At 58.2% G+C, this 57,671-nt stretch carries 48 protein-coding genes and 3 pseudogenes (2 of these 51 running past the window's edge); 26 read left to right on the top strand and 25 right to left on the bottom strand.

Annotated elements, in window-relative coordinates; translation table 11 throughout:
- Both ACXHXG_RS15550 and ACXHXG_RS15545 read right to left on the bottom strand, forming a co-directional pair.
- A protein-coding gene (locus ACXHXG_RS15550) for an electron transfer flavoprotein subunit alpha/FixB family protein (protein WP_457899860.1) crosses the window boundary here: on the bottom strand, positions 1 to 685 show its 5' portion. 257 nt of this gene lie to the left of the window's left edge; 685 of the gene's 942 nt are visible here — the first part of the coding sequence; its start codon is at positions 683 to 685; its stop codon lies beyond the left edge, outside the window.
- Between the two features lie 27 nt (positions 686 to 712).
- Positions 713 to 1,462 (bottom strand): electron transfer flavoprotein subunit beta/FixA family protein, encoded by a 750-nt coding sequence (locus ACXHXG_RS15545; protein WP_457899859.1) that lies wholly within the window; start codon positions 1,460 to 1,462, stop codon positions 713 to 715.
- Between the two features lie 256 nt (positions 1,463 to 1,718).
- Here ACXHXG_RS15545 and ACXHXG_RS15540 point away from each other — a divergent pair, with 256 nt between their 5' ends.
- The 3 genes from ACXHXG_RS15540 (at position 1,719) to ACXHXG_RS15530 (ending at position 4,613) form a co-directional block, all read left to right on the top strand.
- A complete protein-coding gene (locus ACXHXG_RS15540; RefSeq protein WP_457899858.1) occupies positions 1,719 to 2,324 on the top strand; it encodes a helix-turn-helix domain-containing protein in 606 nt (201 codons plus the stop codon).
- 244 nt (positions 2,325 to 2,568) lie between these two features.
- On the top strand, positions 2,569 to 3,450 hold the full coding sequence (purU, locus tag ACXHXG_RS15535; protein WP_457900018.1) for a formyltetrahydrofolate deformylase: 882 nt from the start codon (positions 2,569 to 2,571) through the stop codon (positions 3,448 to 3,450).
- 170 nt (positions 3,451 to 3,620) lie between these two features.
- Positions 3,621 to 4,613, top strand: a complete 993-nt coding sequence (locus tag ACXHXG_RS15530) for a GlxA family transcriptional regulator (protein ID WP_457899857.1) — start codon at positions 3,621 to 3,623, stop codon at positions 4,611 to 4,613.
- A gap of 276 nt (positions 4,614 to 4,889) precedes the next feature.
- On the opposite strand, the gene dsdA is transcribed toward ACXHXG_RS15530, so the two are convergent.
- From dsdA to ACXHXG_RS15480, 10 genes are all read right to left on the bottom strand, one after another.
- A complete protein-coding gene (dsdA, locus tag ACXHXG_RS15525; RefSeq protein WP_457899856.1) occupies positions 4,890 to 6,167 on the bottom strand; it encodes a D-serine ammonia-lyase in 1,278 nt (425 codons plus the stop codon).
- Positions 6,168 to 6,197: 30 nt separating this feature from the next.
- Positions 6,198 to 7,427, bottom strand: coding sequence for a metal-dependent hydrolase family protein (locus ACXHXG_RS15520; protein ID WP_457899855.1), 1,230 nt, complete (start codon positions 7,425 to 7,427; stop codon positions 6,198 to 6,200).
- A 35-nt stretch (positions 7,428 to 7,462) separates the two neighbouring features.
- Complete coding sequence (locus ACXHXG_RS15515) at positions 7,463 to 8,212, bottom strand: SDR family NAD(P)-dependent oxidoreductase (RefSeq protein WP_457899854.1); 750 nt, start codon at positions 8,210 to 8,212, stop codon at positions 7,463 to 7,465.
- Entirely contained in the window at positions 8,209 to 9,351 is a 1,143-nt protein-coding gene (locus ACXHXG_RS15510) for a M24 family metallopeptidase (protein WP_457899853.1), read from the bottom strand. Before ACXHXG_RS15510 ends, ACXHXG_RS15515 begins: the two co-directional genes overlap by 4 nt.
- On the bottom strand, positions 9,348 to 10,610 hold the full coding sequence (locus ACXHXG_RS15505; protein WP_457899852.1) for an acyl-CoA dehydrogenase family protein: 1,263 nt from the start codon (positions 10,608 to 10,610) through the stop codon (positions 9,348 to 9,350). The genes ACXHXG_RS15510 and ACXHXG_RS15505 overlap by 4 nt, the downstream gene beginning before the upstream one ends.
- Positions 10,611 to 10,669: 59 nt before the next feature.
- On the bottom strand, positions 10,670 to 11,146 hold the full coding sequence (locus tag ACXHXG_RS15500) for a heme-binding protein (RefSeq protein ID WP_457899851.1): 477 nt from the start codon (positions 11,144 to 11,146) through the stop codon (positions 10,670 to 10,672).
- 163 nt (positions 11,147 to 11,309) lie between these two features.
- The gene (locus ACXHXG_RS15495; protein WP_457899850.1) at positions 11,310 to 12,908 is read right to left on the bottom strand and encodes a GMC family oxidoreductase; all 1,599 of its coding nucleotides are present in this window, start codon (positions 12,906 to 12,908) and stop codon (positions 11,310 to 11,312) included.
- A 63-nt stretch (positions 12,909 to 12,971) separates the two neighbouring features.
- Positions 12,972 to 13,856 (bottom strand): carbohydrate ABC transporter permease, encoded by an 885-nt coding sequence (locus ACXHXG_RS15490; RefSeq protein WP_457899849.1) that lies wholly within the window; start codon positions 13,854 to 13,856, stop codon positions 12,972 to 12,974.
- A complete protein-coding gene (locus ACXHXG_RS15485) occupies positions 13,849 to 14,781 on the bottom strand; it encodes a carbohydrate ABC transporter permease (protein ID WP_457900017.1) in 933 nt (310 codons plus the stop codon). The genes ACXHXG_RS15490 and ACXHXG_RS15485 overlap by 8 nt, the downstream gene beginning before the upstream one ends.
- A 108-nt stretch (positions 14,782 to 14,889) precedes the next feature.
- Positions 14,890 to 16,155 carry an ABC transporter substrate-binding protein gene (locus ACXHXG_RS15480; RefSeq protein WP_457899848.1) on the bottom strand — a complete coding sequence of 422 codons (1,266 nt, stop codon included), beginning with the start codon at positions 16,153 to 16,155 and terminating at the stop codon, positions 14,890 to 14,892.
- Positions 16,156 to 16,396: 241 nt separating this feature from the next.
- On the opposite strand from ACXHXG_RS15480, the gene ACXHXG_RS15475 reads away from it, so the two are divergent.
- From ACXHXG_RS15475 to ACXHXG_RS15445, 7 genes are all read left to right on the top strand, one after another.
- Positions 16,397 to 16,999 (top strand): flavin reductase family protein, encoded by a 603-nt coding sequence (locus tag ACXHXG_RS15475; RefSeq protein WP_457899847.1) that lies wholly within the window; start codon positions 16,397 to 16,399, stop codon positions 16,997 to 16,999.
- Positions 16,996 to 18,480, top strand: coding sequence for a M81 family metallopeptidase (locus tag ACXHXG_RS15470; RefSeq protein WP_457899846.1), 1,485 nt, complete (start codon positions 16,996 to 16,998; stop codon positions 18,478 to 18,480). Before ACXHXG_RS15475 ends, ACXHXG_RS15470 begins: the two co-directional genes overlap by 4 nt.
- The gene (locus ACXHXG_RS15465; protein ID WP_457899845.1) at positions 18,477 to 19,631 is read left to right on the top strand and encodes a M24 family metallopeptidase; all 1,155 of its coding nucleotides are present in this window, start codon (positions 18,477 to 18,479) and stop codon (positions 19,629 to 19,631) included. Before ACXHXG_RS15470 ends, ACXHXG_RS15465 begins: the two co-directional genes overlap by 4 nt.
- Before the next feature lie 9 nt (positions 19,632 to 19,640).
- A complete protein-coding gene (locus ACXHXG_RS15460) occupies positions 19,641 to 20,555 on the top strand; it encodes a zinc-binding dehydrogenase (RefSeq protein ID WP_457899844.1) in 915 nt (304 codons plus the stop codon).
- A 58-nt stretch (positions 20,556 to 20,613) separates the two neighbouring features.
- Positions 20,614 to 21,519, top strand: a complete 906-nt coding sequence (gene kdgD, locus ACXHXG_RS15455) for a 5-dehydro-4-deoxyglucarate dehydratase (RefSeq protein ID WP_457899843.1) — start codon at positions 20,614 to 20,616, stop codon at positions 21,517 to 21,519.
- Between the two features lie 156 nt (positions 21,520 to 21,675).
- Positions 21,676 to 22,776 carry an ABC transporter ATP-binding protein gene (locus ACXHXG_RS15450; RefSeq protein ID WP_457900016.1) on the top strand — a complete coding sequence of 367 codons (1,101 nt, stop codon included), beginning with the start codon at positions 21,676 to 21,678 and terminating at the stop codon, positions 22,774 to 22,776.
- A 49-nt stretch (positions 22,777 to 22,825) separates the two neighbouring features.
- Positions 22,826 to 23,854: a pyridoxal-phosphate dependent enzyme gene (locus tag ACXHXG_RS15445; RefSeq protein WP_457899842.1), complete on the top strand. Its 1,029-nt coding sequence runs from the start codon at positions 22,826 to 22,828 to the stop codon at positions 23,852 to 23,854.
- Positions 23,855 to 23,936: 82 nt separating this feature from the next.
- On the opposite strand, the gene ACXHXG_RS15440 is transcribed toward ACXHXG_RS15445, so the two are convergent.
- Complete coding sequence (locus tag ACXHXG_RS15440) at positions 23,937 to 24,821, bottom strand: sugar phosphate isomerase/epimerase family protein (RefSeq protein ID WP_457899841.1); 885 nt, start codon at positions 24,819 to 24,821, stop codon at positions 23,937 to 23,939.
- A gap of 399 nt (positions 24,822 to 25,220) precedes the next feature.
- Here ACXHXG_RS15440 and ACXHXG_RS15435 point away from each other — a divergent pair, with 399 nt between their 5' ends.
- The 3 genes from ACXHXG_RS15435 to ACXHXG_RS15425 all read left to right on the top strand — a co-directional run bounded on the left by ACXHXG_RS15435 (position 25,221) and on the right by ACXHXG_RS15425 (position 28,824).
- A complete protein-coding gene (locus tag ACXHXG_RS15435) occupies positions 25,221 to 26,357 on the top strand; it encodes a Gfo/Idh/MocA family protein (protein WP_457899840.1) in 1,137 nt (378 codons plus the stop codon).
- 184 nt (positions 26,358 to 26,541) lie between these two features.
- Positions 26,542 to 27,513, top strand: a complete 972-nt coding sequence (locus tag ACXHXG_RS15430; protein ID WP_457899839.1) for an aldo/keto reductase — start codon at positions 26,542 to 26,544, stop codon at positions 27,511 to 27,513.
- Between the two features lie 90 nt (positions 27,514 to 27,603).
- Positions 27,604 to 28,824: an MFS transporter gene (locus ACXHXG_RS15425; protein WP_457899838.1), complete on the top strand. Its 1,221-nt coding sequence runs from the start codon at positions 27,604 to 27,606 to the stop codon at positions 28,822 to 28,824.
- A gap of 50 nt (positions 28,825 to 28,874) precedes the next feature.
- On the opposite strand, the gene ACXHXG_RS15420 is transcribed toward ACXHXG_RS15425, so the two are convergent.
- Complete coding sequence (locus ACXHXG_RS15420; RefSeq protein WP_457899837.1) at positions 28,875 to 29,534, bottom strand: GntR family transcriptional regulator; 660 nt, start codon at positions 29,532 to 29,534, stop codon at positions 28,875 to 28,877.
- A 533-nt stretch (positions 29,535 to 30,067) separates the two neighbouring features.
- Between ACXHXG_RS15420 and ACXHXG_RS15415 the strand changes: the two genes are divergently transcribed.
- The 12 genes and pseudogenes from ACXHXG_RS15415 to ACXHXG_RS15360 all read left to right on the top strand — a co-directional run bounded on the left by ACXHXG_RS15415 (position 30,068) and on the right by ACXHXG_RS15360 (position 42,433).
- Complete coding sequence (locus tag ACXHXG_RS15415; protein ID WP_457899836.1) at positions 30,068 to 30,526, top strand: RidA family protein; 459 nt, start codon at positions 30,068 to 30,070, stop codon at positions 30,524 to 30,526.
- 73 nt (positions 30,527 to 30,599) lie between these two features.
- Positions 30,600 to 31,325: a ribonuclease activity regulator RraA gene (locus tag ACXHXG_RS15410; RefSeq protein ID WP_457899835.1), complete on the top strand. Its 726-nt coding sequence runs from the start codon at positions 30,600 to 30,602 to the stop codon at positions 31,323 to 31,325.
- Between the two features lie 89 nt (positions 31,326 to 31,414).
- A complete protein-coding gene (locus ACXHXG_RS15405; protein ID WP_457899834.1) occupies positions 31,415 to 32,932 on the top strand; it encodes an aldehyde dehydrogenase (NADP(+)) in 1,518 nt (505 codons plus the stop codon).
- 529 nt (positions 32,933 to 33,461) lie between these two features.
- The gene (locus ACXHXG_RS15400; protein ID WP_457899833.1) at positions 33,462 to 34,283 is read left to right on the top strand and encodes a Cof-type HAD-IIB family hydrolase; all 822 of its coding nucleotides are present in this window, start codon (positions 33,462 to 33,464) and stop codon (positions 34,281 to 34,283) included.
- An 84-nt stretch (positions 34,284 to 34,367) separates the two neighbouring features.
- Positions 34,368 to 34,674, top strand: a pseudogene (locus ACXHXG_RS15395) (hypothetical protein); the annotation flags it as partial.
- 333 nt (positions 34,675 to 35,007) lie between these two features.
- Positions 35,008 to 35,460 (top strand): annotated as a pseudogene (locus tag ACXHXG_RS15390) (electron transfer flavoprotein subunit alpha/FixB family protein); the annotation flags it as partial.
- 361 nt (positions 35,461 to 35,821) lie between these two features.
- Entirely contained in the window at positions 35,822 to 36,703 is an 882-nt protein-coding gene (locus tag ACXHXG_RS15385) for an ABC transporter permease (protein ID WP_457899832.1), read from the top strand.
- 1 nt (position 36,704) lies between these two features.
- On the top strand, positions 36,705 to 37,493 hold the full coding sequence (locus ACXHXG_RS15380; RefSeq protein ID WP_457899831.1) for an ABC transporter permease: 789 nt from the start codon (positions 36,705 to 36,707) through the stop codon (positions 37,491 to 37,493).
- Positions 37,494 to 37,502: 9 nt separating this feature from the next.
- On the top strand, positions 37,503 to 38,591 hold the full coding sequence (locus tag ACXHXG_RS15375) for an ABC transporter ATP-binding protein (protein ID WP_457899830.1): 1,089 nt from the start codon (positions 37,503 to 37,505) through the stop codon (positions 38,589 to 38,591).
- An 80-nt stretch (positions 38,592 to 38,671) separates the two neighbouring features.
- Positions 38,672 to 39,814: an ABC transporter substrate-binding protein gene (locus ACXHXG_RS15370; RefSeq protein ID WP_457899829.1), complete on the top strand. Its 1,143-nt coding sequence runs from the start codon at positions 38,672 to 38,674 to the stop codon at positions 39,812 to 39,814.
- A 147-nt stretch (positions 39,815 to 39,961) separates the two neighbouring features.
- Positions 39,962 to 40,051, top strand: a pseudogene (locus ACXHXG_RS15365) (IS6 family transposase); the annotation flags it as partial.
- A gap of 411 nt (positions 40,052 to 40,462) precedes the next feature.
- Complete coding sequence (locus tag ACXHXG_RS15360) at positions 40,463 to 42,433, top strand: HAMP domain-containing methyl-accepting chemotaxis protein (RefSeq protein ID WP_457899828.1); 1,971 nt, start codon at positions 40,463 to 40,465, stop codon at positions 42,431 to 42,433.
- Positions 42,434 to 43,195: 762 nt separating this feature from the next.
- Here the strand turns inward: ACXHXG_RS15360 and ACXHXG_RS15355 are convergent.
- Complete coding sequence (locus ACXHXG_RS15355; RefSeq protein ID WP_457899827.1) at positions 43,196 to 44,077, bottom strand: sugar phosphate isomerase/epimerase family protein; 882 nt, start codon at positions 44,075 to 44,077, stop codon at positions 43,196 to 43,198.
- Between the two features lie 30 nt (positions 44,078 to 44,107).
- The gene (locus tag ACXHXG_RS15350) at positions 44,108 to 45,097 is read right to left on the bottom strand and encodes a Gfo/Idh/MocA family protein (RefSeq protein WP_457899826.1); all 990 of its coding nucleotides are present in this window, start codon (positions 45,095 to 45,097) and stop codon (positions 44,108 to 44,110) included.
- 130 nt (positions 45,098 to 45,227) lie between these two features.
- Here ACXHXG_RS15350 and ACXHXG_RS15345 point away from each other — a divergent pair, with 130 nt between their 5' ends.
- On the top strand, positions 45,228 to 46,052 hold the full coding sequence (locus ACXHXG_RS15345; protein ID WP_457899825.1) for a helix-turn-helix domain-containing protein: 825 nt from the start codon (positions 45,228 to 45,230) through the stop codon (positions 46,050 to 46,052).
- Between the two features lie 15 nt (positions 46,053 to 46,067).
- Here the strand turns inward: ACXHXG_RS15345 and ACXHXG_RS15340 are convergent, their stop codons facing one another.
- From ACXHXG_RS15340 to benC, 9 genes are all read right to left on the bottom strand, one after another.
- The gene (locus ACXHXG_RS15340) at positions 46,068 to 46,757 is read right to left on the bottom strand and encodes a hypothetical protein (protein WP_457899824.1); all 690 of its coding nucleotides are present in this window, start codon (positions 46,755 to 46,757) and stop codon (positions 46,068 to 46,070) included.
- 281 nt (positions 46,758 to 47,038) lie between these two features.
- On the bottom strand, positions 47,039 to 48,214 hold the full coding sequence (locus ACXHXG_RS15335) for an MFS transporter (RefSeq protein ID WP_457899823.1): 1,176 nt from the start codon (positions 48,212 to 48,214) through the stop codon (positions 47,039 to 47,041).
- Positions 48,215 to 48,548: 334 nt separating this feature from the next.
- A complete protein-coding gene (locus tag ACXHXG_RS15330) occupies positions 48,549 to 50,186 on the bottom strand; it encodes a GMC family oxidoreductase (protein WP_457900015.1) in 1,638 nt (545 codons plus the stop codon).
- Between the two features lie 133 nt (positions 50,187 to 50,319).
- Positions 50,320 to 51,639 (bottom strand): histidinol dehydrogenase, encoded by a 1,320-nt coding sequence (gene hisD, locus ACXHXG_RS15325; RefSeq protein WP_457899822.1) that lies wholly within the window; start codon positions 51,637 to 51,639, stop codon positions 50,320 to 50,322.
- 91 nt (positions 51,640 to 51,730) lie between these two features.
- The gene (locus tag ACXHXG_RS15320; RefSeq protein WP_457899821.1) at positions 51,731 to 53,533 is read right to left on the bottom strand and encodes a thiamine pyrophosphate-binding protein; all 1,803 of its coding nucleotides are present in this window, start codon (positions 53,531 to 53,533) and stop codon (positions 51,731 to 51,733) included.
- Between the two features lie 777 nt (positions 53,534 to 54,310).
- Positions 54,311 to 55,123, bottom strand: coding sequence for a 3-oxoadipate enol-lactonase (pcaD, locus tag ACXHXG_RS15315; RefSeq protein ID WP_457899820.1), 813 nt, complete (start codon positions 55,121 to 55,123; stop codon positions 54,311 to 54,313).
- Between the two features lie 196 nt (positions 55,124 to 55,319).
- The gene (locus ACXHXG_RS15310; protein WP_457899819.1) at positions 55,320 to 56,654 is read right to left on the bottom strand and encodes an MFS transporter; all 1,335 of its coding nucleotides are present in this window, start codon (positions 56,652 to 56,654) and stop codon (positions 55,320 to 55,322) included.
- Positions 56,655 to 56,690: 36 nt separating this feature from the next.
- Entirely contained in the window at positions 56,691 to 57,479 is a 789-nt protein-coding gene (gene benD / locus ACXHXG_RS15305; RefSeq protein WP_457899818.1) for a benzoate diol dehydrogenase BenD, read from the bottom strand.
- Positions 57,476 to 57,671 carry the end of a benzoate 1,2-dioxygenase electron transfer component BenC gene (gene benC, locus ACXHXG_RS15300; protein WP_457899817.1) on the bottom strand. Its footprint extends 827 nt past the window's final position, so the window shows 196 of its 1,023 coding nt (coding positions 828-1,023); its start codon lies beyond the right edge, outside the window — the gene reads right to left on this strand; its stop codon occupies positions 57,476 to 57,478. Before benC ends, benD begins: the two co-directional genes overlap by 4 nt.

Genomic DNA, 57,671 nt, shown 5'->3' with positions numbered 1-57,671 from the left:
CGACGGCCGCCCCGAGCTTGTCGGCAATGGGAAGAATGACTTCCTTGAACTTTTCCGCCGAACCGAGGGCGCGGCCACCGGAGATGATGATCTTCGCCGAGGTCAGTTCCGGACGATCCGAGGTTGACAGCGCATCGGCGACGAAGCTGGACAGGCCGGGATTGGCGACCGCCGGGATTGCTTCGATGCTGGCCGAACCACCGTCTGCGGCAGAGGCGAAGGAAGCGGTGCGCACGGTGATCACGCGTCTGGCATCGGTCGACTGCACCGTCTGAATGGCGTTGCCGGCATAGATCGGTCGCTTGAAGGTGTCGGCGGAGACGACTTCGATGATCTCCGAGACCTGAGCGACATCGAGCAAAGCGGCGACACGCGGCATGACATTCTTGCCGACCGAGGTGGCCGCCGTCAGGATGGTGTCATAGGAAGCGGCGAGCGCCACGATGAGATCGGCAAGCGGTTCTGCGAGATTGTTGGCAAGCGCGTCACTTTCGGCCAGCAGCACCTTGGAGACGCCGGAGAGTTTCGCTGCCTGCTCGGCAGCCGGTCTAGCGTCCTTACCGGCGACGAGGATGTGCACGTCGCTTCCCGTTCCCTGGGCAATCTGGGTCGCCGCCGTCAGCGCCTTGGCGGTCTGGTCGGAAAGGTGGTTGCTGTCATGATCAGCCAGAAGAAGAATGGCCATGGTGTCTAACTCCTCGTTCGGACTGGATTACAGCACGCCGGCTTCGGTCTTGAGTTTTTCGACCAGCTCGGCCACCGACTTGACCTTGACGCCCGCCTTGCGGCCCGACGGTTCCTCGGTCTTCAGCACCTTCAGACGCGGCTCGGTGGAGACGCCGAAGTCGGCAGGTGCCTTCTTGTCGAGCGGCTTCTTCTTCGCCTTCATGATGTTCGGCAGCGAGGCATAACGCGGCTCGTTGAGGCGCAGGTCCGTCGTGACCACCGCCGGCAGCTTGACCTCGATCGTCTGCAGGCCGCCATCCACCTCGCGGGTGACCTTGGCGCTTCCCTCACCGATCTCGATCTTCGAGGCAAACGTCGCCTGCGCCGAGCCCAGCAAGGCCGCCAGCATCTGGCCGGTCTGATTGCTGTCATCATCGATCGCCTGCTTGCCGACGATGATCAGCCCCGGCTGTTCGGCATCGGCCACGCCTTTCAGGATCTTCGCCACTGCCAGCGGCTCGACTTGATCGTCGGTCTCAACCAGGATGGCGCGATCCGCCCCCATGGCCAGCGCCGTCCTCAGCGTCTCCTCGGCCTTGGCCGGACCGATCGACACCACCACCACCTCTTCGGCCTTGCCGGCTTCCTTCAGCCGCAGCGCTTCCTCGACCGAGATCTCGTCGAACGGGTTCATCGACATCTTCACATTCGCAAGCTCGACACCCGTGCCATCCGCCTTCACACGGATCTTCACGTTGTAATCAACCACCCGCTTCACCGGGACGAGAATCTTCATGGCTGCGTTCCCTTCGTTTGTTTTTCTCGAATTTTGTTTTTCTCGAATTGACGCCTGCCCTGCAGTGGCGTCGTGAACGTTCTTCTACGTCCAAAAAACAAATTATTCAAGCATGAAAAAATTGAATTGATTTTTCACCAATACAACACTAATCATCCTTGCGTAGCGTCAATGAAAAGAATCCGATGGAGTTTTGGTTGTCTGTGGATGTCGAGGTGGATAACGATATGACATCACGGAAAAGGAACTGGGCACCATGCCACCGCGCAACATGCAGAAGGTCGACAAACTAGCCAATCAGGAACATGAGCAAGACGACGCGATCGGCGAGCAGATCCGCGAGCTCCGGAAGGTCAAAGGGCTTACTCTGCAGGAGGTAGCACAGGCCGCAGGCATCTCCGTCGGATACCTGAGTCAGCTCGAAAGAAACCAGTCGAAGCTGCCAATCGGGGTTCTGAAGAAGATCAGCACGGCATTGGGTGTCCAGATCAATTGGTTCTTCCATGCGAGCGATGCGCCGGCGGATGAAAAGGACATCGTCGTGCGTGCGAACAACAGGCGGAAGCTGACGTTCACGCAGCTCGGAATCCAGGAGGAGCTCCTGTCCCCGAACTTGAGCGGGCCTCTGGAAATGCTGATGAGCACTATCGAGGTCGGGGCCGATAGCGGAGACTACAGCCACGACGGCGTCGAAGCTGGATTGGTTATAAGCGGAACGCTGGACCTCTGGGTGGCAGACCAGTTCTTCAAGCTCAACGCAGGAGACAGCTTCTCCTTCAAGAGCACGGATGTCCACCGTTGCGCAAACAGCGGTGACGAGCCGACCAAAGTGGTCTGGATCATAACGCCGCCCCAGTACTGAGCCGCTCCGGAGGGAAGGATTTCAGTTTGAACAGCCCGCCACCGTCCAGGTGGCGTGCGACAACCTGCTGTGTCCATGCTGGAGGAGGATGAGCGCCGTCCCCGGCGTGAAAGCTGGAAGCGCGGGGTGTCCTGTGCATCGGGCGTCGACGGCGACGCTGCGCTTCCCTGGAGAAATGGGCCTTCAGACATTGAAACACACGATTTGCTGACACGCGAACCAAATGGAGTGCACTTTGACTGCAATCAAACATGTCCTCACCGTCTCGTGCCCATCGACGCGAGGGATCGTCGCGGCGATTTCGGGCTTCCTTGCGGACAAAGGGTGCAACATCGTCGACAGCTCGCAGTTCGAAGATGTCGAGACAGGGAAGTTCTTCATGCGGGTCGGCTTTCAATCGGAGGACGGGCTGTCCGGCAGTCAGATCAGCAAGAACTTTGCGGAGATTGCAAAGCGCTTTTCGATGACCGCCGAGTTCCATCGGAGTGACGAACGCACCAAAGTTCTTCTGATGGTCTCGAGGTTCGGGCATTGCCTCAATGACCTTCTCTATCGGTGGCGAATCGGCGCCCTGCCGATCGATATCGTCGGCGTGGTCTCGAACCACTTCGACTACCAGAAGGTGGTCGTCAACCACGACATCCCCTTCCACCACATCAAGGTGACCAAGGAGAACAAGCCCGAAGCCGAAGCCAAGATGATGTGGATCGTGGAGCAGACAGGCGCCGAACTCGTCGTTCTTGCCCGGTACATGCAGGTCTTGTCCGATCAGCTATGCGCGAAGATGTCGGGCCGCATCATCAATATCCACCATTCGTTTCTTCCCAGCTTCAAGGGCGCAAATCCTTACAAACAGGCCTACGAGCGCGGCGTGAAGCTCATAGGTGCGACGGCGCACTATGTGACAGCGGATCTCGACGAGGGGCCGATCATCGAACAGGACACTGTCCGGATCACGCATGCCCAATCGGCTGAAGACTATGTGTCTCTGGGACGCGACGTCGAGAGCCAGGTGCTGGCCCGTGCGATCCACGCTCACATCCACCACCGAACATTCATCAACGGGAACCGGACTGTCGTCTTTCCGGCAAGTCCGAGAAGCTACGCGTCAGAACGAATGGGCTGAACGACCCCGTTGGCGGCGACCGCATAGAGCCGCGCAACAAGGATTCGGCGAGGATTGCAAGATGGAATCCTCGCCTCGACAATAACGCCGGTTCGAAAGCGTCATAGTGCAGGATGCTCATTGAACTCGGATGATGCAGCGCAGGGTCTTCAGCGAAAGGTCAGATAGAAATGCTACACGAATCTTCGAAACCGCTCCGTATCGGGTTCATACTTGCTCGTTCCTTCGCACTTTCGCCTTTCGCTCTCTTCATCGACACGTTGCGACTTGCAAGCGGTGGGCCAGAGGCGACTGTGCACGCCTCCGCGGGCTGGGATGTAATTGGAGGCACCAGGCATCTTATTTCTTCGAGTTGCGGCGTCCAGGTGGCGCCAACCTGCGATTTCGTCGATCCATCCCGGTTTGACTACATTGTTGCTATCGGCGGTGTTCCCGACCCAGATGAGGAACTGCGGAACGACGTGAAGCAGTACCTGCGCAGAGCCTCGGCCCTGGGTATCCCATTGATCGGCCTCTGCACCGGATCCTTCATGCTTGCCGAAGCAGGCCTGATGGAGGACCATGAAACGTGTGTCAGTTGGCTTCACGCAAACGAGTTCCGCGACAGGTTTCCGGGTCTTCCCGTCCGCTCGGATCGCCTGTTCAATTTCGATGCGCAGCGCGGATCGTGCGCCGGAGGAAGCAGCGCCGCCGACATGGCCGCATCGATTGTTCGGCGCCATCTCGGACGTGAGGCGGAGCGCAAGGCGCTCGAAGTGTTGCAAATCGAACGAGCCCGGTCGGCGAACGACGTTCAGCCTCGTCGCCCCTTGTATTCGGATTTTGACGATGACCGTATCAAGGCGGCGATCATAGCGATGGAGCAGCACCTCGAATTCGGGATCTCGATACCCAAGCTCGCCGCGAAGATCGGACTGTCGCGGCGGCAGCTCGAACGGCTGTTCGCAACCAAGACCGGAATGTCACCTGCACAGGCCTTCATGCGCGTACGTTTAGAACGCGCAAAAGACTCGCTTTTGAGATCGAAGCGACCGATATTTGAGATCGCGCTCGACGTTGGCTTTGGGTCATCTTCACAGTTCGCCAAGACCTTCCGTCGCGTGTACGGCCTATCGCCGTCGGAGATACGAAGCTCGTCGCCAAGTCGTTCCTACGCTGCCTGAAAGGTGGAGTCGGCGGATCCTAGTTCCGTGTGTCCGTGGTCGGAAGCCAGCCTGTGGTGATGCCCTTGATCGGAAACGCCGAACCATCCCGCACAGCGGCGCGACGAGCAGCAACGTGACGGCATCGATCGATCTTATGACATGCCCGGCCAAGGCCGCGAACACCACTTCGACGAACTGGGTCAAGATCCGTTCGATCGGTCACGACCGCCTTGACCCGGCGTCAAAAAGCAACAGCAACACGTTTGTGCAGTCTGTCGCTCGTGTCCGCTCTGCTCACGCCAGTTCGTCCTCCAGTCCGAAAGAGAGGTAGGCTTCAAATTCAGGAAGAGGTACTAACGATCCGCCGGTCGTCCAGCTGATGTGGGTTGCAGTGCCAAGATCAAACGGCAAGTTTGAGCCGGCCGCAGTAAGCCTGACGGGTCCGGCGAATGCCGTTGCCGCTGAGGGCTCGACGTCGATGCCGCAGGCAGCATGCGCCTTGCGCAGAAGGTCATGAGCTTCTCTATCACCAACGGTATAGATACCCGATAGACGCTCCTGCATCAGCGGCGCGACAAACATCGAGGCAGCGCCCACTGCGAGGCCATCCAACTCCGTCTTATTGGTCAGCCCGATATCGTACACCGAAACAGGATTTTCGGCGCCGCTCAACATCTGCACCAGCATGCACGGAGAATCGGTCGGCTCGGCAAAGAAGCAATGGACATTCGGACCGAAGAGGAGTTTGAGGCCATATGCAATGCCGCCCGGAGCGCCGCCGACGCCGCACGGGAGATAGACGACCAACGGGTGCTCTGCATCGACAGCAATCCCTGCATGTGTAAGCTGATCCTGGAGCTCCCAAGCAGCGCAGGCATAACCGGTGAAGAGGTCGGCGGACTTCTCGTCATCGACGAAATGCGCGCGGGGGTCACGGGCGGCAATCTCCCTGCCCCGCGCAACGGCCTCGCCATAGTCCCCCGAATGCTCCACCACCTCGGCACCTCGATCGCGCAAGCGCTGTTTCTTCCAGGCTTTTGCGTCTGTTGACATATGCACGACCGCCTTGAAACCCAATGCCGCGCCGCAAAGCCCGATGCTCAATCCGAGATTGCCGGTGCTACCGACGACGACGGAGTATTGCGAAAACAGTGCCCGTGCGTCCGCAGACGCGAGCGGAAGGAGATCCTGCCCCGGCGTTATCAGTCCGTTTTCGAGCGCAAGTCTTTCGGCATAGGCGATCACCTCGTGGAAGCCGCCTCGCGCCTTGATTGAGCCGGCGATTGGGAGCGCGTGATCCGCCTTGGCGAACCATGGCCCGTCTGGCGCCGGCTCAAATCCGCTCATGCTTAGCAGCGGTGAGTAGATGGGTGAGCGTCCGGTGTCGGGAAGATCGAACAGCTTGCGCATCAGACCTTCGGCGCGAAGCAGCCGATCATGCGCCTTGGCAACTTTGGCAGTGACCTCCGATACGTCCGCGGGGTTGGCGGCAACGGCGGGATTGAGCCAAAGCCAGGGAGTGCGGCTTCGAAGGCGGCTCAACACATCCTCAGAAATATTTATATCCACCATCATACGTCCTTTCGCGGCAAGGCAGGTTGGTCAGATGTCCCGCTTGTGAACGTAGCCGTCCTTGATGGTGACACGGATGCCGCTGCCGTCCTCCTGGAAGACGTCGATTGACTCAAGCGGATTGCCATCGACGATCAGGAGGTCTGCAAAGGCGCCGGGGACCAGCTCGCCGAGTTTGCCTTCGTGCCGGACGATTTCCGCGTTGACGATCGTGGCCGAGTGCAGGGTCTGGGCGGGTGTCTCGACTTCCGAGCGGATCTTGAACTCGTGAAGCTGATAGTGGTGCATAACGCCCTCAAGATCGGTGCCGAAGCCAAGCTTCACACCGGCGTCGCGGCAGATTTTCACCGCTTCCACGCCTCGGCGCACCATCATCTTCACCTGCTCGACGATGTGCGGCGGGGTACCGAGCTGATCGGCATAGAAGATGCTGGCGACGAACGTGGAGAGCGTCGGCACGACAAATGCGCCCTTCTCTGCTGCAAGCTTTGCAGTTTCTACGTCGATCAGATTGCCGTGCTCGATCGTGCGGACGCCTGCCTCAAGCGACCTACGGATGACATCAACGCCGTAGCAATGGGCCATAACATAGGTGCCGAAATCCGCCGCCTCCTGGACTGCAACACGCTGTTCTTCAAGCGAAAAATGTGGCGAATAGATCGATGACTTGCCGGAGTTTCCGCCGCCGGCCATCAGCTTGATTTGATGAGCCCCGCCAGCGATCTCCTCCCGCACTGCGCGGCGCACCGCGTCTACGCCATCGACCACGCGGGCTATGTTGCGTGTGCCACGGCAATGGGGACACCCTTGTTCATGTTCGGTGCGGACCCGAAAATCCCCGAGACCACCGGTCACAGCGAGCGCCAGGCCCGGAACGAACAGACGCGGGCCGGGAAACAGGTTGAGGCGTGTCGCCTCGGCGAGCGCGGCGTCAGCGCCACCGGAATCGCGTACGGTGGTAAAGCCACGACGCAAATAATCGGCGAGGATCTTCGATGCGTGCGCTGCAACCAGATAGGGTGACGTATTCGCCAGTTGCACCTGGTTATTGACATAGGCCATGGCGTGGACGTGCGCATCGATGAGCCCTGGCATCACTACGCGGCCGCCGGCATCGATCTTGATGGCGCCGTCCGGCACCCCGACTGAGCCGGCGATCTCGACGATCTTCTGGCCCTCGATGCGGATCTGCTGTCCCGCACGCAGCTTGCCCTCGCGCGGATCGAGAAGATTGGCGTTGGTGATGACGATATTGCTCATAACTGTACCTGTAATTTCTGTTTAATTGTTCAGACTTAGCGCGTGGGCCCCTTGATCAGCGACTCGCCGCCGTCGACGACGACCGCCTGTCCGGTCATGAAGCGTGCATCCGGAGAAAGGAGAAACCTCACGATGGCGCCGAATTCCTCGACGGTGCCCATCCGGTGCAGCGGCACCAGCTCCGGAACCTTTTGCAGGAACGACTCGTAGCCGCCGAACATCTCCCAGGAAGGAGCATTGAACGGCGTGTCGACCCATCCCGGGCACAGCGCGTTCACGCGAATACCATCAGCGGCATATTCAAGAGCCAACTGCCGGGTCATCGTCAGCAAGGCGGACTTTGACATCTGATAGGGCAAGGAGCCCTTGGCGACCATGATCGAGGCGGCCGATGCCGTGAAGAGAAGGCTGCCACCTCCTGCCTTCCGCAGCAGCGGAAGCGCTGCGCGGGCCAGGATTGCATTTGCCCGGACGTTCAGCGCATAGCTCTTGTCCAAGGCTTCGAGGTCCATGGTCTCAACCGTTCCGACGTAGCAGACGCCGGCATTGTTCCACACGGCATCGAGACCGCCGAGGATGTTGGCAGCCTCGCTGACAACCGAACCGATCTCAGCGTCCTTGCCGATGTCGATCTTCAGAACACGCTTGGCTCCGAGATCCTCGGGCGCCGGCTTGACATCGGCCATGACCACGCGGGCTCCAGCTGCCACAAGCGTGCGGACACCCGCCTCACCCATGCCACTGGAGCCGCCGATAACCAGAATGCGTTGGTTTTCATAGCTCATCGGATGGCGATCTCCCTTGGCGTTTGGGTCAAGCGAACCGGACCATTTTTAGTGACCAGAACCGTCTCACTGAACGGCATGCCTTCAGAATAGTGGATGACATGGAACACCATATTCGGTTCTATCGCCCAGGTTTCGTTGGGCATGAAAATCCGAGTATGGTCGGAAGTGCGCGGCACCGCATGGTAGCCGAGCGTATAGGCGGAAACCTGAGGATAGGTCTTCTTCAGCCCCTCGCGCAGCATGGTTTCCCGCGCCTTGCGATCGATTTCGCCGGAAATCGCGCCAGGCACCATGGCGGCAATGAACTCGTCCTGAATTTCAACGACGCGCTCGGCGATCCTGCGATGACGTTCAGACAGATGCCCGACCGCCATCGGCCGTGCGATGCGGCCGGAGTAACCATAGACCTGCGGGACCGCCTCGATGAAGTAGAGTTCGCCTGCTTCCATGGTCCGCTCACCGAGCCGGCCATGCATGTTGGCGACCGTGCTGCCGTAGCCGAAGACCGCGACACGGCCATTATCCGCGCCCATGTTGATGGCGGCGCGATAAGCGGCCACAGCCGGCTCACGCTCCGAACGACCGACCGCAATCGCGTCGGTGCCGGCCTGCACGGTCGCATCAGCGATTGCGCAAGCCCGCCGCAGAGCCTCGATCTCGGCGGATGATTTGATCAGCCGATGTTCCCATATGACTTTGCCAAAATCGACGAACGTCACTTCCGGCAATGCAGCTTGTAGGCGTTCGAAGCGCTGGATCGTCAGAAAATGGCTGTCCGTTTCAATGGCCAGCCCTTTCGCCCCGCTATCGCCGATCAGGCGGATCAGCAGCGCGATCTCGTCCTCATGGTCGTGGAAGGTCTCAAAACCATCTGCGGTCGCCTGACGTCGCGCGCATGGCAAATCGGACGAGCGGATTAGCAGCGTGACCTCGCCAGAAGGCGAGATCAGCGCCGCCTGATAACGCGCTGCCGAATGCGCATAGCCGGTCAGGTAGGCCAGGCTGTCGATCTGGTCGACGAGCAGCAGATCGGCGCCCCGATCCGCCACATCTTTCAGAATCCTTTCGACTCGCGCCTTATACTCGGCGCGATCGAATGGCAGCGTGGCCCTCGGAGCGTCTACGTTGCTTGTCATGCCGCGTCCCGCTCGAAATGGAAGCCGAGATCCGCCCAGGTCTTCCGCTCGCTTTGCGGAATGCGACGACCATACTTGGCCTTCGGGAAATAATCACGGCTCAGTTCCGTCTTGGCGACGGTCTTCATGATCATGCTCTCGCGTGTGTGCAGGGTTGCGACGCGTGCGTCGCGCATCAGGCGAGAGATCGGATTCCACCGGAACACGCCGCGGGTACCGACGATATCGAACGCCTTGTGCGAAACCATCGCAACTGTCGTCTTTGCCATGTGCAGACCCAGAAGTACGGCATGAGAAGCTTCACCGTACTTCTTTTGATCTTGAAGGAACTGTGCATACCAGAGCTGCGAACGGGTGGCTGCTATCGCTGAGGCCATTTCACCGAGCGTGTAGAGGTTTGTATCGTCGTCCTGCAGGAAGGCTCGTTCTGATAAAGTTTGGCGGACTTCATCGTAAATGCCTTGCGCCGAACCGAGCGAGTGAGACGCGTAAGCCAGCTCGAACGTGTATGGATGTACCTGGTTGAAATCGCCAGGTTCGCCAAGGACGTTCTTCCACGGGATGAAGACGTCTGTGAATTTTGCGCCGCCAGACAGCGAGGCCCGAATCCCTGTGGATTCCTCCCAGCCTTTAACGAATTCGACGCCGGCGTTGGGCAGCTCGATCACGAAAACGCTCGCTCCCACATCCGGGTCGCTCGTTCCAGGCGCGAGCGCCCAAAACAACAAATATTTGGAAGCGCCCCCGCCACTCGTGAATCCTTTGAAGCCATTCGCGATGAAGCCACCCTCGGTTGGCGTCAAATCCGAAGCGAATGAAATTTTCCCTTCGTTGGCATGGGCTGACGTTTGGGTCCGCCCTGGCTGAACTTCGCTGCCGACAGAGGCAACACCGGCACCATTTTCCGCCACGTCGGTCAGAATGCGGCGCTTCTGTTCCTCATTACCGAGTGCGGCAACGAGACCAAAGCAATGATACTGATTTTGGATAATCCAACCGGTGCTACCGCAGGCCGAAGCAAAGATTTCGACGACGGCATGACATACGTTGCTGAAGCCGGCATCCTCGTCAGCATAGCCGCCGTACTCCTTCGGCACCCCGAGCTTCAAGAAGCCGCCCTCGATGATGTCCTTCCAGTTCTCGTGGGGCCAACCGCCCTCATCGTCGACCTGGCGAGCGCGCTTGGCAAAGACCTCCTTGAGGGCCTTCGCCTTTTCAATCCACTCGGCATCCTGAGCGCTTTGTTTAAATGGGTACATTTCGCATCCTTCCTGAAGCAGCCTTGACCTTAAGTGTATGCAGTATGCACTTTGATTGCTTAGACGTCAATCCGATTCTGATACTTCTTAAGCGCTCGAACCACGAGGCGGTGATCGTCGCTGGAGGCTAAGCCCGCGCAGCCAATGCAGCCCACCATTGTTTTGCCGATGAGGATTGGGACAGCACCCCCGACAAGCGCATAGTGAGCTGGATCGAGCGCGCGCTCGTTCGCAAAGCCGGGCTCCGCACGGGACCGAAGCTCAAGCTCAAGCGATGATCGGCCGAAGCGTCTTACCGCTTTGAATTTTCGGTCTATCCAAGTCTGGTAATCGGCATTTGTGCCCGGTAGCGCTGCCCTGAATATGATCTGTTCGCCGAGATCAATGCCGATAGCCACGCGCAGGTCGTCGGCCTCGGCAAGTGACAAAAGCGTCTTTGCGAGTACCAGCGCATCCTCCTGACCGAAGCCTACAAATGCAAGCGAGTCGACCTCCTGCTGTAAGCTGGCGATCTGATCTTCAACCGATTGAGACATGACGTCCTCCTTTCCTAAAGTGCATGCAAGACAAACAGCGCAAAGCAAGGACGTTCAGTCCCCAGGGTCCGTCCAAGGCGCATACAAATCTTATATTCACGCGCAAATATAACGCGACCGCCTTGGTGCCATAGGCAGGCCCGGCGTTGGACGCAGTATGCGTTCAGGCCTCTCCGAGAACCAACGATGATGCCCTTTCGCCGATCATCATCGCCGGGGCATTGGTGTTGCCCGAGGTAAGCACGGGCATGACCGAGACGTCAGCAACCCGAAGACCATCGATGCCACGGACCCTTAATTGGGGATCGACAACGGCCAGATCATCGACGCCCATTTTGCAGGTTCCGGCTGGGTGGAGTTCGCTTGCCATAATGCGCCGATTATAGGCCTGGATGTCTTGATCAGACTGGACATTGAGACCTGGATCCATTTCGGCACCACTGAAGTCTTTGAACGCAGCTTGTGCATTGATCTCACGCACTAGTCTCAACGCGTCGGTCATGGCCTGGATGTCGTCAGGGTGCGTTAGAAAGTTATGCTCGATCTTCGGCGGCGCGAATGGATCGGCCGACCTTAAACTTAAGACTCCGCGAGACTTCGGCCGCATTAGCCCGTATTGCAGTGAATAGGCGCTGAAGGTACCGATCTTGCCGGCCGGGTTCTTAAGATCGCGGCTCACGGGATAGAACTGAATCTGTAGATTTGGCCGGTCCTCTGACGGATTACTCTTGAGGAACGCCTGTACGGCCATCGGGAAAACGGCGATTGGACCAGACTTTTGAAACAGGTATTCAGCAAGTGCCTTTGCGCCCCGCACCGGATGTTTCAACGAGTAATAGGTCAGCGGCTTCTTGCTCTCGAACTGCGCAAGAGCACCGATATGATCCTGGAGATTTTGCCCGACACCCGGTAGATCATGAACCACATCAATGCCCGCCGTTTTGAGCTGATCGGAGGGACCGATGCCAGAAAGCATAAGCAACTGGGGCGACATGTAGGACCCGGCTGACAAAATCGTTTCTCCGGCGGAGACACGGTGCTCCTTCCCGCCAACCATGTAGCGCAGGCCGGTGCATCTCTTCTGGTTGACTGTCAGACCCACCACATGGGCGCCGGTGACAATTGTGAGGTTCCTTCGATCGCGAATAGGAAGGAGGTATCCATGTGCCGCAGATACACGCACAGCCCTCTTGGGATCGATATTGTACTGAACCCAGTTGAAGCCTTCGTGATTGCCGGTGTTATAATCGTCGACCAGCGAGTAGCCCATTTGCTGGCCCGCTTCCAAAAAAGCTTCCAGAAGCGGGGTTCGATATTTTCCGTAAGCGACCGCAATAGGTCCTAAACTACCGCGTGCTTGCGAGGTCGGTCCATGCCAGGTTTCCAATCGCTTGAAGTAGGGAAGCACAGAATTATAGCTCCAGCCGCTCGCGCCACCCTTTTCCCAGTCGTCAAAATCCCCTGCATGGCCGCGTACGAAAATCATGCCGTTGATCGAAGACGACCCACCAAGAACCTTACCCCGCGGCAGCTTGATCCTACGGCCGTCGAGGCCCACCTCCGGCTCGCTCAGCATCTGCCAGTCGATCTTGCTGCCGACTGTATAGTCGACGCCGATTGGGATGCGGATGAGAGGATTGCGGTCGCGAGGTCCAGCTTCCAACAAAAGAACTTTGATAGTGGGATCGGCACTTAGCCGGTTCGCCAACACGCAACCTGCAGAGCCCGCACCGACGATGATAAAGTCATAGTTTGCCGTCACGGCCTTATTCCTTGCCTACCAGAAGGTGCTCGCGATGAACTTCGAAAGCGACGTTATCCATGGTCATCCTTTCACCGCGCCGGCGGTTAGCCCACGGATGAAATAGCGGCCAGCAAAGATGTAGACGATGAGCGTTGGCATCGCGGTCAACATCACCGCTGCCATGTTCACATTGTAAAGCTTGGTGCCCGTCGTTGAAGCGACCAGATTGTACAGACCAACCGTGACCGGTGCATTTTCGCCGGACGCGTAGGTGGTTGCGAACAGGTAGTCATTCCAAATGTTCGTAAACTGCCAGATGATCGACACCACAAAGCTGGGGACGGAAATTGGCAGTAAAATCCGAAGGAATACCTGGATGAAGCCGGCACCGTCCATTTTCGCTGCGCTGGTGATTTCATGCGGCACCGTCACGAAAAAATTGCGAAAGAAAAGCGTTGTAAAGGGTATCCCATAGACGATGTGGACGAGCACGAGGCCAGCCACGCTGTTGGAAATGCCGAGTGAACCGAGCACGTGCGCAATCGGTATCAACACGATTTGAAGTGGAAGGAACACACCGAAGAGCAAGAATCCAAAAACTAGGTTGTGCCCACGAAATTTGAATTGCGTAAGAGCAAAACCGTTCAGAGCGCCAATGGAGGTTGAGACGAGTACGGCGGGGATCACCATCGCAAACGAATTCAAGAAATAACCATTCAGGCCATGACATGAGACGCCGACGCACGCGTTGAACATCGCGTCGTACCAAGACGCAAACGATAGCGTCGACGGCAGGCTCAGAATAGTGCCGGTGCGAATCTCTTCCAATGATTTGAGGGAGGTCGCTATGACCACGAAGAGCGGAAAAATATAGATCGCCGCCATGAAAAGAAGGGCACCGTAAATGAAGACGCGCGCCACTCGGTGCGCAGCGCCTGCCCCCAGAACCATATCATTGCTATTCATTGTGGTTCTTCCTCCGCGACGTATAGAGATACGGAATGATAATCGCCACGACTGTCATGAAGATCATGACAGCGCTGGCCGCACTGACTCCAAGCTGCGACCGCTCAAATGCGGCTCGGTACATAAAGGTCGCAGGAAGATGAGTGCTGTTAGCCGGTCCACCGCCAGTCAGCGCGACCACCAGATCGAAGGTTCGCAACGCCTGCTGAATCAAGACGACGACAACTGTCAGGAACGTTGGCCCGAGTAACGGCAGAATGACCCGGCGATAGATCGCGGGCGCCTTTGCGCCATCCAGGCGAGCCGCTTTGACGAGATCTTCGTCAACGCCGCGAAGACCCGCCAAGAACAATGCCATAACGAAGCCCGATGCCTGCCAAACGCCGGCCAGGACTACGGTATAGATCGCGTATTGCGGATCAATAAGCCAATTAAATTTGAAGTCTTCCCAACCCCAGAGGCGAACCAGATGCTCGATACCGAGGCCAGGATTCAAAATCCACTTCCACGCGGTACCCGTCACAATGAACGAAAGCGCCATCGGATAGAGATAGACCAGCCGTAAAAGCCCTTCCGCACGGATCTTTTGGTCGAGGAGGATAGCAAGGAAGAGACCAACGATTGTGGTGAGCCCGATGTAAAGGACTGTGAACGTGGCAAGGTTGACAACTGAGCGAATCCAGATCGGATCCGACCAAAGGCGGACATATTGCGCTAGGCCGGCCCACTTATAGTTCGGCATCATGTTCGAGGCCGTGAAGGAGATGTAGATCGTCCAAAGCATGAAGCCGTAGACGAACACGACCGTTAATGCGATGGACGGCGCTAAAGCGATCTGGGACGCATAGCGTCCTAACGTCGTGCGGAAGCTTTGCTCGTGCGAATTCACTCGTTCTCGCTCAGTACCGAAAGTTGTTATAGACATGACCACTTCTCGGGGCGTGCGAAACATATCGCCGCTGCTGGTGTTCGAAGGAGCGATGCGGCCGATGACCACCTATAGGCCAGGCCGCATCGCTAGGTCTCGGGCCCGCTATTCTGAAGCAGACTTCAGTCCGCTGACCAGCTGCGCCATGGCGTCCTTCGACGACATCGACGGCTTTTCGAAGAAGGTGGAAATCACGTCCATGAATACGCCGCTTTTTGCGGCTGGCCATGCTTCGAAATGTGCGACGGAAGGAAAGATCTTCCCGGCGGCTTCAGCTTCGCCTCGATCCTTGTAGGCGGCTTGGCCGCATGCATCGAGCTTATCCACCTTCACATCAGTGCGAGCCGGTATCGATCCCTTTTTGATGCTGAAAGCGAGCTGAACCTCAGGGTCCATGATCACCTCGGCAAGCTGTAGCTGCGCCTGCTTCACACTCTCATTGGAGTTGAGGAAAAAGCCGAATGCGTCAACAACACTGAGATATGTGCCCGCCGTGCCCGGCGCTGGCGCGCATCCGAAGTCAACATTCACTTTGAGCTTTGCGTTATCGAACTCACCCTTGGCGTAGTCGCCGAGAACCTGCATACCAGCAGTACCCGACATGACCATCTGCGTTGCAATGTTCCAATCGCGCCCGGGGAAATTCGGATCGGTATACTTATTCATGTTGCGGAATTCGTCAAAGACCTTCACCATCGTGTCGCTCGACAGTGCGGCTTCGTCCTGCTCCATGATGGCTTTGCGATAAAAGTCCGGACCTGCGATCGCGACGAGGATGGACTCAAACAGGGTTGCCTCCTGCCAATTCTGGCCGCCGATCGCGAGCGGGATCACGCCTGCTGCACGCAACTTTTCCGCCACCGCTTTAAACTCATCGAGCGTCTTGGGAGGCTGCAGACCAAGTTTGTCGAAAACCTTTTTGTTATACCACAGCCAGTTGGCGCGATGCATTTCGGTCGGAACCGCATAATAGGCGCCGTCACGCTTTACGTACGGGATGATGGCTTTCGACATCACATTGTCCCAGTTGCCTTTCGTGGCGAGGCTTGAAAGGTCGGTCAAAGCACCTTCTGTAACCCACGGTCCGATCTCTTGGGAATGAAGATCGACGGCCCCTGGGGCCGTCTGCGAGGCGACGCGAGAGCGCAAGACCTGGTTGAGCGCCTCCGTGCCAATGGCGGGCGTGTCGGTCCAGGTGTACCCCTTGGCGGCCATCGCATCCTTCAAGACGCCTGCCGCTGCGGCCTCACCGCCGCTCGTCCACATATGAAGAACTTCAATCTTTTTTTCCTGCGCGACAGACGCTGACGCCAGGGTGAGAAACGCGATGCCCGCTGCGAGCGCGCGCTTGGTGGAGGTTAACTTCAGCATTTTGGCATTCCCCTTTTTTGGTTGCTACGTATTTAAAGTGTCTTCTGCATTCTGTCGACACTTTGAGCGCCACCAGGTCACGATGTCAAGCACTTCCTGTTGTACAAAATCAAAAAAGGGAGAGGCTTGCTCTGTCATGGCGCATAAAAAAGGTGGATTTCCCGGGATTTGGGCGTCAGGTGAGAACATATACACCTTCTGCGGCTTTTCGCTTGGCATAGATCAGCAGATATGATATTGCATGCAGTATGCACTTTCAGAGGAGTTGTGTGAAATGAGCCGCGCAGTGGAAACGAAAGCCATATTGGAGCAGTCAGAACCTTCTCTAAGCCCAACAATGTTTCGGACGATTTTTGGTGGATTGCCCGCTGGCGTATCGGTTGTAACCGCATTGGACGAGGCGTCGCGTCCGATCGGGTTGACAGTCAGCGCAGTGATGTCGATCTCTCTCAGTCCGCCGCTGCTTGCTGTTTGTCTCGACAATTCAAAGTATACACTTGAAGCGATCAAGCGCCGGGGCCATTTTGGCGTCAATTTCTTGTCCGGCAGGCAGGCCGAAGTTTCCAACAACTTCGCCTTCGGAGACCACGACAAATTCGCGGCTGTGGACTGGGCGGCTAGCGAACATGCCGGCGTTCCAATCTTGAAAGATGTGCGGGCGCACGCTGAATGCGCCGTTTGGAACGTCGTGGAGGCGGGTGATCATACGTTGATCATCGGGCACATTTTGTCGGGAGCGGTTTCGGAGGAACGCCCGCTTACCTATTACAGCCGTCAATATGTCGATCTCGTCTTCCCTCAGTCGTTCGACCGTGCCGGCGCCGCTGAAGGAGGTTCAAGGTGACATTGCGGGTAGGCGTTGGAGGCATTTTCCACGAGACGAACACGTTCGCCGCCCCGACCGGAATAGCTGCGTTCGATGTTCTGCGCGAGCAGGAGATCGTCGAGTTCAGTCGAGGCGCGCGAACCTATCTCGGCGGTCTCATCGACGAAGGTAGGCGACAAGGTTTCGATATTGTTCCGCTTATCTACGCCGAAGCGACACCCTCCGGCGTCATCCAGTATCACGCATATGTTTCAATGCGCGATGAACTCGTTGAGCGCGTAGCGGCGGCGGAGCTCGACGCGCTCCTGTTATCATTGCATGGCGCAGGCGTTGCCGAAACGATCGACAGCATTGAGGAAGATATCTGCTCGGCGTTGCGCGCAAGGATGGGCGCTGATTTTACGATCGTCGCAACACTCGATCTGCATGGCAACATCCGACAGGAGCTGGGCGATCTATGCCAAGGCCTGTTTCCCGTCCGATTCAATCCGCATACGGACCAACACGAGCGCGGTGTCGAAGCGTCGAGATGCCTGGCCGACATCGTATTCGGAAAGGTCCAATTCGAAACTGCCGTTGAAACCATACCGATGCTCTTTCCGCCGGTGCCCACCAGTCTGCCGGTTTTCGAGGAACTCAATCGCATCTGCAGCGATCTCGAACGGGATCGGGCGGTGGCCTGCGCTCGTGTCATGCACGGGTTTCCCTATGTGGACGTGCCGCATATGGGGGCGTCGGTCGTTGTCGTCACGCGCAAGGGCGAAGCTGATGCGCGAGCATTGGCGCGGAGGATCGCCATCGCGCTCTGGGACCATCGCAGCCAAATCAAGGTCAATTGCCTCGACGCGCATGGCGCCGTCGACGAGGCTATGCGCGATGAGCGTTCGATGATCGTCATCAACGAGTTCTCCGACAATACCGGAGCTGGCACGCCTGGTGACGGGACGCATCTCTTGTCGGCGCTTATAGCGTCGGGCGCGCGCGCCTGCTTCTCGCACATCCACGATCCGTCGACGGTCGCGCAAGCAGCTGCAGCCGGCGTCGATGCGCGTATTCAAGTTGAGCTTGGTGGTCACAGCGATCCCCTCCTTGGTCTGCCGATCCGTGCGGAGGCCGAAGTGCTGGGATTGAACAAGGGTCTCCTTTACGTCAAAAGCCCCATGGGTACCGGCGAGAAGATCGACCTCGGTCAGCTCGCCACTTTGCGCATCGGATCGGTTGATGTGGTTGTATCCAATGGCAGGCGTCAGACCCTTGATGACGGCTGGTTCATCAAGGCTGGCATCGACATTGCCCAGTTTCCGATCGTCGCTTTGAAATCCAGCCAGCATTTTAGAGCATGGTTTGAGGCGCGCGCTGTCCGAATAATAACGGCCGATCCGCCAGGGCTTTCGCCCATCGACGTATCGCGTCTGCAACGCCAGCGGCTTCAACGTCATCTCTGGCCGATTGCGGCGGATGCCAATTATCACGATCAAGCAAGACAGGAATCCGTATGACGACGCCCGCGGCCGAGACGACCTATCCTACCCAAGGACCCCTGGATTTCGCACTGGCGGAATACAGAACCCGCATCGCTTCAATCCAGGCGGAGATTGCAGCGCGTGGCGCGGACCTGCTGCTGGTCGACCAGATCGATCATCTTGCATACCTGTTTGGTTATCTCGCCACAGCAGCCCGCTATCAGGCGGCGCTGATCCCGGCAACGGGTGAGCCATGGCTGATCGTTCGAGAACTCGACCTTGGAACATTCCTCGACCAATCCTGGTCGCGTTCTTTCGAAACCTTCGCCGATGACGAGGATTCACACGACCGGGTGACGAAAGCGATCGCCAGGTTCGCGCCGAGAAAGCTCGCCGTCGAGAAGGACAGCAACATACTGACCATCGAACGCCTAAACCTGATCCGCGCCGGCAATCCTGGGATCGAGATCGTTGATTTCTCCGGCGTCATCTGGGAGCAGCGACTGATCAAGTCACCGGCCGAACTCGCCTATATCCGCCACGCCGCCAAAGTTGCAGATGCGATCGTCGCGGCTGGTGCGCGGACGGTGAAGCCAGGCACAAACGACCGCGACACTCTGGCCGCCATGTATGAGGCCTCGATCCGCAACGGCGCCGACAATACGCGTACGGCCGTCCTCGGTCGCATGACCGGTGAAGATGCTCTGATCGGTAGCGTCAAGAATGCGGCTTGGGCAACAGGCGAGCGGGTCTTCCTCGAGTCTACGCCGCAATATCGTGGCTATAGCGCCCGTATCGTCAGACCGGTCGTCGTTGGCCCGGTCTCTGCAGTCGATCGCGATCTCGCGCGCCGTCTCGTCGATATTCAGGACCGCCAGATCGCAGCAATGGTGCCCGGCGCCAATGGCGGCGAAGTCGATGCGATTGCCCGTAACGAGGTGCTGCGGCAAGGTCTGAAACCGGCCTTCACCCAGATCACCGCTTATACGCTCGGCTATCAGGCCGTGCCCCGGGTCAGCGACCACACGCGCATCATGGCGCCTGGCCAAAATTGGACCCTCCTCCCGGGAATGGTCTTCCACGTTGTTCTTCATACCTCCGAGCTCGCCTTCAGTGAAACCGTCGCCGTGACCGAGAACGGTCCCGAACGGCTGACGCAGCTGCCGCGCGAAATCCTGACGGACTGAGGACCAGTTATGCATTTTTATAGAGTCACCGACACAGGCCTCGAACTTTCCGAAGGCGACCGGACTCGGCCAAGCGCCGGTGAAGTTGCGATCGATGTCGCCGCCATCGCTCTCAATCGAGGAGAGTCGCGGCGGGCCGTCCATGGTGGGTTCATCAAGGGCTTCGTCCCCGGCTGGGATACGGCAGGTGTGATCAGCGAAATTGGTCCCGGGACCAAGGCCCCCCCGGTCGGCACCCGTGTCGTCGCGCGCGGCCTTTCGGGCGGCTGGGCAGAATGCCGGATCGCACATTTCGAGGATATCGCTATCGTTCCCGACGATGTCGATCTTGGCGATGCAGCAACGCTCGCCACCGCTGGGGCGACAGCGTTGGGGGTTCTGACGCGCAATGGGCCAATTCTCGGCCGCACCGTGCTCATCACCGGTGCGTCGGGCAGCGTCGGCCAGCTTGCGATCCAGCTTGCCCGTCTTGGCGGCGCCAGAGTGATCGCAGTAACGCGATCGAAGGCCGACCGCGAGTCGCTCATCGAATTGGGCGCCGACCAAGTCCTCACCGACCTGGAAAACGCGCCCCACGCCGACCTGATCGTCGAGACTCTCGGTGGCCCTTCGTTGGTGAGGGCCGTCAATCTTCTCAATGTTGGAGGGCAGATCCAGTCGCTCGGCTGGAGCGCAGGCGAGGATGCCGTCTTCTCCGGCTTTGACACGCTGATGAAGAGCGGGGGCACGCTACAGGGCTTTGCGATTGGCGAGCGCCGCGTCGGTTCTCTCCTCGCGCAACTGATCCCGCTTCTGCAGAGCGGCAAGCTTAGGACGTCCATACAGCTACGCCGCCCCTGGGACGAGCTCCTCGAGGCCGCAGTCGCGATCCTTCAGCCGGGCTTCCGTGGCAAGGCGGTCCTCGATCTGCCCGATCGGGATTAATCGCGCGGCACAATCCTCAGCGGACCCAAACACAATTTTGCTTCGAAAAGGGAACTACATGACACCTCAACAAATCAAAACCGCACTGGGTTCTGGCCTCCTGTCCTTTCCAGTGACGCATTTCGATACCGACGGCCGCTTTGCTCCCGAGAGCTACAAGGCGCACGTCGAATGGCTCGCTGGATTCAAGGCGCCAGTCCTTTTTGCTGCCGGTGGGACCGGCGAGTTCTTCTCGCTCACACCGGCGGAGATTCCCCAGATCGTTTCTGCTGCGAAGGAGGCCGCCGGTGAAACGGCGATCGTCTCGGGTTGCGGCTACGGCACGGAGATCGCCGTCGGCATTGCGCAGGCTGCCCAAAACGCCGGCGCGGACGGCATCCTGCTCTTGCCGCACTATCTGATCGATGCGCCGCAAGAAGGGCTTTATGAGCATGTCCGCCGCGTTTGCCAGTCCGTCGACATCGGTGTCATGGTCTATAACCGCGATAACTCCATTCTTCAGGCCGACACTCTGGCGAGACTCTGCGACGCCTGCCCCAATCTCGTCGGCTTCAAGGACGGAACCGGCGATATCGGCCTCGTGCGCCAGATCACCGCGAAGCTCGGTGACAGGCTCACTTATCTTGGCGGCATGCCGACGGCTGAACTGTTTGCGGAAGCCTATCTCGGTGCTGGCTTCACGACCTACTCGTCCGCCGTATTCAACTTCGTCCCTGCCCTCGCACAGGAGTTTTATCGTGCCCTGCGGGCCGGCGAGCGAGCCAAATGCGAGCAGTTCCTGAACGACTTCTTCTATCCGTTCATGGCGATCCGCAATCGCGGCAAAGGCTACGCCGTCGCTGCCATCAAGGCTGGCGTGCGCCTCAAGGGCTTCAATGCCGGGCCGGTGCGCTCTCCCCTGAAGGACTTGACCCGCGAGGAGGAAGACTTGCTGGCCCAGCTCATTGCTCGGCACAACTCTTAAGTACGCTACAGGAGCGAGCACAAGGTATCGTCGCCGACACTTTCGTGAATGACGTCTGTTCGTTCCTTGCACGGTTCTCACCCCCGGGGCGCGTGCCCCGGGCCCGCATACCAAATGATGAACAAGGGCCAGAAAAACCCATCAAAGGAACAGCTAATGTCTTCGCTCACTCTCGAAAAGGTCTTTAAATATTACGGCGGCAGCGCCCTCTGTGTGCTGAATGACATCAATATAGAGATCGCCTCAGGCGAGTTTCTTGTGTTGCTGGGACCGTCCGGCTGCGGCAAATCTACCCTTCTCCACGCCATCGCCGGCCTGCACGGTATCACGTCGGGTGCAATTCGGCTCGGTAACCGTGTGTTGAACGACGTGCCCTGCCAGCATCGTGACATCGCAATGGTGTTTCAGTCCTACGCGCTCTACCCGTCTATGACAGTGCGCCAGAACATTGCCTTTCCGCTGGAAATGAGGAATGTACCGCACGCCGAACGGAACAAGGCGGTCGATGACGTCGCGACGCTTCTGCAGATAAAGCATCTGCTGGATCGCAAGCCGGGGCAACTATCGGGAGGGCAACGGCAACGCGTTGCGATCGGTCGAGCATTGGTACGCGAGCCAAGCCTGTTCCTGTTCGACGAACCACTGTCAAACCTTGACGCGCTGCTCCGCGTGGAAATGCGCACCGAACTGAAGAAGCTGCATCAGCGAATGGGCAGGACGACGGTTTATGTGACCCATGACCAGATCGAGGCGATGACGCTCGCGACGCGCATCGCGATCCTTGACAAGGGCGTGATCCAGCAGTTCGGCACACCAAACGAGGTCTACAACAAGCCCGCCAATCTGTTCGTCGCGACGTTCATCGGCAACCCCAACATCAATCTTCTACCCGCAGTCAGTCGCGGTGGCCGGATAGCATTGCAGGGAAGTGACGTCATTCTGAACGCGCCAGACGAGTTCGCCGCTTCCGTCCGCGCCGACGGGAAAAAGGTGACCGTCGGTATACGTCCTGAGCATATTTCGCTGGTCAGCGGAAACGCCCCGGCCGCCTCCGCGCACGAGATTGATCTCGACGCCGATATCACGCTGATCGAGCCGACCGGATCGGATGATGTTGTGATTTTCCAGCACGGCGGGATCGAGCAATCCGCCTTGCTGCGCGCTGGCACGATCACCCGACCCGGTCCGGCGCGGCTGAGGATCGATACGTCTCGACTGAATCTGTTCGACAAGGAAAGTGGCTCGCGGCTGCAGTAAGCCCGGCCCGCTCAATATCAACCTTCAACGCGCAGGAGTGTCCCTGTCGATGTCCACCCTATCGAAATCCGATCTTGCGGCGGCCCTTGCCGCTTTGCCGCGCGCTCGCCTTGCGCACCTACCCACTCCACTCGATCCCGCTCCCCGGCTCACTGCCGCGCTTGGCGGTGCGAAAATCTGGATCAAGCGCGATGACTGCACCGGACTTGCGTTTGGTGGGAACAAAGTCCGGCAGCATGAATACATTCTCGGCGATGCGTTAAGCCGCGGCGTCGACGTGGTGATCCAGGGCGCGGCATCGCAATCGAACCAGTCCCGGCAACTGGCGGCTGCGGCTGCAAAACTCGGTCTCGAATGCGTTCTCATGCCGCGCAGGGACGCTCACTTCGATCCGCCCCAGGGCAACCAGCTCATATCTCGGTTATTCGGGGCCCGGCTCGAGCCCATCGAAGCCACCGCTTCGTCGAAGCAGGCGAAGGAAGAGATGGCGGCGCGCCTGAGAGCCGAGGGACGCAATCCGATGATTCTTGGCATGGGGTCCGAACGCGCGCTTATGCTCGCCGCCGTCGCATATACCGGCGCCTATCTCGAACTGGTCGAGCAGCTCGGCGCCCAGGGTGAACCGCTGCCAACCCACATCTATGTCACATCGCAGGTGAGCACCCAGGCGGGATTGCAGGTCGGCGCCATGCTGCTTGGCCATGACGTCAAGATCCGCGGCATCAATCCCATGGATGCACGCAGCGAGGCTTATGAAACGCCCGAGGAAATCGCTCAAAAATGCCGCGCGGCGGCCAACTTGCTCGGCTTCGCGTTGGAGGTGAGCGCAAGCGACATCAGCAATTCTACCGAATGGGTCGGCCAGGAATATGGCAAGCCCGCGCAAGCGGCACAGGAGGCGGCCGCGCTGCTTGCAGCGACCGAGGGCGTTCTGGTCGATCCTGTTTACTCGGCGAAGGGGTTTTCGGGACTGGTTGGCGATATTCGCGCTGGCCGTTTGACCGCAGACGATCGCGTCGTCTTTCTCCACACCGGTGGCCTTCCGGCGATTTTCTCCTACGCGGATAGTTACTGCTGAAGGTTTAGTCGCTTGGCCGTCGTGATGGCTGGGATATGCTTATCGAGCCCGCTGGAAGATGCAGCGGGCTGCCAATCAGCTCCTAGCCGCGGATGAGCTTCGTCATCACGTTGTAAACATCCCTGGCGACATCGTAGCCGTTTTCCTGTTGGAGTTTCAGGCTGAGAGACTCGCATCCCCACCAGTCGTCATATCCGGTCGCCTTCACCGCGTCTGTCCATTGCTGCAGGTCGATGACGCCTCCCCCGACGCTGACATTTCTCAGGACGTTTTCGTCGGGGGTGCCGCCATCAAACGGCAGCGAGTCACAGATATGGACGCCGTACATGATGTTCTTGTCCAGCCTTGCGACAGCATCAGGCGTATCGCCGGCGGTGAAACAATGCCAATAATCGACGATCAGTTTCAGGTTGTCACGGCCGGCACGCTCGATGATCTCGACGTGATCGCTGATCTTGTTCAATGGGGTCCAGGAGAGCGGCTCCATGTAAAGCAGCACACCAAACTCGGCCGCCAAGTCGGCGAGCCGGACCAAGTTCCGGGTCGTAATCGCGATCTGCTCAGCGCGCGGTAATCCTAGAACCCCGGTATATAGCCCGCTGTCGATGCCCTGACTGTGAGCTACGACAGCCCTCACATCGACAGGGCCGGTCAGGACCTGGACACCTCTTGCACCCACCACATTGGCCAAATGGAAGATGGCTTCCGCTTCCTTCATGAGATCGGCTTCGGAGGGTCCCTGTCGCTCCACGTCGAAAACGGCCCCGAAGCCCGGGATATCCACCCCGCTGACCCGCGCCTTTAACTCGTCTTCGGTAAAGCCCGCGTTGAGGAAATTGCGAAGTTTGCGGGTCGACGGATCGATTCCATCGAACCCCACCTTCGCGGCGATTTCGATGTCCACCGTGAGGGGCGCGCTCCATGCCACTGAATTATGGAGAATCAATCGGTTCTTTTTTGCGAGCATGTGCAGGCCTCTTGCATTGGGCTCCTTATACAGAATGCAGAATGCACTTTGTTGATTTGAGGTGTCAACCCGGATAAAGGCCAGATTTGAAACGTTCATTGCGGAATTCGAAACTTGACACTCGAATGAAGACTGGTGAATACTGTATTCAATCAATCGCGCTTGCGCATAGGTTTTGGAACACCGAATCGATGAGGAGGCCATTTCGGTGAACTCTTCGAAAACCCGCAAAACTCTCGCAGAGTTGAAACGCTCGGTGGATATCCCGCTTTGGCAAGCAAGGGCGCCCGCCAACGCAATAAATTGCCTGTGACGCCGCTCGAGAGTTCTGCAAAGCCCCGGGTGGCCAACAGCGCCTCGCCGGTTTGCATTTCGAATAGATCTAGGGAGGATGAAGCTATGACAACTTTGACCGCGTTTCCCCGCCGCCTGCGGCTAGGCCTGGTCGGTGGCGGCAATAGCGGCTCGATCGGCCCAAGCCATATTGCCGCGGCTCGGCTGGATGGGCGCTGGGAACTGGTCGCCGGCTCATTCTCCCGCAACGCCGAACGCACGAAGGAGGTCGCTCGCGAACTCTTCCTTGACCCGGAGAGAGCCTATCCAAGCTACATGGAAATGGCCGCGCGTGAGGCGGAACGTGCCGACGCAATCGATGCCGTTACCATCTGTACTTATAACGAGACGCATTATGAAATAGCCGACGCCTTTCTCTCGAAAGGTATCCATGTGATCTGCGACAAGCCGCTGACTGTGACGGTCGAACAGGCATGGGCACTCGAGGAAAAGGCCAGGAATGCCGGCTTGGTTCTGGCGGTCACCTACACCTACTCGGGTTACCCGATGGTTCGGATGGCTCGCGAGATGATTGCCGACGGTCGCCTTGGCAGCGTTCGATCAGTGCAGGTGGAGTATGCGAGCCACTATCAAACCCAGGCATTCAAGAAAAAGGACTGGCAGCAAGACACAATCAAGACTGGAGTTCTAGGTGTTGTCGCCGCGCTAGGGTCGCACGCCTTCCACCTTGCCGAGTTTGTTAGCGGACTACGCGTTCAGGAGCTCGCAGCTGATCTGGCAGGTCTGGCCCATCCACTTGACGATCACGTCAACATGTTGCTCCGTTTCGAAGGGGGCGCACGAGGAGCGCTGTGGACGACCTCGCTTGCCCATGGCAGTGCCAACGGACTGACGATCCGCGTCATAGGGACCGATGGCGCTTTGTCCTGGCATCAGGAGCATCCTGAACTGTTGAATTATTGTGCATCGGGTGAAACGCCAGTCTTGTTCACGCGCGGCGGTCCCGCGGCCACCTCGATGGCGAAGATCGCGACACGAATACCGGCGGGTCATCCGGAGGGTTACCTGGAGGCATTTGCCAATATTTACACAGCGGTCGCACGGGCAATCGCTGAGGGGCGGGCGCTTCCCGATCGGGACGACTTTCCGACTGCATATGAAGGTGCCCGCGGCGTGGATTTTATGTTCGCAGCACTGCGCTCGTCTGAAACGGGAAGTCTTTTCGTGCCGCTGAAGCCGTAATGGAAGCTTGAAACGATCGTTCGCATCGTCGCAGACCACTCGTGCGGCGTTCGTACGGGGGCAAGCCTACGCGCCGACCGTGGAGTGGTGTTTCGTGGATCCGCGCACCCCCCGATCTATGGATCGGGTCGGACTTCAACTGCACACTTTCACAAGGCAAGACCGGACATTTGGGACCTTAACCATGCAGTACAGACATCTTGGCCGCAGCGGCCTTTCCGTTAGCCGTCTTTGCCTCGGCACAATGAATTGGGGCTGGAAGAACGAGGAGGAGGATGCCCATATCATCATGGATATCGCCCATGAAAATGGCCTCAATTTCTTTGATACCGCCGATGTTTACTACTGGGACGAAAATCGCGGCAAGTCTGAGGAGATTATTGGAAGATGGTTCGCGAAGGGTAATGGACGACGTGAGCGGACGGTTCTCGCAACCAAGCTTTACGCGTCAATGAACGACTGGCCGAACAACGAACGCCTCTCAGCACTACACATTCGTCGCGCGCTCGATGCGAGCCTAAAAAGGTTACAGACGGACTATATAGATCTCTACCAGTTCCATCACGTTGACCGTGTCACGCCTTGGGAAGAAATTTGGCAGGCGATCGATGTTGCCATCCGACAGGGCAAGATTCTTTATGTTGGCAGCAGCAATTTCGCTGGCTGGAACATAGCTACGGCGCAAGCTACCGCGAAAGAGGCCGGTCTCACCGGCCTAGTCAGCGAGCAGTCATTCTACAATCTGATTACGCGCCGGCTCGAACTCGAGGTGCTGCCGTCAGCGCGCTATCACGGGCTGGGCGTGTTGCCGTGGTCACCTTTGCAAGGAGGCTTGCTTGGCGGCGTGCTGGCTCAGGACCATGCGGGCACCCGCCGCTTGGAAGGTCGAGCGGCGGAGGCTCTCGCTAAACACCGTCCCCAGATCGAACTATATGAAGCCTTCGCAAAGGAAATCGGCATTGAGCCAGCCACTCTAGCGCTTGCGTGGCTGCTCCATCAACCCGACGTCACCGCGCCAATTATCGGACCGCGAACGGTCGACCAGCTGAGGTCTGCTCTACAGGTCCTCGATGTGAGATTGGATCCCGCCATCCTTGCGCGCCTCGATGAAATATTCCCTGGCCATAAACCCGCTCCCGAGGACTACGCCTGGTAGTCACTCCAATAGCAAGGTCGCGTTGAATGTTCACATCGGAGATCAACACAGGGCCTTTCGATCTGCATTGGGATCATTGGGAGATCCAGCGTGTCGCAATTCGGCAATAGCAGTTTTCAGCAAGTACTCAGGTCCCCACTCTATCGCGGAGCAACAATCGCGATGTTCCTTTCCGGCATCGGGACAGCGGCGGCCGCACCGCAGATCCTGCTGTTTCTTGTGTCTGAACTTGGCGTTCCGATGTCGATCGCAGCGCTTTTCTATCTGACCAATCTCACTGCGCCGGTCGTTGGTTACGCAATCGGGCGCTGCTCGGATCGCTCTGGAGAGAGGCTCGATCTTTTTCGCGTTTGTGCGATTGTGAGTTGCCTTGGATGGGTCGGTATTGCACTTTCGACGTCTGCGTGGATGCCCTATGCGTTTAGCATGCTTCTGCTTGCGTTCTCGCGAGCCGCCTCTTCACAGATCTTTGCCGCCGTTCACGACGAAGTTCATCGAAACCCGACACACGGGAATGAGGGCATCGTAGCCGTAATTCGAATGGCTTTGACGGCTGGTTGGGTCGTCGGCCCGGTCGCCGGCGCATGGCTGGCGGCTGCAACTAGTTCGCGGACATTATTCTGGGGAACGGCTATATGCCTGGTGCTTCAGATCATCCCACTGGGGACAATAAGGGTCCGGTCCGTTAAAGGAGACGGCACGTCTTCTTTACGTGAAGCAGACAATCAATTGCCGGTGCGTGCAATGGCGCCGCTGCTCGTCTTCACTGGCCTCTGGGTTCTCGTCTACGCTGGTGAGCCGATCAAGTACGGTTTTCTTCCCATCTATCTTGACGAACATCTCAAGCCTGACCCTGCTATCAGCGGTGCGATTATAGGCATCCAGCCGCTTATCGAGTTCGTCCTCATGCCATTTTGTGTGCTGTTGAGCCGTCGAACTGGGATTCTATGGCTGATGAGCATTGCTGCGGGTATCGGCGTCGCGGGAAATCTCTGTTTCGCAATGTGGCACAGCACAGCTGGAATGTTTGCAGGACAGATCTTGATGGGTGCCGTATGGGGTGTGTTTGGGGCACTCGGTATTATCGTGGCTCAGCGTCTCCTGCCTCACGCAGTCGCGACCGCGTCTGCCATCTACATGAGTTCGTCAGCTGCTAGCGCCGCGCTGGGCGGAGTAACGGGCGGCATTGGTGTCGCGGTCGTAGGTCTTCCGGACATCTTTTTCTTACCTGCCGCTTTCTGCACGGTTGCAATGATCGGACTTGGAATAATGGCGCGCGGGGCGTTGATCGAACGCGGGTCCTTAAGGTGAGAGGAGTGGGATAACCCGCGAAGAATCCTTCGCAGTGGCGCGGAGCGGGCTCAAAGCTTCCAGTTGTTGAATAGCCAACGAACGAACTGGTCATGTTGGTTGTTCAGGCTGTTGACGAGACGTCCTGCATCCCGTGCGCGCAGCGCGTCCAGTTCTTCACGCAGCATCCAATATTCTATCTTCAGCCACTCGCCCTCATTGGTCGTATGTATCACATTACGGATGCGAGTCAGGTGGTCGTGTAATTTGCCCTGCATGCTTCTCAGGAGATCGTTGTCGCAATATTCCTGCAGCATTTCCTGAAGGAAAAAGAAGGCCTTCCGAACATATGACTGATCATCGCTTTCCAGTCCGTCCCCAGCTTTATCAAGCATCCGTCCGAATTCTTCGATTCTATTTGCTGGTATATTTGCCATCGCCTGGATAGCGCATTGGGCATCCAGGGCCTTCCGGACCTGATAGGCATTGTTGATGTATCGCGCGTCCAGCGGGGAGACGTATGGAACCTTCCAAGCCTCTCCCACAACAAGCCCATCCTCCTGCAGGCGCGTCAACGCGGCCTTAACGGGTGAGCGACTAACGCCAAGCTGCTTCGCCAGGACACTTTCGGGTACCGATTGATTAGGCCCGAGATTTCCCTCGATGATCATTTTCTTGATCGTATCGTATACACGTTCGCCGAGAGGTATGTTGCGTTCGATTTCCTGCATGTTCTTCTCGCTTTGGCAGCACGGTGGGCGTTCTTTTGAGTCGCATATATGACTTACGTCCATGACGGTATAGTGCATACACTACTATTCACAGGCGAGAAACGCTGGTCGAGAAAAACGCGATCACAGGATTTGCGCCCGGGCGCTCCTTTTCAAATTATCATCTTGCAACGGTTGCCGCCGTCCACCCGCCTGTGGACCTAAAGCATCTATCAACGGTTTCTATGACATCGCGCGAAGCGGCAATCCCCATCTCTGGCGCCTGTTTCCTCGTGACCTAAGGCGCCGCTTCATCTCCAGTCGCTCCGCGCGAGTAACGCAAAACTTCAGTGATCAAGATTTTTTCGCGGCGCGTCGCGAATTGTTGCGGGAGTATGAATTTTCGGATTGCATTCTGCATGCACTTTGCGCAGAATACCGAAGGTCCAGCGGTTCTTGGATTTCGGACGTCGACAGCTATCGACCGCATCGGATGAAAGAACTGCAACTGAGGGGGCTATCGTAGCCGGCCCGGCGATAAGAAAGGAAATTCGTTGTCGCAAGCGTTTGTTTATAACGGCCAGGAGATCCCAGCGTTTCAGGCGCCGGCTTACGGCTACACGTCGGTCCTCGTTCACAACGGTCAAGCTTGGGTCAGTGGCAGCATCCCGAAGACCGGCGACAATAATCTGTATCCGGGAAAGGTCGGAAGCGACGTCACAGTCGATCAAGCCAAGGAAGCGGCGAAACTCGCGATCCGCAACGCACTTGCATCGCTGTCGAATGCCGTCGACGGCCTCGACAATGTCGAGCAAGTGCTGAAGATCACCGTCTTTGTGGCATCGGCACCCGGTTTCAACCAACAGCCTCATGTAGCTGACGCAGCGACGAACCTACTTCGGGAGATCCTCGGTGAGCGGGGAAATCATGCCCGTTCAGCAGTCGGCGTGGCGGAACTTCCGCGCAATTCCAGCGTCGAGATCGAGCTCGTCGCAGCTGTCCGCCAACCATAGCGATACCGGTGGCGGTCAGCGTCAAACCTTGTGAGCGACCATCACACCATTTTTTAGGATAGGATCGACCAGTGTGACCCACCACACCCTTTCAGACGCCACACGGGACCAACTGAAGAAGGTTTCGACTGCCTCTATCGCCAGCGCCCTCTACAAGCGCGGCCTGCGAAACCAGTTCATACAGGGCGTCGTGCCAGTCGCTCCGAAAGATGAGAACATGGTCGGCCCTGCCTTCACCCTGCGTTACATTCCGGCCCGTGAAGACCGTAACCCGATCTCGGTGTTCCGCAACCCCGATCACCCGCAGCGCGTCGCGATCGAAACCTGCCCGGTTGGCCATGTTCTGGTGATGGATGCCCGCAAGGATGCGCGGGCGGCGACCGCCGGTTCAATACTGATCACGCGGCTCGCGATGCGCGGCGCTGCTGGCGTCGTCTCCGATGGTGGCTTTCGTGACGCTGAAGGCATCGGCTCGCTGGATATGCCGGCATACTTCGCCAAGCCGTCGGCGCCGACGAACCTAACGCTGCACGAGGCCCTCGACATCAATATCCCGATCTCCTGCGGTGATGCGCCTGTCTTTCCGGGCGACATCCTGGTCGGCGACAAGGATGGAGTCATGGTGATTCCGGCGCATCTGGCCGACGAAATCGCTGGGGAATGCATGGGAATGGAGAGCTTCGAAGACTTTGTCCTCGAAGAGGTGCGTGCCGGGGCGTCAATCATCGGCCTCTATCCCAACACCAGGGATGAGAATCAACGGAAATACGAGGCCCGGCGCGTGAAGACCGGGCGGTAAACATCGCTGGCTCGCCGGGAGAGAGAATTCCGGCCGCGGGAAGCGGAGCAGCCGCTTCTGTCTCGCGGTCGAACAAGAAAGGAAACATGATGGCCTTCATACCCCACGGCAAGCATTTGATCGCAGGCGAATGGCTGGAGACCGAACCCAAATTCTCCTCTGAACCCGCTCACGGATCAGTACACCAATTTTCCGCCGGGACCATCGACATCGTCAACCGTGCCTGCGAGGCGGCAGAAGTTGCCTTTTGGAGCTACGGCCGCACAAGCCGCGAGGAACGCGCTGTCTTCCTCGAAACGATCGCCGACGAGATCGAGGCGCGCGCCAAATCCATCACCGAGATCGGCACGCAAGAGACGGGCCTGCCCGAGGCACGCCTGGACGGTGAACGCGGCCGCACGACCGGACAACTCCGCCTGTTCGCATCGCATATCCGCAAGGGCGATTACCTTGATGGCCGTCATGACGTCGCCCTCCCGGACCGCAAGCCCCTGCCGCGGCCGGACTTGCTTCTCATCCAACGTCCCATCGGACCGGTGGCCGTGTTCGGGGCGTCGAACTTCCCGTTGGCGTTCTCGACCGCCGGCGGCGACACCGCGGCGGCGTTAGCCGCTGGCTGCCCCGTCGTCGTCAAGGGGCATTCCGCACATCCGGGCACTGGTGAGATCATCGCCGAAGCCATTTATGCCAGCATCAACAAAACCGGCATGCCGAAGGGTGTGTTCAGCCTGATACAGGGCGGCCGCCGCGATGTCGGTACGTCACTGGTGCAGCATCCATTCATCAAGGCCGTCGGTTTCACTGGATCGCTTGCCGGCGGCCGCGCCTTGTTCGATCTTTGCGCAAGCCGGCCGGAGCCGATCCCGTTCTTTGGCGAGCTTGGTAGCGTCAATCCGATGTTTCTCCTGCCGAACGCCGTGGCCGCGCGCGGTGTTGACATTGCAAAGGGATGGGCCGGATCGCTTACCTTGGGGGCCGGCCAGTTCTGCACCAACCCGGGCATCGCCGTGCTGGTCGCAGGCGACACGGCCGAAACCTTCACGAACGCAGCAACTGAGGCACTCGAGGCAGTCGAGCCGCAGGTGATGCTGACCAACAACATCGCCGACGCATATCGCCGGGGGCGAGATCGCGTTGCTGCGAGCGTTGCCGTGCGGGAGCTGCTGACGACGGCCTGCGATCTGCGGAATGCTACGCCCAGCCTGTTTCGCACTACGGGTGCAGAATGGCTTGCCAACCATGCGCTCGGCGAAGAGGTTTTTGGTCCACTTGGCCTGATCGTCACGGTCGCGGATGAGACCGAGATGCTCGAGGTGGCACATAGCTTCCAGGGTCAATTGACCTGCACCCTGCATCTTGATCCGGGCGATTACGACTTCGGTCGAAGGCTATTACCGGTGCTGGAGCGCAAGGCCGGTCGTGTTCTGGCCAACGGCTTTCCGACGGGTGTCGAGGTGGCCGACAGCATGGTGCATGGCGGCCCCTATCCGGCCTCGACCAATTTCGGGGCTACGTCGGTAGGAACGCTCTCAATTCGCCGCTTCCTGAGGCCGGTATGCTTCCAGAATATTCCGAAGGAGCTGCGGGGAGCGGACCTTGCCTCGTAGAAGTCACAGCAGTAGCCCCGCTCCTTCCGCGCTTTGCCAAGACGCACTAAAAATGGAGAGAACAAAATGTCTCACATGATGCTCGCCCCCTACTTCTCAAAATTCGTATTGGACCTGCTGAGCACGATGAAACTGAAGCTTCAAGCGTCGTCTGCCAAACGATCCGGCGCCAGGCCGTGAGCGAAAGACTGAGCTCACGCGAAATCCTGCGCGCGGCAGCCGCGGAAAATCATGAAAATCGCCGCCTGGGCACGGCCTGATGGGCGTGACACCCGCCTAAGATGGAACGGCATTGGCTACCGCGCTCACTTCGCTCATGGGTTATGAAAAGGCTGCACTGTTCACGAGGAAATCCTTGCGACGGGGCACTCAGGGGCATCCTGGAAAAGGACCAAAGTCTTTCGGCGGAATTGATTGAACGCGTTCACGATTCCAAGAACCTCACGCATCCGACTCAACACAGGCAGCGACGTTCGTGTGGAAGGCCGAGGCGTCGGATGAAGAATTGACACGCGCATCGGAATAAATCTTGCACATCACTCCAAGAAACTGGCCCGGCATGATCTCAACGCTCTTTTCAGATGTCGATCGAACCCTTCTGACCGCAGACTATGACCTGCCTGACCCGGTCGTGCGTGGTTTTGTTGAAGCACGTGAACGCGGCATCCAGGCCATCCTGGCCACCGCGCGTTCACCGAACGGCGTTGCGCCGATTTGCCGGACGCTTGGTATCGACTATGCTATCTGCTTCAACGGCGGCTGGATCGGAAAACCGTTGGAGCGAAATACGATCTCTGAGGCGAAGATCGCGCGCAAGACCGCACTCGCAGTGATGGCCGAGACGCAGCGCCTCGGCATAGCAGGTATGTGGTATGGGCGTGATGCCATCTACACGCTGGACAACGGGCCTCTCGTACGGCGAGAGGCCGAGATTACCGGCGAGACCGTCTGTGAAGTGGTCGACCTTAACGATTTTCCCGACCGGCCTTTCAAGATTATGTGCGCACGGTCCTTGCCTGTGGATGGCGGGTTCGATTCTCTTCGCGCTCACTTTTCATCGCTGTGCGAAATAACGGCCTCAAACTGGAGGCTTCTTGAGATAACTCCGATGGGGGTTTCAAAAGGCAGTGCCGCCCGGCAGTTAGCCGACCGTCTGCAACTCGATCCGATACGCTGCGCGGCCGCAGGCGACGCAGAAAACGATCTCAGTCTGCTTCGTTGGGCCGGTACGCCGGTCACGGTCGCAAATGCGATTGCGGAGATCAGGGAGCTTGCTCTGTTTGTTGGCCCGCCCGCGGACGCAGGGGGAATGGCCGCCGTGCTTGATTGGCTCATCGCTCTGAGGAGCTAACTAGGCTGCGCGCTAGCGGCCAAGGCTGCCCCGAGGACTGACGAATTGGGAAGGGCGCCAGCACACTAATTTTCGTATGCTCGGATATGCATGAAACAGAAGATCATGCTGTTTGATGAACCGACATCCGCACTGGATCCGGAGATGGTCAAGGAAGTTCTGGACACGATGGTAAGTCGCGGACGAAGGTATCACGATGCTTTGCGTTACCCATGAGATGGGCTTCGCTCACCAGGTCGCTGATCGCGTCATTTTCATGGATCAAGGGCGGATCATCGAGCAGAGCTCGTCTGCCGAGTTCTTCGACACCCCTTCCTCAGCCAAATCCTGCACTGAGATCGATGGCCCCGCCTTGGCCGAAAGAGGCCATTTGGGCCTACCGCAAAATTAAAGACAGCGAATTGTTGCCGCGGAATACATACCGGACTGATCCGTTTCCACGAAACCAATACGGCGTTCGTGCCTTCCGAGCGTGACCGCCGATTTTGCCTTCGTAGCGTTGCCGTTTGTTGATAACCGCAATCGCCGAGGCGAGCGATATCCAGATGGCCCCACCAAGCGTTCGGTCGATAGCCATCGCCGTGCTCAAAGCACCTTAGACAAAGAACTCCTTGGTGCACGGGTCGCTCGCACAGCTGAAGAATTCCGCCGAAGGCGCATACTCAACGATGACGCCGTTGTCGAGTGAAATAAATGTGGTCGGCTGCTTCACAGGGAAAATCCGGTGGCGGCGCTCCTCGATGTCGCCCAGGTCTCGGAGATCATCGAGGTCGTCAGCCCCGATACGTTCAAGCGGCCGATCTATGCCGGCAATGCCATCCAGACGGTGCAGGCAAGCGATGCCAGACAAGTTATCACCGTGCGCACCGCCTCGTTTGCCGCGGCGGCAGCGGAAAGTGGGTCTGCGACGGTGGAGGCAATCCCAGCGGTGTCCGATCCGGGTCTGTCGCGCTTCGTCGTCGATGCGCTGTCGGCCTCCGACCGTCCAGAACTGACCTCGGCGAAGATCATCATCTCCGGCGGCCGGGCGCTGGGTTCGGCCGAGAAGTTCAAGGAGGTCATCCTGCCGGTTGCCGACAAGCCCGGGGCTGCCGTTGGCGCATCCCGCGCGGCCGTCGATGCCGGCTATGCCCCCAACAACTGGCAGGTCGGCCAGAACTGCACAGTTGGCATTCCGTTCATCCGGCGGTGCGTATACCTACCGCCGCGTAGGTCGTGGAGCAACTCGATTTGCCGACAAGGTTTAGATCATTGTCATCCCCACCTCCGCGGCTGCCGACGATGCCCGTGTCACCGCCTCTCGCCGCACGCGGAAGATGATATCGGCGCACATCGACACCCATATTGCGCATAAGTGCGTCACAATCCAATCTGATGCGCAATTGTCGGTTCTTCCGATCTGGCTGAATGTAACCCAGGCGTTCGAGGCTTGGCACCTCGCTTGAAAACGTAAAAGGGAACAAGAACGACCGCGAGAAAGGGGCTTGGGCATTCGTCCGGCCTCTGAAACGGACGGCCGGCCAGAACTGGAGGAAAATATGAAGAAGTCAAATACTCTTACTGGGAGTATTCTTGGCGGACCGGCAATCGCCTATATGGCAGTTTTCTTCGTCGCGCCTTCCGCCATACTATTTATTTACAGCTTTTGGACCTCCGCGTTTTACCGGACAGTTCCGGATTTTGTTTTCACGAACTATATTTCATCCGTCACTTCACCGGTGTTCCTGAAAGTCACTTGGAACGCCATATACATAGGTTTTGTCACGGCGACGATCACGCTCGCCGTCTCCATTCCGTTTGGATACTACCTCACCTACGTCGCACGATCGCAACTGGTTCTCTACCTCGTGCTGATCACCTGGTTTTCCAGCTATCTGGTGCGCATCTATGCGTGGAGAACGCTTTTGGGGACGAATGGTGTAATCAACACCGTTTTGATCCAGCTGGGGATCATTGATACACCCATCGATGCGTTCCTTTTCAACGCTTTCGCGGTCATCCTAACGCTGACCCACATCTATCTCCCCTTTTGCATCCTGCTGGTCGTGTCCTCGTTCAGCGAGATCAAAAAGGAGCTCATCGATGCCTCGCGAGATCTCGGCACATCGACGCTCGGCGCCTTCTTCCGTGTTATCGCGCCGAATGCCTCCAATGGATTGGTCGGAGCATTCATGCTCACCTTCATTCTTGTTGCCGGCGACTATGTCACCCCCCAAATGCTCGGCGGATCATCTGGCCAGACGACAGGCCTGCTGATCGCCGATCAATTCCGCAAAACCGGGAACTGGCCGCTCGGTGCGGCACAAGCCGTAATCATGTTCGTCATCTCGCTGCTGATCTATGGGATCCTCATGGTCGTGGGTCGCTCCTCCGGCCTTATCCCAAACGTTCGCGCTCGGCGCCGTACAAAGGAGGCCTAAGATGTTGCTCAGATTCGTCGTATGGCTGACGATTGCGTTCCTCCTGCTTCCGCTTGCCATTATCGTGCTCTTCAGCTTCCACGCGTCTCCGTCGCTGAGCTTCCCGTTTACCGGCTTCAGCTTGCGCTGGTATGCCGAAGTGTTCAACAATGAGCAGCTTCGCGCCGCGATCGTAAAAAGCCTTTACATTGCTCTTCTGACGGCTCTCGTCACCCTCCTGCTCGGGGCCACCGCTTCGCTCGCATGGGTTCGGCTCGGCCGCGCTGGTCGGGGCCTTATCGAGGCGCTGTGCATTACGCCGATCGCTCTTCCCGGTCTCTTTGTAGGCGTCGCGCTTCTGACACTTTTTGCGCAGACCGGCGTACAGCTTTCGACAATTACAATCGTCGTTGCGCATGTGGTCATCGCCATTCCGATCATGATCGTTGCCATGAGGGCCAGACTGGCGCTCTTCGACCCATCCTTGGAAGAAGCGGCCAGAGACCTCGGAGCCTCGCAGCTGCAGACCTTTCGGAAGGTCACTTTGCCGCTGATCGCTCCGACCTTGATCTCATCCTCGATCCTCGCTTTCGCTGTCTCGTTCGATGAATTCGTCGTGACATCCTTTGTCGCCGGGACGGAAACGACACTTCCAATGTTCATCTGGTCGATGATGCGGCGAACCGTAACCCCGCTCATCAATGCCATTTCGACACTCGCGCTTGTTTTCTCGGTCGCCATTCTGCTCGGCGCCTGGTTCATCGGACAAGTCCGCCGCCGCTCGGCTCTGACCGACCGCCTGCCTTCCTGAGGATCTACAATGAATGCTTCAGCAAAAATCGCCGCACCCATCATCGATATCTCCGGGGGCAGAAAGTCGTTCGGCGCGGTCGATGCCCTCACGAATATCAATCTTTCCATCCGCGACGGCGAGATCCTGACACTGCTTGGGCCTTCGGGCTGCGGCAAGACCACGCTCATGCGGTTGATTGCCGGTTTTGAAAGCCTTTCTGCAGGGTCTCTCAAAATCGACGGAAAAGATGTCGCCAATCTTCCGCCCGAGCAGCGACCCGTCAACATGGTGTTTCAACGCTACGCCCTGTTTCCGCATCTTGATGTTTTCGAAAACGTCGCTTTTGGCCTCAAAGTCAAAGGCGTAGAAAAATCGGAGATCAAACAGCGCGTTTCGGCGATGCTCAAGATCGTCCAGCTTGAGGCCTTGTCGGGTCGGTATATTCATGAGCTTTCCGGCGGCCAGTGCCAACGCGTCGCGCTTGCCCGCGCGCTCGTGAATCGCCCGCGGGTGCTGCTGCTCGACGAGCCGTTGGCCGCGCTCGACCTGAAGATCCGCCAGCACATGCTGGTCGAGATGAAGCGGATCCACGCCGAGACCGGTGCGACTTTCATCTACGTTACCCACGATCAGGACGAAGCAATGATCTTGTCTGACCGCGTCGTCCTGATGGAGCGCGGACGGATCGTCCAGGTCGACCGCCCCGAGGACATGTATGCCCGCCCGCAGAACCTGTTTGCGGCGAAGTTCCTTGGCGAGACCAACATATTCGAAGGCACGCTGGTCGACAAAGACACCGTGGAAACTGCATCGGGCCAAAGATTCAAGAGCGCGCTCGACATCAAAGCGAACAAGGGAGAGCGTGTGTTTGCCTCCATTCGCCCCGAGCTCTTTAGCTTCCAGGCAAGCGCACAAGGAGCCTCGCAGAGCGCTGCGGTCACGATCTGTGACGTGACATTCATCGGCAGCCGCTCCTTTTACGAGGTCGCGTTCAACGACGGGACGAGAGCGAGGCTTCAGGTTCAACGAAACGGCAGATCGCCACTGCCGGCAATCAGCGAGAATGCGCAAGTATTCTGGGAAGCCGAAAACGTCGTCGTACTGCCCTCGGCCTAGCTGCAAAACCGCAGTTCGGCGATCAATCGGCATCCGATCAAAGTCCACAGATCATTGACAACGAAGAAAGGGAACAAGACATGAAAAAAATCTGGTCCACCGATGAAATTCTCAACGCCATGTCGCTCAACCGGCGATCTTTCCTTGCAGGCTCTTCAGCGCTTGCGGCCGGAGTTTTCGCAGGTCCGCTGCTGCCGGGCATTGCGCACGCAGCGGGTGGCGAGCTTCAGATCATGGCCTGGGAAGGTTTCGAGCCGCTCGAAGAAATGAAGGACTGGCGCGCCAAGAGCGGCGTAGACATCCAGGTCACCGCGATCGGCAATCAGGATGATGTCACCGCCAAGTTCAACTCGTCCTCTCCGCCACCCTTCGATGCGGCAGAGTACAATCACGGCTATGCGGACCTTTACATCGACGTTTTGAAGATCACCAAACCCTTCGACACGTCGAAGCTGCCGAACTACAGCACCGACAATCTGTTCGACGTATTCTACAAAAAGCCGACCTGGTATCGCGACGGCAAGCTCCATGGCGTCCCCTATGCCTGGGGCCTGAATGCGTTGATCTACAATCCCAAACTCATGGAGAAACCGAAGTCCTATAAGGACCTCCTGAAGCCCGAACTGAAGGGCAAGATAGTCATCGGCGACGATACACTGGCGACTTGGCCGCTGGCAGCCAAGCTGGCGGGATTCAACACCTTCCCCAATCTCACCAAGGACGAGATGGCAAAGGTGTTCGAGAATCTGCGGCTTTACCGGAACCAGGCCCGCACGATCAGCCTGACATGGGGCGACGTCGTCTCTCTCATGGTCTCTGGCGAGGTCGCAGCCTGCCTCATCGGCTGGACTGGTGTGCCCAAAGAGACCGCCAAGCAGGGCGTGGAGACGGCTTACACCATACCGGAGGAAGGCGCTACCACGTGGAGCGATGCCTGGTTCATGCCGCCGGCGGTAGATAACGAAGAGACGGCTCACGAGTTTGTCAACCTGGCAATCTCTCCTGAGGTACAGGCAGGCGTCGCCACCAGGACCGTTTCCGGCGTCGTTTCCAAGAAGGCTGTAGACCTTCTGAACGATGAGACGAAGAGCCTGTTCGACTATTCGGATGTCGACGCGATCTTCAAGGCGGCGCCGCTGATCGGCATTCCGCCGCTCGAATCCGATCAGTATGCCACTTATGCCGACTGGGTGGCTGCCTGGAATGAGTTCAAGGCGGGCTGAGCCCTTTTTGAAGCAGGCTGACCGGAAAGCGCAATGCGGGCGGCGACCGAAAGGCGCCGCCCTTTCTCGAGGTAGCCGATGTTTGACTATATCGTAATCGGCGGCGGATCGGGCGGATGCGTGGCTGCGTCGCGGGTGAAGCTAGCAAAGGCGGCCAAGCGATTGCTGGTCAGGCTGTTGAAGAAGCAAAGCCTGACGCGGAAGCGCATCGTCACCGACAAATTTCGCTCATACGGATAGTGGAAAGCAGTGACCAGCGCAATTGCATAAGTCCGCTGGCGAACACCTCGACTGGCGTCGCAAAAATAACGTGACATCGCCTTTCATCCATTTCGTGCGGAAAATATACAAAAAAAGCAGAATAATTGTGCTTATCCCCATCGTTTACACTCCCTAAAATATATCGCTCTAGTTTTTTAATACTGGAATGACCGGCCGACATCAAAATCTTGTATGAATTCGACATTGTTACTTTGACGCAACGCCTCTCATCTTGGCGCGATGGCCCCGTCCACAGAATAAATGCGGGCGTAGCGCCGCCGCGTGCGGAGAGCGCTGCTTGGGGTGTCGAGCGTCACGAACAAGATACGGCGGCTCCGGTCACTGAGACACTTTTGACAAACCTCCAACACGATGGAGAGAGTGATAATGAAGAGCATTCGGAATTCCGGGATCGCGGTGCGTCTTGCCCTTGGCTTCAGCTTCCTAATCTTGCTGATGGCCGGCCTGAGCATCTATTCGGCGGTGAAAGTTGCGGAGATCCACCGCAATCTCGAGACGATCAACGACGTCAACAGCGTCAAGCAGCGGTTTGCCATCAACTATCGCGGCAGCGTGCACGATCGGGCAATTGCCATTCGCGACGTCACGCTGGTAACGTCTGCCGATGAACGCAAGGCGGCCGAGGCGTTGATCGAAAAGCTTGCGGCTTCCTATGCCGAAAACGAAAAGCGCATGGCCGATATGGTCGCATCGCCGGCCGGCGCGACGGACCAGGAGAAGTCCATTCTGAGCGAGATCGCCGACATACAGGCGAAAACCAATCCCCTGGTCGCCCAGATCATCGCGCTGCAGGAGAAGGGTGACGGTGAGGCTGCCCGCAAGATCCTGCTCGAACAGGCGCGGCCGGACTTCATTGCCTGGCTCGGCGCCATCAACAAATTCATCGACTACCAGGAAGCACTGAACAAATCGATCGGCGGAGACGTCCGCAGCACGGCGAGCGGCTTCAAGCCGATCGTTCTGACGGCGCTGGGCATCGCGGCTCTTCTTTCCGTCCTCGCCGCGGTCATTACCGCCCGCACGATCGTTGGCCCGTTGGCAAAACTGCAGCTTTCGCTAAAAGCGATGGCAGAGGGCAATCTCGATGGCGATCGTCGCCTCGAAGCGCGCGGTGACGAGATCGGCAAGCTTGCGCGCGCCGTGGCGGGATTGCGCGACGCCATTTCGGCAAAGGCGGAGCGGGAAGCCGATGCGGAAGCCAGGCGGGCTGTTGCTGAACGGCACCGGCTCGAACAGGATGCCGACGAACGCCGCACCCTTGCCGAGCAGACGGACCGGGCTGTCGGCCAGCTTGGCAGCGCATTGCAGGCGCTGGCCGATGGCGACCTCACGCAGCAGATCGGCACGCCGTTCATCCCATCTCTGGAGAAACTCAGAGCCGACTTCAATTCCGCGGTCGAAAAGCTCCGTGCCGCCATGCAGAAGGTTGCCGAGAACGCCAGCGCCATCGCCGCCGGCGCACAGGAGATCCGCTCTGCTTCGGACGATCTCGCCAAGCGGACCGAGCAGCAGGCCGCCTCCGTCGAGGAGACCGCCGCTGCCCTGGAAGAGATCACGACCACTGTCGCCGACTCCAGCAACAGGGCTCAGGAGGCTGGCCAGCTCGTCCGCAAGACGAAAGACAATGCCGAGCGCTCGGGCAGCGTCGTCCGCGACGCGGTCGATGCCATGGGCAAGATCGAATCCTCCGCCACCGAGATCGGCAGCATCATCGGCGTCATCGACGAGATAGCCTTCCAGACCAACCTGCTGGCGTTGAACGCCGGTGTCGAGGCGGCCCGCGCCGGTGAAGCCGGCAAGGGCTTTGCCGTTGTCGCCCAGGAAGTGCGCGAACTGGCACAGCGTTCCGCCAAGGCGGCAAAGGAAATCAAGGAGCTGATCAACGCTTCGAACGGCCATGTGAAAAACGGCGTCGCCCTGGTTGGCGAAACCGGCAACGCCCTGCAGGAGATTGCGGTACAGGTGCAGCAGGTCGACGGCAATGTCGGCGCCATCGTCGGCGCCTCGCAGGAGCAGGCGACGGGGCTGAAAGAAATCAATACCGCCGTCAACCGGATGGATCAGGGCACGCAGCAGAACGCCGCCATGGTGGAAGAAGCCACAGCCGCTGCGCACAAACTCGCCAAGGAAGCCGACGCATTGTTTCAGCTCCTGGGCCAGTTCAACATTGGCGGCGCGGTGGCATCCCGGCGCCTATCGCAACCGGCCCCCGCGGCACAGCATGCTCAGCCGGTGGCTTCGCCGGCGCGCCAGATGATTGCCAAGGTCGGCAGGTCGTTCCAGGGGAATGCAACCCAGGGGAACGCAGCATTAGCCGGCGATTGGGAAGAGTTCTGAACCGCGCAGAGTTCTGCTGAAAAATGAAGTAACGAAGGGCAGCGTGTGCTGCCCTTCGCATTTCTGTCTTACGCCCGAGCCGGCACCTTGCGGTCGGTTCCGGCTCGGGGCGAAATGGCAATGCGCCTGGAGACCGGCAAGGAGTAGATAGGCAAGTCCGTCATGATGGGGGAGTAGCAACCTACATCGGCGCCGTTGTACCGCACCATGATCACCATGGTAGCGTGGCAGGAATTTCTGCTCAAAGCTGGCCTCGATCCGTTCGATCAGCTCCGGCGGCGGTGGGGGCTGGGCGGTTGCTTCGACGATCCCGGCATATCCAGCTCCTCGCGCGAAGCGTGCGCCTTGAGGAATCTAATCCAAGCGCCACAAAGACGTGTGCATGACATTACGCGCATTCGCGCGAATCTACCATGAATTGCATATCATCGTGCGAACGAAAAAGCTGCCGTCGAGATACGCTCGGCGGCAGCAAAGTTAGCCTTGGGAGGCTGGGAAAGTCGCATGTCCGCCACTCCTGCTTGCGGCGGTATGCAGCTCGTAACAATTCGTTGAGGCAAAAGAGTAATCTCGATTGCGGATCGAAATCCTCAATCTGCTCTGACCTCAAATTGATGAGGCCAGTTTGAACCAGGTGTATCCGCCCTGCAACTTCGCAGCTCGCGCATAGCATAAGCGAAGTACCGTGTGCGTCGCGTCAGGTTGCGTCATCGAAGGCGGCGCCGATGACACCTGTCACCGTCAGGTTTGCTCTCCCCTCGATCACAGAATCAAATTCTCCATCAGGTTCTTCAGCTCGCGTGCCACATCGTAGCTGTTGTCCTGATGCTGGCGATTGCAAAAAAGCTCGCAGCTCCACCATCCGTCATAGCCGGTTGCTTTGACCGCGCCGACCCATTCGGCGAGATTGAGGACACCTTTTCCGGTCGGAACATCGCGCAGAACCGGTTCGCTTGGTACGCCCCCTTCGAAGCGAAGAGAATCGCAAAGATGGACGCCGTAGATGAGGTCGCGATCAAGTCGGGCAATACGTTCAGGAGTGTCACCGGACGTGTAGGAGTGCCAGAAATCGACGACAACTTTGACGTTTGAGCGTTTGCATGCCTCGATCACTCGCAATTGATGATCCATTGTATTGAGCGGCGTCCAGGACAGCGCCTCCAGATAGACGATCAGGCCATAACCGGCCGCGATATCGGCAACGGCCGCCAGATTTCCGGCTGTAAGTTTCGTCTGCTGTTCGATATCGAGGTCGATCAGGCCACGGTAAAGCTCGGGATGCGTCGACTTGGAGTCAGGTTCGAAAACCCTGATATCTAGAGGCCCGGTAATCGCCTCAATGCCTTTTGCGCCGGCGGCAACGGCAAGCTGGCAAAGGGTGTCGGCATCCTGAAGCATCGCTTTGCGGGCTTCGCCCTGCCTTTCCAGATCGATCAGGAAGCCGATGCCGGGTAGGTCGAGGCCGGCAAGGCGCTCTTTCAGCTCGGTCTTGCTCCATCCTGCATCGAGAAACGCGGAAATCTTGGTGCCTGATGTCTCCAGGCCATCGAAGCCGAGGCTCTTGGCAATATCGATATCAATTGCCAGACTGTTTGGCTTGGATGCCATGGAGTGAAAAATAAGCTTGTTGTTCGATCTCGGCATATTTCGGTCCTTCACTGAATTCAGGTCATCTCAAACGGAAACCAGCCGACCTCGTTTCATCGAAGAGGCGATCGCTTCCGCAGTTTTCAGGGCGACCAAATTGTCATGGCCGGTGCTCAGCCACGCCGATGGCCGCTCAGTCGTCGCAAGAAATTCTTCCACGGTCGCATGATATGGATCACGCTCACGCACAGGTACCAACTCGTTACGGGCGCCGTTGCGGCGCAACAGGGTGCCCAGCCCCTTGGTGTCAAGTGTGCCGTGCGCAGTTAGAGTGCCATGGTCACCGGCCATCATAACGACGCTTTCGAACTCCGGTATCCCAAGGCTTTCATAAGCCTGGAAGAGCACGTGGTCCGTCATCTCGATAGTATACGCGATCTGCCTGGATCCTTGCTTATCTGGCATCGCGATGGAAGCTGCCTGGCTCGGTTCCTTTCCCGACAGGAATCGTGCTAGGTCGATATCGTCAACAGAAACGTCGAGCAGGATATTTTCGGCCTTTTCCTCAACATCACTTCGGCGCTGCGGACGAGGCTGGAACGGCGTGCAGCGCATGATGACGATGGAACGGAGCTCGCCGATTTCACCTTCCTCATACAAGCGCTTCATCGCCTGATGAATCTTCGACGCGCGAAAAGGCTGGTTAACGACCATGAGTGCGCGGGCATCCCTGCTGACGCCAACCAGCGCTTCAGCGATGCTGCTGCTGCTGGAAATCGGACCATCCGAAAGAACATGCTTTGCGGACGCCAACGCGGAAGAAATATAGTGTTTCCTGCGATCGCGTTGGGCGCTCACATAGACAAAACCAACCTCTTGGTCGCTAAGAGGTTTCCGGACATCGGTCGTCTTGTGAGGAATATCCATGTCCTCAGAAAAGGAACGTGCATATTCGCGGTTCCGACTGACAACCCACAACGGCCGGTGTCCTGTAGACCTGATGGCAAGCACCATATGTTCGGTGGCGATGGTTCCCGTTCCCATCACGGACCATCCATCCGATTTCTTCGGGGACATGCTTGGATCCTTTCAAAGGCACAAAGCAGAGTGGAGCGTCGCGCGTGACGCCGCAACTTCGCAATCTCTTGGAAAATGCCTCAATATGAAGTAGGATGAGCGTCAATTCGCTTCACATGGGAGGGGTAGCTTGGAACATCTTGGAAGAGACAAGATTGCCCTTGCCTCAAATTTGAGAACGCTGTGCGAGCGCCACGGTTCGGTCGCCGCGGTCTGTCGCAAAATTAACGTCAATCGCCAGCAGTTCAACAAGTACCTTTCCGGAGCGCATGCGCCGTCAGCTGCCAATCTCAGGATAATCGCAAATTATTTTGGGCTGAGCGTCCCGATCCTGTTTTCGGATCCTGAGGAATTCCAGACCCTGGTTGACGGCAATTTCTTCCATGCCATGGCGACGGCCCGCCAACTGCCGGAGTTCTCGCGTTTCGTGTCAAACATGATCGTCGAGAACAATTCAGACCATAATGACATCGTCGGGGTCTACGATCGCTATCAGTTCTCATCGATCTACAAAGGGTTCATTCTCAAATCTGCACTGTGCATTTACAAGAACCGAGAGTTCCTGCAGCACTATTACGTTGAGCGCTTTCCAAGCTTCGATGCTCCCGGCAAGACCGAGTACGTGTTCAAATATTATGGCTTTTGCTTTCCCGTTGCGGATCGTCTCTTTACCGCCGACTTCGAGGGGATCCAATCGAACGAGCTGACGTTTGGCGTCTATGCGCAGGTTAAAAGAAACTCCAAGAAATTTATGTTCGGTATTTCAAGTGGGATCGCAGCAACCGTATTCCGTCAGCCCTACTCGACTAAGGTCGCGCTACACTATCGCGGCCCTGGTCTTCTTCGCAGAGAGCATCTAAAAAGCCTTACAGTCCTGGAGCGCAACGATCCGGCGATCCCAAGGGAGGCACTTCAGTATCTCGGTGACGGCAGCGACATGATCCAGATGAGCTAGCGCCACGGCTCATAGTCATGGGTGGAGTTCGACCGCAAGCCAGACGCTATCCGTGTCGGCGTAATATCTATGCCAGGGGTATGTCCATTTGTTCTGGCCGGTCACGCGGCAGAAAGGATCGTGGCTGTAGCCGATTGGCATGATCACGTCTTCATAGAGAGTGACCTGGTCGCGTTCCTTGAACTTCTGCATGCGACCGGTTCCGTGGATCTGTGTGTGTACTTCGAGGAACGGGTGCTCGTTATGAATGAAGCAATCCGTATCACCGGGAGACCACCACAAATTAAGTTTCAGCGTGAAAGTCTGAGGCTCCTGAGCAACATTCCGTTCATTCGTGAAGACATAGGGATCGACCGTGACCGTTCCGATCTCATCCTGAGCGGAGATATAGAGCGGCGTATCCCGCGGAAAGCTGCGAATGCGGTTTCCGAGCCAGTCCCACCCGCGGAACACGCAGCCGCCCAAGTTCGTCGGTTGCTTGACTTTGATAAGCGCTGCTCGTTCGGCAGATTTGATGCGTCCGCCCTTCAGCCAAGTGGACTTCCAGGCCGGGACAATCGCTGGGTGCTCGGTACCGGTTACCATGGCACTAGGGCTGATGTTGACGACAACTGCGTCTTCGACGTCGAAATCACTGACGTTCTCGACCAGTTGTGCCGAGATGAAGTCGTCTGCGAACGCAAGATCTCGGGTTTGGTTTTTCAATTTTCGAACTCCCTGAATTATTGTCTTACAATAGGAAGCCACAGGATCTGGAATTTAAGAACTGCGCGGATTGAGGATTTTATTCGCAGTCTGACGCACAGCCAGCGCCTTACTGCGCCGGTTGGTTGGTCGGCGGAGCCAATACGACAAGCCTCTCCGCCCCCGTCCGCATTTCACTTGCTTTCGGGCCAACGATTTCAAATCCGGCGGGCATTCGGGACGAGAACATAGAACTGCTCGACCACTGCCATGGAAGCGAAAATGAGTTTGTTGTCTGACGCTCACCGTTCTACGAGAGCGGGTTTTCTTCGTCCCATCTTCTTTTTCGCCGAGAGAGCTCTTACCGACAGCAGCCCCGCAACAATGATCGGCAGGCACGATAGATAAAGCTCGCGCATGCCGGCATGCTCTGCGACAAAGCCTAGAAGCGGTGGGCCGCAGAAGAAAACGACGAAAGACATTTGTGCTAGAGCCGCCACATTGATATGTGCCGGCCGATCGGTACGCTGAGCTGCGGCCGAAATCGCCATTGGATACCCCGTGCTGCACCCGGCTCCCATCATCCCGAAGCCGATGAGCGCGATCCAAGCCGAAGGTGCCAACCAAACGGCAACGAGCCCTGCCGCTGATAGAACTAGCAGAACAAAACCGACAAACCTCGCTCCGAACCGGTCGACCAATGGATCTGCGACCAATCGAGCAACCGCCATGCAAAGCGTGAATGTCGTCAGGCCCAGGCCCTGCACGAAAGGTTCAACTGCGAAAACGTCACGCATGTAAATCGCCGACCAATCAAGTCCTGCCCCCTCCATGAGGAAAGAGGCAATGCCGATCACGCAAAGCGGCAAGAGCGCAAGCGTCGGCAACGACAAGAGAGGGGGCTTGGCGTGAACGATCTTGTTCCTCGGCGGTGCGGCCTCAAGACCCCAGATCACAGATCCGCCAGTAACAAGAACGAGGATGAAGACGACGGCAAGATGGAGCTCCATCGAAAAGCCCTCTTGGCGTACGAAAGAAGAGACGAGCGCCGTGAAAAAGAATCCAAGGCTCCAGAAGCCATGTGCCCGGTTCATCACGCTGCGGCCGATTCTAGCCTCGATGCGATCGATCTCAACGTTGAGGTTGATCTCGAGAGCGCCGGCAAGCAGCCCCTCCAGAAAAAGAATGACAAAGACCACCACTGCCGAACTCGTCCAAGGGACGAGAGCGAGCATCGCTGACGTGCCGATGACCGTTGCGAAAGCGGTCCGCCGCGCCCCGTAGCGCTCGACGAGCGGTGAACCTAAAGTGAGCGCGAATAGCGCGCCGATTGCAGCGCCGATCAGCGTCAGTCCGAGCCCTGACTTGTTGACTTGCAACTGAACCTGCAGATCCGGCAAACGCGAGAAAAATGCGCCAAGCGAAACTGCGAACAGGAAAAAGCAAATATAAATTCGCTGTTGCGGTGCTAACTTCATAGTGTCTCCGTTGCATCGAGCCACCTACACGGCGTCGAATCGCTGCTGGACTGTTTCTTCGGCTCTTTTGATTGGCACGAAAGCTCGCCGCAAGTCCCCGGCAACGAAGTGCTGTTTCTGAATGGCCGCAGCAAGCCCGAGGATCCCTCCACCTGCCTTTTCGTTTGTCTTCTGTCGCCGCGACCTATGATTTATGAGAGACCTTAAGGTTCAGCGCGTTTGCATGAACCGGCTTTCAAGCTTCGACCTCCTCGACCATTCAGGGATGGAAGGAGAGTATTCGATCAACGCCGATCGAACGACCGGCGAGACGGTCGGTCGCCTGTCGTTCAACCTAATGCGTAGCCTGTTGGGGCATCTCGACAGAGAACGCCTGAGGCAGCGGTTGCTCGCCTTTGATGAAGCTTGCGGCTCGCTCGCCGATCATGATGCAGACGGCGTTCGGATTACCGGAAATCAATGTCGGCATGACGGAAGCGTCGGCTACCCGCAATCCATCGATGCCACGGACCCGTAATTCTGGATCCACCACCGCACCTTCATCGAGACCCATTCGGCATGTGCCGGCTGGATGGAGTGCCGCGTGAGCCGTTTCGAGGCAGAATCGGCGGACCTCCTCTTTGGACCGCATGGACGGCGCTGGCAGTTGGCGCGCTGTGATGTAACGGCTGATGGCCGGTTTCTCCATAATGTCCATCGCGTGCAGAGTGCCGTTTGTAACGGCCTCCAGATCGTAGGGATCGGCGAAATAACGCGGCGCCACGCGCGGATTATCCAGTGGATTGGCACTGAGCAGAGTCACTTCTCCGCGAGAGCGGGGACGGATCTGCCCAAGGTTGACCGTACAGCCATTGCCGCCCGGGACCGCATCCACGCCCTCTTCGACGCCCGCGCCGACGACCAGGAAGAACTGGACATCGGGGACGCTCTCTTCCTTGTTGCCGAACCAGAACCCGCCGCCCTCGATAAGGTTTGAGGCCGCGGGGCCACCGCCAAACAAAATGTAATTGAGACCGGCGGCAAGTTTCCAGTGAGGCTTCTTGTACTTGTCGTAGCTATGGGGACCGTTGAGCTGATAGATCAGCGACATCTCGATGTGGTCCTGGAGATTTTGACCAACGCCGGGAAGATCCACGACAGCGGGAATGCCGTGCTGTCTCAAGGCAGCGGCTGGACCGATGCCAGAGAGCATCAGCAATTTCGGGGTCGCGATCGCACCTGCCGAGACAATCACTTCCTTTTCGGCTCGCACGGTGCACGTCCGGCCGCTTTCGACATATTCGACGCCAACGGCGCGCCCATTTTCGATGAGGATACGCGTCACGCGCGCCCGTGTTACCACGTCCAGATTCTTCCGGCGAAGGGCCGGCTTTATGAAGGCGACAGCCGCGCTGCTGCGGCGGTTGTTGCGGGCGGTGATCTGATAGAGACCGCAGCCAGCCTGATTGCCAGAATTAAAGTCCGGGTTGAAGGGCATGCCGGCTTGCTGGCAGGCTTGCAGCCATGCGCGCGTCAGCGGGTGAATCTGGTCAATGTCCGAAACACCAAGCGGTCCTCCTGTGCCGTGAACTTCATTGGCAAAGCGGTTGTTATCTTCGGACCGCATGAAATAGGGGAGCACATCGCGATAGCCCCAACCGCGAGCGCCAAGCGATTCCCATTGGGCATAGTCCTGAGGATTGCCGCGAATGTAGATCATCGCGTTGACGGAGCTTCCCCCTCCGAGCACCCTCGCCTGGACCATGGTCGGCTGCTCTGTGCGATTTTGCTCAGGCAAAGGCTCCCAGGGAAATCGCTTCAGCAGCTCCCCCTGGGCTGTCTTATAGTAGGCGCCGGGAATATGAATGTACGGATTGAGATCGCGGGGTCCCTCCTCCAGCAGAATTACGGAATTGGCTGCGTCCTCGGAAAGTCTCGACGCGATCACGCAACCAGTTGCACCGCCGCCCACGACGACATAGTCACAGGTCATCGACCAGTGTCTGTTGGCCGGAAAAATGCCGTAGCGAGCAGATCCGTAGGGCGACATGCTGATAGTTCCTCTTGAAGCTTTGCTTCTGATCGTTGATGCATTCGGAGCGTAACGGCCGTATCCTCGCCGGGATTTAACCGCGCTCGGTTCTACCCGCAGCCATTGCGTATCCGACGTTCTTGCCGCCGTATCTACGCACCCGGATGTTGGCTTGCTCGGCGTGGCCGGCAAAGCCTTCCATCAGGCACAAACGCGAGCCATATTCGCCGATCATCGCCGAGGCCTCGTCGGTCAGGATCTTCTGATAAGTGCAGGTCTTCAAGAACTTTCCAACCCAAAGACCCCCGGTGTAGCGCGCCGCCTTATTGGTCGGCAGGGTGTGGTTCGTGCCGATGACCTTGTCGCCGAAGGCGACGTTGGTGCGCGCGCCAAGGAAGAGGGCGCCATAGTTGGTCATGTTCTGCAGGAAATAGTCGGGATCTCGGGTCATGATCTGGACGTGCTCGGAGGCAACACGATCCCCTTCCGAGACCATTTCCTCGATTGTGTCGCAAACAATAATCTCGCCGACATCTTCCCAGGCCTTTCCGGCAACCGAAGCGGTCGGCAAGATTTTCAAGAGCCGCTCAATCTCGTTCAGCGTGTCGCGGGCGAGCTTTTCGGAATTGGTGATCAACACGGCTGGCGAATTCACGCCATGCTCGGCCTGTCCGAGCAGGTCTGTCGCGACGATCTCTCCGTCGACGCTGTCGTCGGCGATAACGAGCGTTTCTGTCGGGCCGGCAAAAAGATCGATGCCTACTTTTCCAAAGAGGAGCCGCTTGGCTTCAGCTACATAGGCATTGCCCGGACCGGCAAGCATGTCGACCGGGGCAATCGTTTCCGTGCCATAGGCCATGGCAGCGATCGCCTGCACACCGCCCAGGCAATAGATTTCGTCAGCGCCGGCAAGAGCCTGAGCAGCGACGATTTTCTCTGCGATCTTGCCCTGGAAGGGCGGAGCGCAGGTAATCACACGTTCGCATCCGGCCACACGGGCAGTTAGAACGGTCATGTGTGCCGATGCCAGAAGGGGATACTTCCCGCCGGGGACGTAACAACCGACGTTCTGGATCGGGACGTTCTTGTGTCCGAGAACGATGCCCGGGAGTGTTTCGACTTCGATATCCTGCAAGGCAGCGCGCTGCGCCTGCGCAAACTTGCGGATCTGATCCTGAGCAAAGTCGAGATCGTCGCGCTCCTGCCGGGTGAGTGAATTGATGCAGGTGGCGATCTCCTCCTTGGAGAGACGATAGGATTCGCGATCGAACTTGTCGAACTGGACCGAAAGTTCGCGGACGGCCCTGTCGCCACCAGCCTCGACCTTTGCCAGCAAGCCCTCCACGGCCTTGGTGATTGCGGCTTGGGTCTCGCCTGTAGCGGCACTTTTGGCTGTTTTGATGTGACGTATCATGACAAAAACTCTTCGTTTGCGGGAGCCAATTGCTCCGCATTCCAATGCGACGGGAGGAGGTTCGGGGCGCGGGCCGCGCCCCCGGGGAAGCTTACATGTGCTGCTCGAGAGCGCGCATCTTTGCGTAGGCCGCCTGTTCCTTTTCGTAGTAGGCCGGCGACGGGAAATCCCACCAGCCGGTTGCGAACGGTCCAGCCGCATCGCGAGAGACGATGACTTCGACGAGAGCCGGTCCGCCGCATTCCAGCGCCGCTTTCAGACTACTTTCGAGATCTTCGTCCTTCTCCACTTTCCAGGCCTCCAGGCCAAAAGCGCGAGCAGAGGCGGCAATATCAGCCGAATACGGGCTGCCGTTGCCAACATGGTGGTTGAATTCGGAGGCGATGTGTCGGCCCATGAATTTGCGCTGACCACCGCGGATGGACATGTATCCCTGATTGTTGAGAACGAGGAAGACGACGTTGATGCCGTTCATGACTGCGGTACCCATCTCTGGGAGTGACATCATGAAATCGCCGTCTCCAACGATCGCGACCACCTGACGGTCCGGGCAGGCCAGTTTTGCGCCGAGCGCGGCCGGCACGGCCCAGCCCATCGGCGAATAGGAACCCGATGTAAGATGGGTGCGCGGTTCGTAGACCGGGAAGCTTTGCTTCACTGATCCCTGCGTGTTGCCGGAGCCGACGACGACGATGCCGTCGCGATCCAGGACCTTGCGAAGTGCGACAAGCGGACGTTGAGAGGTGAAGGGCGTCTCTCGGCTGTTTTCGCGCGGTTCGACCTGGGCGCGCCAGTCGGCCTTTGCCTTTTGAACGTCCGCGAGGAACGTTTCTCGGCGCGAGAGCATTTTTTGCGATTGCGAGTCCGAGATTAGCGACAGGATCGCTTCGAGTGCCACCTTTGCGTCGGAGACAATACCGACCTCGGTCTCATAGTTCTTGCCGATTTCCCGTGGATCAAGATCGATGTGAATGAGTTTTGCCGACGGGATGGAGAAGGAAACGCCTTTCGCATAGGACGATGCCGACCAGTCGGTGAAACGGCAACCAACAGATAATACCACGTCGGCCGAGGCGGTAACCTTGTTACCGCAAGTGGTCCCCGTCTGACCGACCGCGCCGATAAACAGCTGATGGTCTTCAGAAATAGCGCCCTTGCCATTCCAGGTGATGGATACCGCCGCGCCGAGCTTTTCGGCCAAACGGGTCAGTTCTGCCGAGGCGCCGGCGGAAATGGCGCCGCCACCGGCAACAATGACCGGGCGTTCGGCAGACAGCAGGACCTTAACCGCAGCTTCGATGGCCTTCGGATCGGGATAGGCGATACCGATCGGCAGTCGTTTCTCAAGCGGGTGGATCGTGACATCGGCTGCCTCGACCTGCACGTCCATCGGCACTTCGACGTGCACGGGACCTGGCCTTCCGGTCAGCATGGCGCTGAAGGCGCGATGCATGATGCTCGGAAGAACCTCGACGGAGGTCGCCTGCCATGCCCGCTTCGTCACCTGCTCGGTAATGCGCGGAAAGGCGTTATCCTGCTGCCGCTCGAGCTCCTGCATCGTTCCATGACCATGCATGTATGTCTGCGGCGATCCGGAAACATAAAACAGCGATGTGGAGTCGCAATAGGCGGTCGCGAGACCGATGATGGTATTGGCGGCACCCGGCCCGACCGACGTCGAGCAGGCCATCGGCCTGCCGGATGCACGGAAGTAACCGTCGGCCATATGAACAGCACTCTGCTCGTGCATTACCTGAATGAAGGGGATCTCGGAGCCTTCCTGAAGGAAAGCATCGAATAGAGACCATATGCCGTGCCCTGGAACGCCCGCGACGTATTCGACACCGTATTCCTTCAGTGCCTTCGCAACTACCTGGCCACCCGTCAATTTCATTGGATCAACCCTCTATCTGTTTTGGCTTTGGCGACTGGAAGCTCCGCGCGCTCCACAGTTGGTGATATTAAGGGAGCAGAGAGCCGTGCCTCACAAGTTCGCAGGCGCGTATTATCCGACGCAAGCTGACGCACTGTTTTGCGAAAGTGCGATGGTTTCCAATTCTGCGGTCTAAAGAAGTTGAATTTGAACCAAGAAGTGGCTCGAGTCAGTCTCAGACGGCGTGAGCCGCAGTTAAAGGAAGTGGACGATGATGGTGCCTTTCTCACGATGGCTAGAGCCGCGCGAACGCATCAACTTCAGCCTAGCCGAGCCGTCATCGACGTTGCGGGAATAACCGGCGTCGTCGCTACGATGACCCGCATCCAGATCGTTTTGAGCGCAGGGTGACACTGCGCGGCAACTGACGCCGTCAGCAGTAGCCTGAGATCATCGGAGGACGGTGGTCTGCGATAGAAACCGCTCTACAAGAATGTTTAGCTTGTCCTGTCCAGCGCGCCGCTCGTTCGCCACTAGAAAGAATACGCGGGTGTTCGCCCTCGGACGTACAGATTTCGAGTCGAATCATCCAGTTTAGGATGCCGCCAGCCGTTTTGCGCGGAGAAGATTGACGCGCATAAAATTTTCCAAGGAAAATCAATAGCTCGTGAACCGTCGACCCGGCATCCATTTTGCAGCAGAGCCCTGGATGTCGATGCTGCAACCAGCAACGGCGATATCGGTCTCTACATCCCCGCCGGCTATAGCGTCCTTTCGGCGGAGCTATTGACACTCGCCTCACACCACCGCGGGATCGCGGATACTCCAGTTGAGAAACTTTCTAAGCTCAGCATTGAACGCTGGCGCAGATTCGACATTAACAATATGCCGTCCCGGCAAGGACACGTGATGCCCCCGCCGCACATTAAGAGCAATTCTCGCCAGATCGGGCGGCGGACACACCGGATCGTCTTCACCGGAGACGGCAAGCAAGGGGTTGGCGATCCGTTTGACTTCTTCCCGCAAATCCGCGTCGGCCAAAGCCGCGCAGCAGCCAATATAGCCATCGGGCGCTGTCGCGCCGAAATTGACCAAGATCTTGCCGATGGTATCGGGTTCAGCGGCTGCAAACTCAGGCGTGAACCAGCGCTCGACGGTGGCCGCGACTAAGCCGCTAAGGCCGTTTTCGCGGACTGCCTCCATGCGTGCGACCCAGCTTTCGGTTGTGCCGATCCTGGTGGAAGTCGCACATACAATGATCCTATCCAGACGATGACCGGCATGAATTCCCAACCACTGTGCAGTCAGACCGCCGATGGACAGGCCGCAAAAATGTGTGCGCCCTATCTCCAACGCGTCGAGCAACGCGATGGTATCGTTACCTAGGTCGGCCAGCGCATAAGGCGGTGGCGGTGCCGACGAAAGGCCATGACCACGGCGATCGTAACGCAGTATGCGGTAGTGCTGCGACAGTACCGCTACCTGCGCATTCCACATGTGCAGATCGGTGCCGAGCGAATTGCAGAACATGAGCCAAGGCTTGTCGTCGGCGCTCCAGTCACCGTCGATGCGATAATGCAAGCGGTGGGTGGCGAGATCAAGATAGGGCATGGCTTGAGGACTTTCGGTGTTTGATAATGGCATGGGACAGGTTCCCGACGGTTCGACTATCCCGCTCCCGATGACGAGGGGCGCCTCAACCTCGACGTGAGAGGCGCCGACGGCCACATCGGGTGGCGTCGGCGACGCAAGCGTGAGGCTGATCTGCGGTCTGTTGCATCCATCCGCCGGTCAGCCTCCCGCACCCTTATGCCGCAGCCAGAAAGAGGGCGTCGGCGCGGCGGGCGTTGCTGATCGCGAAGACCAGCATGGCGAGCGCCGAGACCGCCGCGGGGATCGCGAAGATCAAGAAGTTCTGCTGCAGTGGCAACTGCTGGGCAAGAAGCACACCGCCGAGGGTTGGACCGACGATTGCGCCGATGCGGCCAACGCCGGACGCCCAGCCCAGCCCCGTGGAACGGACGGAGAGGTTATAGAGCTGGGCGACGCTCGCATAGAGCAGGATCTGCGTGCCGATGGTGGTGGCGCCGGCGATGAAGACCATCAGGAACAGCAGTGCTGCCGGCAGATTGAATCCAATCAGCGCGATCGAGAGGGCAGCCGCTACGAAGAAGCCGACGACGACTTTCGGCAGGCCGAACCGGTCACCCAGCCAGCCGCCGACGATGGCGCCGACCATGCCGCCGAAATTGAGAGAGAAGAGGCTTAAAAGGCTTGCTTTTTCAGCGTAGCCGGCTTCCTGCAGGACTTTCGGCAACCAAGACGACAACAGATAGACCAGCAGCAGGCAGCAGAAGAATGCGACCCAAAGCATAAGCGTGCGCAATGTGCGCTGGTGGCGGAACAGTTCGGCGACCGATGCAGACGCGCCCTTGGTTTCGGTGAAGACGAGCCTGACCTCGTCGCCAAGGCGGGCAGACGGATCGATCTTCGCAAGGATCTGATTGGCCCTCCCCTGCTGGCCCTGACGGATAAGGAAGCCGAGGGATTCCGGCAGCTTCCAGAGCACCAGCGGCAGCATGAGCAACGGCAGCGCCGCAACGAAGAACATCGGCTTCCAGCCGAATTGTGGAATGAGACCAATACCGAGACCCGCAGCGACCATGCCGCCGACCGAGTAGCCGGAGAACATCAGCGCCACCATGGTGCTGCGAAGGCGCTTGGGGGCATATTCGTTCATAAGCGCTACCGCGTTCGGCATCAAACCGCCGCAGCCAAGACCGGCGACGGAGCGAAAGATTTTGAACTGGTCGGGCGAACTGGCGAAACCGGTCAGAAGCGTGGAAACGGTGAACAGCAGGAAGCTGATCGCAATGCCTTTCTTCCGCCCGATCCTGTCGGCCAGAGAGCCGAAAGCGAGCGCACCGAACATCATTCCGAAGAGAGCCCAGGCCTGCAGTGCGCCGGCCTGCGGTTTACTGAGGCCCCATTCCGCAATCAGCGTCGGCAGCACCGTACCGGCGACGAAGACGTCATAACCGTCGATGATCAGCAGCAGCGCGCAAAGCGCCACCACTAACCACTGAAATCGCCCGAAAGGACTGTTATCTATTGCTTCATTCACATCGATAGTGCGCATCATTGCTCCTCCCCGAGTTGCTACGCCGGTTTCGAAATGTCAGCCGGTATCACCTCCGGCCACAGGCAGCACGCTGCCGGTAATGTAGGATGCTTCGTCCGAGGCCAGGAACAGGATCGGCGCCACCTGTTCCTCGATGGTCCCGTATCTCTTCATGAAACTGGATTGCTTCACCTGTCCGACAACGCCGGCCATCCAAGCCTTCTCCGCTTCCGTATCGCCCTCGATATTGCGCGGAACCCGACGCTGCGGCGCTTCCGTGCCGCCTGGTGCGGTGGCGACGACGCGGATATTGTGCTCCGCGAGTTCCATGGCAAGCGACTGCGTGATGGCGTTGACGCCGCCCTTTGCCGCCGAATAAGGTACGCGGTGGATCCCGCGCGTTGCGTTCGAGGACACGTTGACGATGGTGCCGCGGCCGCGTGCGATGAGATGCGGCAGGACGGCATGGCAGCAATAGAGCGTCGGCATCAGCGAGCGGCGGATCTCCGCGTGGATCTGCTGCGGCTGGAATTCCACATAGGGTCGCATGCGGATCGCGCCGCCGACATTGTTGATCAGGATGTCGATGCCGCCGAAGTGTTCTTCGGCAAAGCGCATCGCGGAAGCCGCGCCCTCGTAAGTCTCCAGATCGGCATTGAAGGCGGCGGTTTCGGCGCCACTAACTTCGGCCGCGACCTCCGCCACGAAATCGGCGCGATCCACGAACAGCACCTTGCCACCTTCTGCCGCGGCGCGGATCGCCACGGCTCGGCCGATACCTTGGGCGGCGCCGGTGACGACCAGCACCTTACCGTCAAACCGATTTGCGAAGCGCGGCGTGCTCATGCAGCCTCCTTCGCCACCGCATTCGGCGTGAACTTTTCATAGTGAAAGCTTTTCGGCTTCACGCCGCTATCGTCGAAATGCTTGCGCACCGCATCGACCATCGGTGGGGGGCCGCAGAGATAGACGTCGACATCGCCGCCATGAAGCACCTCCGCCGGCATATGTTGAGTGACCCAGCCCTTGCGCGGATGG

Source organism: Rhizobium sp. LEGMi-198b, assembly GCF_054114205.1.
Note: the sequence above shows the minus strand (reverse complement) of the source record. Positions and strands in the feature narration are given on the sequence as shown.

Bases quoted from the DNA above. Each gene is read 5' to 3' on its own strand.
- ACXHXG_RS15545 (WP_457899859.1), bottom strand. From the start codon at position 1,462: ATGAAGATTCTCGTCCCGGTGAAGCGGGTGGTTGATTACAACGTGAAG.
- ACXHXG_RS15540 (WP_457899858.1), top strand. From the start codon at position 1,719: ATGCCACCGCGCAACATGCAGAAGGTCGACAAACTAGCCAATCAGGAA.
- ACXHXG_RS15530 (WP_457899857.1), top strand. From the start codon at position 3,621: ATGCTACACGAATCTTCGAAACCGCTCCGTATCGGGTTCATACTTGCT.
- dsdA (WP_457899856.1), bottom strand. From the start codon at position 6,167: ATGGTGGATATAAATATTTCTGAGGATGTGTTGAGCCGCCTTCGAAGC.
- ACXHXG_RS15520 (WP_457899855.1), bottom strand. From the start codon at position 7,427: ATGAGCAATATCGTCATCACCAACGCCAATCTTCTCGATCCGCGCGAG.
- ACXHXG_RS15515 (WP_457899854.1), bottom strand. From the start codon at position 8,212: ATGAGCTATGAAAACCAACGCATTCTGGTTATCGGCGGCTCCAGTGGC.
- ACXHXG_RS15510 (WP_457899853.1), bottom strand. From the start codon at position 9,351: ATGACAAGCAACGTAGACGCTCCGAGGGCCACGCTGCCATTCGATCGC.
- ACXHXG_RS15505 (WP_457899852.1), bottom strand. From the start codon at position 10,610: ATGTACCCATTTAAACAAAGCGCTCAGGATGCCGAGTGGATTGAAAAG.
- ACXHXG_RS15500 (WP_457899851.1), bottom strand. From the start codon at position 11,146: ATGTCTCAATCGGTTGAAGATCAGATCGCCAGCTTACAGCAGGAGGTC.
- ACXHXG_RS15490 (WP_457899849.1), bottom strand. From the start codon at position 13,856: ATGAATAGCAATGATATGGTTCTGGGGGCAGGCGCTGCGCACCGAGTG.
- ACXHXG_RS15485 (WP_457900017.1), bottom strand. From the start codon at position 14,781: ATGTCTATAACAACTTTCGGTACTGAGCGAGAACGAGTGAATTCGCAC.
- ACXHXG_RS15480 (WP_457899848.1), bottom strand. From the start codon at position 16,155: ATGCTGAAGTTAACCTCCACCAAGCGCGCGCTCGCAGCGGGCATCGCG.
- ACXHXG_RS15475 (WP_457899847.1), top strand. From the start codon at position 16,397: ATGCAGTATGCACTTTCAGAGGAGTTGTGTGAAATGAGCCGCGCAGTG.
- ACXHXG_RS15465 (WP_457899845.1), top strand. From the start codon at position 18,477: ATGACGACGCCCGCGGCCGAGACGACCTATCCTACCCAAGGACCCCTG.
- ACXHXG_RS15460 (WP_457899844.1), top strand. From the start codon at position 19,641: ATGCATTTTTATAGAGTCACCGACACAGGCCTCGAACTTTCCGAAGGC.
- kdgD (WP_457899843.1), top strand. From the start codon at position 20,614: ATGACACCTCAACAAATCAAAACCGCACTGGGTTCTGGCCTCCTGTCC.
- ACXHXG_RS15450 (WP_457900016.1), top strand. From the start codon at position 21,676: ATGTCTTCGCTCACTCTCGAAAAGGTCTTTAAATATTACGGCGGCAGC.
- ACXHXG_RS15445 (WP_457899842.1), top strand. From the start codon at position 22,826: ATGTCCACCCTATCGAAATCCGATCTTGCGGCGGCCCTTGCCGCTTTG.
- ACXHXG_RS15440 (WP_457899841.1), bottom strand. From the start codon at position 24,821: ATGCTCGCAAAAAAGAACCGATTGATTCTCCATAATTCAGTGGCATGG.
- ACXHXG_RS15435 (WP_457899840.1), top strand. From the start codon at position 25,221: ATGACAACTTTGACCGCGTTTCCCCGCCGCCTGCGGCTAGGCCTGGTC.
- ACXHXG_RS15430 (WP_457899839.1), top strand. From the start codon at position 26,542: ATGCAGTACAGACATCTTGGCCGCAGCGGCCTTTCCGTTAGCCGTCTT.
- ACXHXG_RS15420 (WP_457899837.1), bottom strand. From the start codon at position 29,534: ATGCAGGAAATCGAACGCAACATACCTCTCGGCGAACGTGTATACGAT.
- ACXHXG_RS15405 (WP_457899834.1), top strand. From the start codon at position 31,415: ATGGCCTTCATACCCCACGGCAAGCATTTGATCGCAGGCGAATGGCTG.
- ACXHXG_RS15385 (WP_457899832.1), top strand. From the start codon at position 35,822: ATGAAGAAGTCAAATACTCTTACTGGGAGTATTCTTGGCGGACCGGCA.
- ACXHXG_RS15380 (WP_457899831.1), top strand. From the start codon at position 36,705: ATGTTGCTCAGATTCGTCGTATGGCTGACGATTGCGTTCCTCCTGCTT.
- ACXHXG_RS15375 (WP_457899830.1), top strand. From the start codon at position 37,503: ATGAATGCTTCAGCAAAAATCGCCGCACCCATCATCGATATCTCCGGG.
- ACXHXG_RS15370 (WP_457899829.1), top strand. From the start codon at position 38,672: ATGAAAAAAATCTGGTCCACCGATGAAATTCTCAACGCCATGTCGCTC.
- ACXHXG_RS15360 (WP_457899828.1), top strand. From the start codon at position 40,463: ATGAAGAGCATTCGGAATTCCGGGATCGCGGTGCGTCTTGCCCTTGGC.
- ACXHXG_RS15355 (WP_457899827.1), bottom strand. From the start codon at position 44,077: ATGCCGAGATCGAACAACAAGCTTATTTTTCACTCCATGGCATCCAAG.
- ACXHXG_RS15350 (WP_457899826.1), bottom strand. From the start codon at position 45,097: ATGTCCCCGAAGAAATCGGATGGATGGTCCGTGATGGGAACGGGAACC.
- ACXHXG_RS15335 (WP_457899823.1), bottom strand. From the start codon at position 48,214: ATGAAGTTAGCACCGCAACAGCGAATTTATATTTGCTTTTTCCTGTTC.
- ACXHXG_RS15330 (WP_457900015.1), bottom strand. From the start codon at position 50,186: ATGACCTGTGACTATGTCGTCGTGGGCGGCGGTGCAACTGGTTGCGTG.
- hisD (WP_457899822.1), bottom strand. From the start codon at position 51,639: ATGATACGTCACATCAAAACAGCCAAAAGTGCCGCTACAGGCGAGACC.
- ACXHXG_RS15320 (WP_457899821.1), bottom strand. From the start codon at position 53,533: ATGAAATTGACGGGTGGCCAGGTAGTTGCGAAGGCACTGAAGGAATAC.
- pcaD (WP_457899820.1), bottom strand. From the start codon at position 55,123: ATGCCCTATCTTGATCTCGCCACCCACCGCTTGCATTATCGCATCGAC.
- ACXHXG_RS15310 (WP_457899819.1), bottom strand. From the start codon at position 56,654: ATGATGCGCACTATCGATGTGAATGAAGCAATAGATAACAGTCCTTTC.
- benD (WP_457899818.1), bottom strand. From the start codon at position 57,479: ATGAGCACGCCGCGCTTCGCAAATCGGTTTGACGGTAAGGTGCTGGTC.